Origin of the sequence: Leeuwenhoekiella marinoflava DSM 3653, assembly GCF_900129005.1 — a bacterium.
GTDB lineage: Bacteria > Bacteroidota > Bacteroidia > Flavobacteriales > Flavobacteriaceae > Leeuwenhoekiella > Leeuwenhoekiella marinoflava.
Genome location: NZ_FQUN01000007.1, coordinates 57,132 through 114,802, shown reverse-complemented (window position 1 = coordinate 114,802; position 57,671 = coordinate 57,132). Strand labels below are relative to the sequence as shown.

Genomic DNA, 57,671 nt, shown 5'->3' with positions numbered 1-57,671 from the left:
TTACAATATGCTTTAGAAAAAGCGGTAATTATGGCTGAAGGATCTGTTTTATATGCAGAAGATCTGGCTTTTTCTCCCATAGAACAACAAACCGAAAGTGATCTCAAACTGAAAACCACTAATCTGGATGCCGTTGAAAAAAACACCATCTTAAAAGTGATTGAGAAAAATAAAGGCAACATCTCTAAATCGGCTAAAGAACTGGGAATTACACGCACCGCTTTGTACCGCAGACTCAATAAATATGATTTATAAAAGCTACATCTTCGCATTACTCCTGCGGGTGTTGCTATTATTAGCCGCCTTGATTACACTTGCCCTGGGTATTGTAAAAATCAACACTTATTTGCTTATTGGAAGCGGCGTGTTTTCAATCATTACCTGCTATTATTTGTATCGCTTTTTAATCCGTAGGTTTGTGGAGGTGGACGACTTTTTTGAATCGGTTAAATACCGGGATTTCTCCCGCTGGTTTTCCGAAAAACATGGTCCACAAGACATTCGCGAATTACATAAAGGCTTCAACAACGTCAACAAAACCATCAAGGCCATCAACAACGAGCGGCAGGCGCAGTTTGTATATTTACAGAAAATTTTAGAAATGGTTGACGTGGGTATCATTGCCTACAATCTGGATACCGGCGCTGTACTCTGGACCAATGAATCATTGTTGAATACATTGGATTTACCAGCGTTTAAAAATATCAATTTCGTAGAAAAAAGAAGGCCGCAACTCTTTGAAGAATTGTTTGACACCTACCGTACTGAAGTTACTTCCGTAGCGATTTCCCTTCGGAATGAAAACCTCAAAGTATTGATCTCTGACACCGTTTTTCAGGTAGAAGAAGATGCTTTTAAATTGGTCGTACTTCAGAACATAGAAAACACCCTGAATCAAAACGAATCTGATGCTTGGAAGAAACTACTGAGCGTGATGACTCATGAGATTATGAATAGCATTGCACCGATTTCTTCCCTCGCTGAAACCTTACAAAATCACATCCAGAACAATCAACAAAATCCAGAACTACATCCACTGGAATTAGATGATTTAAATGCCGGAATTAGCAGTATTAAAAAACGTAGCGAAGGCTTGATGAAGTTTGCTAAAACCTATAGAAGTCTCAGCAAAGTCACCCACCTGAATCTGGAAACCGTTAAAGTAAATGAGCTTTTTAAAAGTATCGGTGATTTGATGCAAGCCTCATTGGCTGACAAACCGGTAGCGCTCCACTTTAAAACCGAAAACCCTGAGATGCAGTTTGAAATTGACAGCTATCTTATTGAACAGGTGCTAATCAATCTAATTCTGAATGCAATTGATGCAACACAAACAACGACAAATCCTACAATAGAAGTTACTGCTACTCAAAATACCAAAGGTCGTGTACAAATCAAAGTTACCGACAACGGCAGTGGTATCCCCGAAGAAATTATGGAAAGTATCTTTATACCGTTTTTTAGTACTAAGAAAACCGGAAGCGGTGTGGGGCTTAGTTTAAGCAAACAAATAATGACCCTGCATAAAGGAAAAATTCAGTTGAAAAGTAATCCTGAGACCGGTACGGTGTTTACGCTTCAATTTTAGCATTAAATATAATTAATCTACTCAGCTGCATCTTTGAGATAAACACTTTGAGTAAAAGCTCCATTTGCTGCAACATCCCAAACTTCTACTCGCACCCATTTTCTGTTTTTTAAAGAAAGGTCAAAAGAGAAGATTTGACTATCAAATTCTGTAGTAGAATCCATTTGAAAGGTGTCGCGATATATCTTCTTCCCATCTCCGGAAATAACTTCAATATAATTGAGTGGAAACGTCCACTGTAAATCTAAATCAATCGTTACCTTTCCTGATTTGTTCAAAATCAGAGTATCTCCAGATTTAACCTCATTTGCCGTAAATGATGGTATTAAAACCTCTCCCGTAGTAGAAAAGAATTTCCCCCCAGACATAGCTTCGGTAACTGAATGCCATCCATCTTCAAAACGGGGTATCTCATCAAGTTGCATATAGTTAATGTTCATATGCGCATACATCTCATTCTCCTGAGTAATTGTAAACAGATCTGACTCAGCAATAATATTTTTTTTCAAGCCCCAGTTATTCATATCATCTAATAAGTCAAGTACACGTGAACCTAATTTGGGTTTAGAAAGATCTGCCGGCATAGCTTTCCAGGCTCCTCCCAAAAAACGGTCTGACTTAAAAAAGTTTTCCTCTCGGTATACATCTGGATAACCTGTTGAACCTTTAATACGGGGGTGAGCTGTCCACGCCAAACCGTTTTCAAGTTCTAATAGCTTTTGCATCTCCTCTTTGTTTCCTATTCGATAAATTTTACCGTATTGAGAATTGTTTTCTAAAAACGGACTTTCAGCATCCCGCGACATAATCCAATAAACCGGTTTTGGAAAGAAAGCCATCCAGTGACCTCCTAAAAATTCGTTGGGTTCTTCACCCGGCAACAGCAGGAAATTATTATCAGACAACCTTTCACACTCTTTAAAAAGCGCATCTAATTCTTTTAAACGAGTGTCATCTGGTCCTTTTGGATGGGCTGTGTAATGAAACTCTCCCAAATGAACGATGTCTACTCCCAAATCTTTCAGAACTGTTACAAATTCTGGCTTTTCAGGAACAAGACTGTCTTTCATCACCACATTCATAATAAACTCATTATGAAAATGACTGGCAAGTGTCTGGTAACCTTCCAACTCTGCATAAGTATCTTTATGGGTATATTTTTTTACATCTTCAATTAAATCTTTTGCTGAAGTTGACCCCAAAAGACAAAAGAAATTTAAACGCTGTTGGGTATTAGGCGGAGCATTAAACCAAGGCACAAAGCGCTTGTCTCCTTCGGGATTTTGCCTGATGCCCATACCATATCCTTTTAGCATATTTCTATAGTCAAATCCGTGCCAGACAAAATCTAAATTAAAAGCCTCATCAAGCGGATAAAAGTATTGATGTGGAGCAGGAAATATGGCTAATGCTCCATAATCCTTTGTTCCTAAAATGCTTCGGTATTTTACCTTTTCGTTTTTTGCGAGCTTATTATCTTCTGGTTTAGTTACAATCTGACCTTCTGTATTACTAAAACTTACTTCTTTAAAAGACTCTTGCGTAGTAATACCGGCATCATAAAGAATTGCTGTGGCATCTTTCTCTGTTGAAACTACTGCTGCAATATTTATTAAAGGAGAATTATTGTAAATAGTTATTTCAATAAACCCTTCAAAATTTGGGGCTATAAGTTCACCTATTTTTACTACGGTTCGTTTACCCATTTTGGTGATTTCAATTTTACGCTTGTTTAGCTTTAAAACATCTGAAGTATTAGGGCGGTTAGGAACTTTATCAAAGAAAATCGTCCAACCTTTTTCCGGTTCTAAAGTACGTTCTCCTTGTGTGATGATAAACTCAGGGTTCGCTTCTCTAACGATTTCGTTATAAGATTCATTCTTTAATATCCCCAGTGTTTTAAATAATGAACCCGTTTGCTTTCTGTTAAGTACCAGACGACACTGCTCAGTTTTTGTACTTAACCAAGTAAGTTGAACCTCATCTTCTATAACATTAATTTTAGTAGTATTCTCCTCATTATTCAAGGGAAGAGATACAGGTACTTGAGCATATAAAAAGCTTGTAAACAAAAAAATATATAGCGATAGATGTCTCATATTTCATTTTAGTTAAAGTGAGTTAGCATATAACTTAGGGGAAGATAATCAAAAACAACTAAAACGTTTTATTTATTTACAAATATTGAAATATTCAAATCAAAAAACCCTCGAAAAATCGAGGGTTTTAAATACTAAATTTAAAATAGTATTTAAATTTAGAATGCACCTATAAAATGACTTCCTTCTACATTTACCAGTTGAGCTCCTTTAGTCACTTCGCCAGTTGCTGTATCAACGACATAAATATTTCCGTTTTGTCCTACAGGAGCTTGGGTTACATAAATTTCGTCTCCATCTACTGCAAAACCTTGATATTGAAATAATTCAAAATCAACATCATAAGGAATGCCTTCTATTTTAGCTGCAGTTTTAGCATTTAAATCGACTAAAGCAAAAAACGATTGTGGCCTTCCAGAAAGACCTTCCACAGAACCTGCATGACGATATGCTAAAACTGCTTTTCCGTTAGCTGCGGGTCTCCAAGCAAGTATATATGCATCTTCTACGCCTAAAGCATCATCTAAGTTAAAATCATATGAATCATCATATTTATTGTCTGCACCTATTTTTAAAATGTACGAACCTTCTGGATCATTCTGATTGGCTTGGTAAACACTTCCGTTATATTCAAAAGCATTTATACTTCGGTATCCATTCGTGTTACCGTGACCTACAGTAGAAGTAATCACTGTTGGATTTAGTAATGAAGGATAATCCAATACAATGGTTTTAGATCCTAAAATTTCATAGTCGCTGTCACCCTCTGTTGTTGCAGGATCGACTTTACTTAAGCGAGCTCCAATGTATAATTTGTCTCCGGCAGCGTTTAATGTAGGCATATCAATTCGTGATATATAATAACCCTCTGCTTCTTCCTCTTCTGTTAAGCGAACACTATGCTCCTGAAATTCTTTAATCAATGAGTTTTCTAAGTCTAAAGTAACAATACCCATTGTTGCTTCAGTACGTAAATAAATATCGTCTGTAGCATCATCTGGTGTACCATTATCACTCATTTCATTTTCGCTTGAAACAAATACTGCAGCTCCAGTTTTATCACCATCAAATAATTTAATCCATCGCGGAGCAGAACCTACGTAGGGTTCAATACTAACTGCAGAACCGGTTTGCGTGAAATTTTGACCACCTTCTACCGTATATTTAGTATAGTTACCTCCAGTATCACCGGCATAGCTGATATTAAAAATAGTACTCCCATCTTCAGAGGCCTGTAACCTTGCTGTTCGGTTAGAAGGCACTATAAATCCGTTATCAAATGGTTCTATAGATACTGTAGGGTCTTTTGCATCCTCGCTACTTAATGAATATATGAGAGTTCCGCCGTTACCATTTCCTGGTGTATCCTGCATTCTAGCAGCAGCAACAGTAATCCATCTAGACACCTCTGGATTAGGGTCTACCCCGTCTGTATTATCATCTGTACTACACGCAGTTAAAAGTCCCGTTGTTAGGGTTATCAGCGTAAAAGCTTTAAAGTTTAAAAAAATACGTTTCATTGCTTATTGTGTTAAACGATTAAAATTTATTGATTGAATAATTAAGTTTTAGATAGAAAGCGCGTCCCGGTTTTTGAACGGATAGATTATCATAAACCGGCTTGTCAAAAATATTTTTGACATCAAAACTCATCACAAAATTATTTCTGGGAAATGCATAACTCAGTCCTATATCTTGAACTAACTGCTCTGGAACTTTAAAGAAATCATCTCCTACCGTATTAGAGCCTTGTGGAACCAAAAATGAAAACTCATCTGTATAATACAGCGTATAGAAAATATTAAACTGTGATTTTTTCTGGATTAAATCTTTAAATGAATACCTCAAGTTTCCATTCATTGTAAGAAATGGTGTGTTAGGGACATTGACTTCTATCCCCCTGCTTTCAATTTTTAAATCGAATTTCGAAATATTAAAATTGACTCCAAAGTTGTTATCATAGGTATAGTTAAATTGCGCATCAAAGCCTTTTGAAGTACCACTACCTTGATTCACATATAGAATTAGTTCTTCATTTATGTTTAGTGAACTTTCAATAGGTAAGCCAATCCTGTCTTTTATATTTCTGGTAAATAAATTAGCTGATACTGTGAACTGATTTTTATTAAAATTGAATGTTCCTAACCTAAAACCAAGATTGTAATTTTTACTCTGCTCCGGGCTAATACTTGAATTGGCAACAACATTATCTCCATCGTTCCCAAACACTTCAGTTTCATTAGGTAACCGAATCGCTTTTTCTGCCGAACCTAATAAGGTTACATTGGGAACTAAAGCATACGAAAGCGCAAACCCATACCCATTATAGGTCTTATTGCTACTTATAATTTCATCAACAATTTGTTTGTTTCCAGCAACATCTGTTTCAATCGCAGGGTCAACATTTATGGTTTTTTGCTGATAATACTTTCCAAATAAGCTCGCTTGCAATTTGTTATCAAATGCATTAAATTCATAGGTTAATGCAAAGATATTTTTACGCAAATCCCGAGTACCTACAAATGTATTTTCTAAAACCGATCGCAACGCATCACTGTCTTGTCTATCAATACCGCTAAAAACATGATTAGCAAGCACTTTGTGGTTTTTATTAAAAGCATAAGATAGACCGGTACGTATAGATGCTACATTTCTATTTATTTTAGCAAGTGTAGGACCTCCTTCTTGTTGTGATCCCCAGATATATTTATATTCATTTCCTCTAAAATCTATGGCAGGCTCACCATTCCAGCTATATGCCTGTGCAAGGGTATCACTTAATTGACGGTTACGTCTCCCGTAATAACCGTTTACATTAACATCAAGACCTTTAATAAAAAGATCTTCTTTTTGATATATTAAATTAGCTAGTGTTGCATCAGATTCATAAAACCTCCCTTTATAAGGTCTAATGGTCATAAAAGCGCCATGCTGTACTTCTTTATAATCGTCAGAACCGGTGAAGCCCACAAAAAATTGGTCTGCCCATTTTACATCTGTATAACCTACTTGTACCATACCTCCTGTGGACCTATAAGCATCATTAAATCTTCTTGCAGTTATAGGCGTTTGTACTCCCCCTATACCTGTTATTAAAACACTTCTTCCTGAAACTTTATAATCATTATCAGAATAATTATGAAATCCAGAGGCTTTTACAGTAAAGCCAGATCTATCAAAGCGATATAACCCGTTTACACTAGCTTGTAATGTATTAAAAGAGCCATAAGAAACTGAAGCATTAAAATTTGTGTTTGTCGCTTGATTGAGTACTATGTTTATAGCACCTCCTAAAGCATCATCAGATAAATAACCGGGTACGACCCCTTTATACACTTCAATACGTTCTATCATTGAAGGGGGTATGCTGTTCAAATTGTAAGAAGATCCAAAAGTAGAAATAGGAATACCATCTATAAAAATACGTACTGCACTACCAGACAAACCGTTTAAAGAATACTCGACATTAGAGCCTAAGCCTCCATTTTGACGAATTTTCACACCTACACTAGTATTTAATAATTCGTTGGTTTGAATATTGCGCTGTGCAGCTTCATCGGTTTTTATTACATTGAGTGCAAAACCGTGCTTTTCCATTTTAGATTTAGCAGATTCTCCACGTAATGCCACTTCGCCCAACTCATAATCTTTGTCATTTTTGAGTTGAATGTCATGACGTAGATCAGCATTTTGTATCACTACCTGATCAAATTCTATATAATTGCCACTGGTAATTTCAAGATTGAATGTACCTGAAGGTAAATCCTTAAACTCATACTTACCCGACCCATTAACGGTTTTTGTACGGGAGAGACTCCCGCCGCTTAGTTTGATTTGAGTACCTAAAACGACATAGCCATTAGCATCTTTGACTACACCGCTTAAACTGTACTGTGCCACAGCAGCTAGGGGAAGTATTAAAAAAAGAACTAGTAATTTATGCTTCATTTCTAATTTTATTGAAGCAAATTTATATTTATTTAGATTAAGTACAAATAAAAACAAGAGTTTATAGAAAGGTTCGGCAATCCCTATAAATTCTAGTGTTAAAACCTTTTAGGTAGCTTATAATTGGAAAATTATTTTTAATCAAACTAAATAAACACGCTTTAAAACGTCAAATCTGTTGTATAAAAAAGCCTCTTTCTGTAATTTGAAAGAGGCTTTCATTTTGTAAAAAACAAGTGTATTATGGGTGAAGGGCTTTTAAAATTTTATCAAAGATCTCAGTATTCTCATAAGCACCTCTAAAGTTTTGCGCTTGTGGCCCATAAGCAAAAACCGGAACCATAATTCCGGTGTGATTGGTCGTTAAGAATTCGCCGTGCAATTCGCCAGTTTTCAGATCTCCGCTAATAATCCCAAAACCAGAAGTCTCATGATCTGCTGTAATTACAACTAGCGTGTTCTTGGTTTTATCTGCAAACTTCAAGACTTCGGCAATGGTTTGATCAAAATCAAGCATTTCCTGTACAATTCCGCTCGTGTTGTTAGCATGACCGTTGCTGTCTATCTGTGCAGCTTCAACCATCATGAAAAAGGGTTTTTTAGTGTTCTCTAAAATGTCAAGTGACTGTTTTACACTATTGGGCAAAACTGCTCCGCGTCCATCAGCAATTGAAGGTACTTTGCCTTCCCCTATATAAATCGCAGTTCTGCTTTCTAGTTTATTAAAGTCCGCTAACTCTTTTACGGTATACGAATCTGGGACAAGATTTGCTTTAGACTTTCCGCCGGCAATAAAGAAATCAATCTTGCTATCTTTTAAATCGGCCAATATACCTGCTGCATCGTCACGCTCCTTACGGTGCGCAAAAAATGAAGCTGGTGTCGCACCGTCAATCGCATCTGTGGTGATTAAGCCTATTGCGTAGCCATCAGCTCCCAATATTTCTGTGATATTCTTAAGGGGTTTATCGCTTGTATCAACACCTATAGCACGATTATGCGTTTTAAAACCCGTCGACATTGCGGTTGCTCCGGCTGCAGAATCGGTCACTAAATCATCTGAAGATGCTGTTTTAGAAAAACCAATATCCTTTAATTGCAAAACTGTAAGATCACCCCCATTGGCAACTTGTGCCGAAGTAATCTGAGCCAAACCGTTACCGTCACCAATCATCAGGATTACATTTACCGGCTTATCGTTGTATTCAAAATAATATTCAGGTTGATATACTTCAATTTTTTCAGGATTGATATACGTGTTTTGATCTAGGGTTTTAAGATAGTTTACCGCTTCTCCGGGATTATCCGTGTTTATGTAATCTATCCCAAGATTGGCAAAACGCGTCCAAGAAATCTTCGTATCCGGGCTGCCCCAAAATCGAAAAGGTTTATTCACTGCATGTGCTTTTGCAATTGCTTCTTCAACCTTCTCGAGTTCAGGAGCAACCATATTCCCAAAGCCATTCCATACCGAATAGTCTTTATAATTTACACTGATCAACGCAACTTTACTCAGATCAATCTGATTTAAATCATCCAGATTCTGATAGTCAAACTGAATAAAATCAGGATAGTTTTTAAAGTTTGCTACCGCAGGTCTGTTTCCTGAAATCACAAAAGAAATTTGCTTAGAATCCACCAGACTTTGATGCTTTTCAATCGCTTTTACGATAGCAACAAGTGTCGCTTCAGCATCAGATTTAATATCGATAAGCAACTGAATCTTTCTAACTTTACCTTCATCTGACAACTTTGCTAAAGGCTGCAGGTATAGGTTTTCTAAGGTGTTTTCTTGTTTAATTTCAGCTTCGCTATGCGTAACATAGAGTGCTTTGTTCTTTAAAAACACATCAGCTTCTATGCTGTTTGCTCCGTTAATATAGGCATCCCAAAACGGAAATTCCTGTTCGTAATCGTTGTGTGAGTGCACTTTGTAATCAGGAACGTGCTGCGCGAAGACTCCACCTAAAATTCCTAAAAACAATAGGACTATATACTTTTTCATCTCTAAATTATTTAGCGTTAATTGCTTTTAAAATCTTGTGGTAAATCGCACTGTTCTGGTAAATTCCTTTAAAATTCTCAGCCCCTTTACCGGCTGCAAAAACCGGAATCAACTCCCCACTATGCTGGTCTGTAATAAAATAGACCGCCACTTTATCAGGTACTTCTGTTTTTTCTCCGGTCTCTTCATCAACATCATAATATTTGCCTATGCTCGCACCGCCGGTCTCGTGGTCTGCAGTAATAACCAATAAGGTATTGGGATGTGTTTCTACATAATCTAAAACAGCACCTATCGTTTCATCAAAATCTGCCACTTCTTGTATCATCATCTCAGCATCTTTAGCGTGTCCACCCCAATCAATATACGAGCCTTCAACCATTAAAAAGAACGGTTTCTTATTGGCATCAAAATAAGACAAGGCCTTTAAACTAGCCTCTTTTAAAAAGTCTCCGCGTCCTTTTGTTTTAGAAGGAAGCCCTTCTTCTTCAATAATAAAGGCATTGCGCATATTGTGTTGCGCATTGCTTAGTGTTAAAGTATCCAGATTGTAATTTCGGTTTAAAAGCGTTTGAAATAAATCTTTTTTATCTGTACGCTGACTGAAAAATTTACGCCCGCCGCCCGCTAAAAAGTCAACATCTGCAGTGGCTAATTGTGCTGCGATATCTTCGTGCATATCACGATCTTCTACGTGTGCATAAAAAGCTGCCGGAGTTGCATGTGTTATTGAAGTCAACGAAATGAGTCCCGTCTGATAGCCTTCTTCCTTCAACTTTTCTAAAATAGTTTCCTGCGGAATACTATCTGCTGAAACACCAATCGCTCTCTTATATGTTTTTTGACCCGTAGCAAATGCTGTAGCTCCTGCTGCAGAATCGGTAATCAAGTGACTTGTTGAATACGATTTGTGAAAGCCTATTTCTTCAAAACGCTCAAAATTGGGTGTTTCGTCACCAAAATAAAAGGCACTTGAAACCTGTGGAACTCCCATCCCGTCACCTATCATCAGAATCACACTCAAAGGTTCTTCTGTATTGGCTTCGGTAAGGTTTTGTGTTGACGAGCAACTTTGTAGTAATGCCACCCCTAAAATACTCAGCGGTATTCTTAAATAATTTTTCATCTTAATTTTTATAAACAAGTAACGGCAAGAGCGCTCTCTTGCCGTTACTACACTTAACATACTTATACTTAATATCCTTGATTCTGCTCGAGATAACCCGGTGTATTCGTAGCACCGTCTATTGCAGCTTGTGGTATAGGAAACAATCTGTGATTCACATCTGCATCTGTTTTAGAAGTCCATGAATCTTCGTATTTACCAAAACGAATCTGGTCTGTACGACGAGACATTTCCCAATAAAACTCAAATCCGCGTTCGCGAAATAAAGTTTCCAGCGTTATAGAACTCCAGGCTTTTGGCGTTTGATCTGGTCTTGCTGTTCTAGAAGTTCGTACTGTGTTTACATCTGCCAAAGCTCCGGCATTATCACCAGATCTAAGTTTTGCTTCTGCACGCATCAAGTACACATCTGCAAGCCGCAACATGATAAGATCTACACTGCTGTAATTGTTACCATCATCTGAAGTTTTACTGAATTGCCATTTTGCAAAGCGATACCCACCCGCATAACTGTTAGTATTCTGAATACTGATGTCTAAAGTATGATCTACATAATAGGTGATATCCTGCAGATCAGAACCATTTTCTCTAGCTTCAGCAAGTGGATAAATTTTATAACCTGTTGCTCCAGAAGCATCAGTACCGGTCATAAAATTACCCGATCTAAAATTCTCTTTACGCGGCGCCCACATCGTACCGCGGATGATCCCGCGATCTATTTCAAAATCAGACCCTGCGATGAAGTAATGATCTTTATCTGTTTTTAATCCTAAAGTATCTTTAAAATAAGGTGTAAGCCCAGAGATATCTTCAAGTTCTGCAGGAACCTGTGCATTTTTCTGATAAAAACGCGCATCTGCTTCAGCAGGATCTACACTACCATAAGCATCAACCCAATTCTGATAAAAGTCTGGTGTTGCCGCAGGACCATCGGTACCATCCATACTTAGGTACATCTCACCCGGTCTTGGAAAAAGTGACCCGGACATAGACCAGTATGCCCAGCGGTTGTGATCGTTATTCAATACTCCGCGTAAATCTAATGCAAAGATCAACTCTGCATTATCATGATTCTCATCGTTGAATAGGTCAAAATATTCCGGTGAAAGAGCATAGCTTCCGTTATCAATAATCTTATTCGTATAGGTGATTACGTTTGCCATATCTTCATCAGTAAAAGATGGCGTTCCATAAGGGTCTCTATAAACTGCAGCGTTTAAATACAGCTTCGCTAAAAATCCATACACGGCATCCTGAGTCATGCGCCCCGGACCTTTATCTGTATTGATTGTATCTACAACATCTAGAAATTCTGTTTCGATATACGCTAACGCATCTTCTCCACGTAAAATTTCTGATATTCCTGAGGTAGTTTCTTTCTTAAAAGCAAGTCCCCAACTGTCTAAAAACAGCATATTCTCATAAGCACGTAAGGCACGCATTTCGGCTAAAGCCTGTACAGCTTCTGCATCACCTGCTTCAGCTAATGGCGTCAATACATCTATGGCTGCTACTGTTCTAAATAAAGCTGTAGTTAAATAACTCCAGCTTCCGGTAACCAAACTGTTGCTGGAAGAAAACAAATGTCTGTGTGCTGTAGTATACGTATCGTTATCTGCCCATTGGGTACCACCCAAACCGGTACGCGGCGGTAAAATCGCTTCGTCTGAAGCTATTTCCTGTAGTCCGAAATAGCGGGTATGTCTAAAGGTTTGCGGCAAAATACCGTATGCAGCAGAAATGGAACCCGAAACAGGTTCAACAAGACCGTCTGTACCGGTTAAAGATTCATCTAATATTTCTTCTTCTAAATCAGTACAATTCCAGAATAGTAAAGCGCTTAGCCCAACAACCAGAGTTAGAATTCTATGTTTCATTTTAATTATTTTTAAAAATTAGAAGGATACGTTTAAACCAAAAACAACGGTGCGTGCTTTAGGATACGTGAAGTAGTCAATACCGTATGATTTCGAGTCACTTGAACTCCCGGTATTCAATTCCGGATCAAAACCGGTATAATCTGTAATTACAAATAAGTTTTGCCCGGTAACAGATAAGCGCACATTGTCTAGCCATTTATCCATCCCGATTGCTTCAGGATTTAAACTATACGCTAGCGTAGCATTATTAAGACGTAAGAAAGCGCCGCTCTCTAAATAACGTGTAGAAACCGTGTTGGAGTTACTTGGATCTTCATTAGCAAACTCGATAGCTTGATCTGTGGTATTCAACGAATTTGAAATCTGCGTTTTGTTGAATAAATTCATACGTGTGTGGTTGTAGATTTTATTTCCACTTACACCATTAAAATTCAAGCCCAAATCAAAATTCTTATATTTGAACTTTAAGTAAAATGCATACAAAAGATCGGGTACTGCACTTCCTGCCGAAATACGATCGTTATCATCTATCTGGCCATCCCCATTAACATCTGTATACGTACTGAAACCATCTTCATCAATACCCGTAAATTCTCTAAGGAAGAAATTACCAATAGGCTGCTTATTCATATATCCGTTAATCGTAGCTCCGGTCTGACCTGCACCACTTGCAGTACCTGTAGTCACAATCGTAAAAGGTGAATCTGTGATTTCGTTTTTAATGTATGAAATATTCCCTCCTATATTGAATGAGAAGTCTCGCATACGATCACTTTGATAATCTAAAGCCAACTCGACCCCACTGTTTTTAATTTTCATATCCGGGATGTTTTGCCATTTAAAACCTACTTCATCAATAGGATCCTGAGTAGAGAAATACAATAGTACATCATTCGTTTCCTTTAAGAAGTAATCAACAGAACCGCTTAATTTATAGTCTAAAAAACCAAAGTCTAAACCGATATTGGTTTGTATAGTTTCTTCCCATTGTAGATCAGGATTTGCAGTACGCGCAAAAACCAATCCGTAGTTATAGTCGTCTCTGTTTACAACATCTTCGTTTAATGGATAGATATCATCATCTGCAAAGCTCTCGCCATAACTCAGACGCGTTTGTTTAGACGGGATTTCCTGATTACCAGATTTACCCCAACTTGCTCTCAATTTCAAATTATTGAAACCGGAATCTGCCATAAAATCTTCTTTAAAAATATTCCATCCCAAAGCTAAAGAAGGGAACGTTGCATAGCGGTTGTTTGCTCCAAATTTGGTTGAACCGTCAGAACGCAGTGTTGCCGTTACCAGATATTTATTAGCATAATCATAATTTACTCTTCCGAAGAAAGACTGTAACTCATTGCTCGTTGCATTTGAATACTGTGTATTGTCTTCTCCTCGTGCTTGACCCAACTGATATCTGGGTTCAATCCCGTTATCTGGAAAATCTGAAAAATAATAGCCTTTCTCGTGAATGAAAAATTTCTGATATGAATGCCCTGCTAAAATGGTTAGACCATGATCGCCAAAATCTTTTTGATAAGTCAAGGTGTTTTCTACAAGTGTATTCTTATTCGTTGTGAACACAGAGTTTATAGAACCTAAAAGAAGATCGGGATCTTCAGAATATGGGATATACTGCACATCTCTATCGGTTTTTGAATAATCTACACCCAGATTCAGTTTATAGGTAAGACCTTCAATAAACTCTAACGAAGGTGAGATATTGGCAATCATTCTATTGTTATTCGTATAATCACCATAAATATCCTGAATAATTAATGGGTTGACTCCGCTACCAAAAACAGTAGGTTCTCCGTTAGTATACGCTGGTGTTGTAGGATTTAAGCTTAACATATTGCTCACCATCGTATTGGTATTGGGTCTGGTATTTTCAGTACGGGTTGCAGTCAGGTTAAAATCTATCTTCAACCGGTCATCCAGTCCTTTTTGAGTGACATTGGCGCGAGCCGAATAACGCTTCAGTTCACTGTTATTTAAAATACCTTCTTGATCATCAACCCCAAGAGATGCAAAATAAGATGTTGTTGCAGTACCACCACTCATCGAAAAATTAATGTTATTAGTAATCGCAGTACGCGTCAATTCATCCTGCCAGTCTGTATTGGCACCATTATCACTTAAGCTTCCGCCTATTTGCTGCACAACGCTTCTAAATTCATCTGCCGAAAAAACATCCATTTTATTAGCAAGGCTTGAGATCGCGGTAGAAGCATTAAAGTTCATTTGTGTTCTTCCTTCTTTACCTCTTTTGGTTGTGATTACGACTACCCCATTTGCTGCACGTGAACCATAAATGGCTGCCGCTGAAGCATCTTTCAATACGTTGATAGATTGGATATCCTGAGTGTTTATAAAGTTTAACGGATTTGTAGGTACTCCGTTAGAAGAATTGTCTAAAACAAAACCATCTACTACATACAATGGCGATGTCCCAGAGCGTAAGGTTCCTACTCCGCGGATGATAATATCTTGACCGGCTCCCGGCTCCCCACTGGTGTTGGTCACATTCAAACCAGAAACTTTACCTTGCAGTAAGTTACCCGGGTTGTTAACCACACCCTTATTAAATTCCTCTGCAACTACCGAACTCACAGCCCCGGTAAGGTCAGATTTTTTCTGGGTTCCATAACCTACAACCAAAACCTCATCCAACTCAGAGGTGTTTGCCTCTAGTTGTATGGTATATTGAGATTGTGCCTCAATAGTAAGACGGGTACTTTTAAACCCTACGTATGAAATTTCCAATACATCACCGGTATCGGCTTCTATACTAAAATTACCGTCAAAATCTGTGGTAACGCCTTTTGAAGTGCCTGCTACCTGAACGGAAGCTCCGGGTAATAAGACACCTTCGTTATCGGTAACCGTTCCGGTAATCGTACGCTGAATTGCTGATGTTGAATCTTCTAAAGAGAACGATGTGTTAAATGCTTTAAAGTACCGCTCTGATTTCGCCTGTAAGTGTGTTGTTAAAAATACAATTGAAGCGAATACAATTATATTTTTATACTTAATAGTATTATTTTTAAAATTCATGTTTAAGTAATTGATTGGACAATGCTTAATAATTGAGTGCGCAGTTGTTGGTAGCAACTGCGTTTTTTATAGGGATTATTACATATAAATAGGGGTTTATAGATGTTCTTTCAAAGCGCTAAATAACCGAATTTAGAAGTAAAAGGTTTTACGCGAATATTATGACTGCGTTAACAGTTTTAACTTGAAAAGACCACAAGATATTCTAAGGGTATTAAGCTGCGTTTTTGAAGAAATCTTAACCTTATAACTGAAAAACTAATAAACTTTAAGAAACGAACCGTATTCATAAGGAATAATTGAGTGAACGAGTATCAAACGGACCTTTAAAGAAGTTCAATTAGAATTGACTATTTAACATCAAATGGTTTAGAATTAATATAGAGTTTACATTGCTACTTCTCTTTTGTAAGTGAGCTACTTTAGCTTTCAGGTATGTTGCTTCACCCAAAAAAACCTAACATAAATCTCATACAATCAACAAATTGTCGTTTCAATTAATATCTTTAATGTAAATTATTTTCTATGAAGCTCTATCGATGTATCTGTTTGATAAAATGTGTTATGCTCTTTTTTACCATAACATCATGTAATACTGAAACTAGCCAAACTACCTATACCACATCACCGGCTAATCAAGCAAATCATGTCAATATAGACACGCATTTAAAAATCAGTTTTGATTCAAAGCCCGTGATAGGAAATACAGGTTTGATTAAAGTTTACGAGCAAGGCACCGATTCTTTAGTTGATGTTCTAGATTTGAGTATTCCTTCGGGTCCCACAGAAGCTCGTAAAAATCCAGACGCTACCTATACTCAAGAACCGTATACGTATAAATCTTCAACGGCAACCAATGCCAATACCAAACCCGGAACTCCTTCCGGCACTGCAGATCCCACTTCTGATGCGTATCAACTTACTATTATAGGTGGTTTTACAGATGCCTTTCATTTTTATCCTATAATTGTTCACGATACCACAGCTATTATAACCTTGCATCATAATCTTCTGGAATATGGCAAAACCTATTATGTACAAATAGACAGTACTGTTTTAAGAGACGTTTCTTTCAAAGGCATCTACGATAAAAATCAATGGACTTTCAGGACTAAAAAGGAAAAGCCAGATTTATCAAAACAACAGCTTGTGATTGATCAGAATGGCACCGGTGATTTCAATACCCTTCAGGGTGCTTTAGATTATATTCCAGAGTTTTCTAAAGACACTACAACAATCACTATTCATAAAGGAGTTTATGAAGACCTTATATATTTCAGAAATAAATCAAATATTAAAATTGAAGGTACAGGGCAAGAAGAAACCGTCTTGCAATATGCCAATAACGAAGTCTTCAATCCGCATCCCTGGAATGTAAAAACCAATGAGTGGCCGGGTACCTTTCCTTCGAGAAGAGCAGCGTTTATGTTAGATAATTGCAGGAATATTCAACTCACAAATCTCAGCATCAAAACATTGCTTAAAGGTCAGGCGGAAGGTTTACTGATAAATGGCAAAAAAATTCTGGTTAAAGACGTTACCATTGTGGGTGATGGAGATGCCTTGCAAACTAATGGTACCGCTTATTTTGAACATGTAACTATAAACGGTGGTGGCGATATGATTCTGGGAAGAGGCGCTGCATTCTTTAAAGATTGCGATTTTACTTCTCCCGGTCCTTTTATGTGGGTTAGAAACACTAAAAATAATCACGGAAATATCTTTGTGAATTGCAGTTTTACAGGTATCCGGGAAGGTGGCAGCGAACTTGCCCGTGCTCCCGGGAACAAGGGAAACAGCTACCCGTATGCTGAAGCGGTTCTCATCAATTGTAAATTGAAAAACATTGTACCAAAAGGATGGGGACCTGTAGGTATAGAGACTGAAAGTCTTCACTACTGGGAGTATAACAGCACCCATATTGATACGGGAGATGCGGTTGATGTTTCAGACAGAGCTGCTTATTCAAAACAGTTGAATCCTCAAAAAGATCAAAAACGTATCAAAGACTATTCTGATCCTCAATTCATTCTACAAGACTGGTCTCCTGAGGCTTTTTAAAATAGAGCTGATTACTACACAAAAGAGATTTACACATCTCTTCGATCGATTTATAAATGTTTTATTTACATTTATAATATCACAACCGCAATAGGCTGTGTTTATATTGTTTAAAAACCATCAAGCCTTATGATTTCAACTTTTAAAACTACCCTTATCCTTTTAATAAGTAGCACAACTCTTTTTACGAGTTGCAATAGCACCAAAAAGAAAGAATCATCAGCTGATCAAACTGATGCGATGAGCGCCTATCTGATGACGTATTTTAAAGATGATGATCACAGCTTGCATATGGCGTTGAGTACAGATGGGTACACCTTTACAGATGTCAATGGTGGTAAACCGGTAGTTGCCGGTGATACGATTGCCAGTCAGAAAGGAATACGTGATCCACATATTACGCGCGGTCCAGACGGTGCCTTTTATGTTGCCATGACCGATTTACACATTTTTGCGAAACAAGAGGGCTATCGTGAAACGACCTGGGAACGCCCTCAAGAAGAATATGACTGGGGAAACAACCGCGGTTTCGTATTGATGAAATCTTACGATTTAATCAACTGGACACACAGCAACTTTTTACTGAATGAACACTTTCCGGAACTCGAAAATATAGGTTGTGCCTGGGCTCCCCAAACCATCTATGATGCCGAAGCAGACAAAATGATGATCTACTTTACCATGCGTCTGGGTCATGGCTTGACCAAAATGTATTATGCCTACACCGATGATGATTTTACTAAAATCACCACAAAACCAGAATTGATTTTTGAATACCCAGACCCTAAAATTCAAGTTCTGGATGCAGATATTACTCCGATGAAAGATGGCCGATATGCGATGACATATGTGGCTCAAGAATCTCCTATTGGAGTCAAAATGGCTATTTCTGATAAAATTAATACGGGTTATGAATATGATGAAGAATGGATAGACATGGAACCCGGTTCGTGTGAAGCGCCTAATGTTTGGAAACGCATTGGAGAAGACAAATGGGTCTTGATGTATGACATCTACAGCATAAACCCGCACAACTTTGGTTTTATAGAAACCACCGACTTTAAAACTTTTAAAGACTTGGGGCACTTTAATGAAGGTAAAATGAAAACTACCAACTTCACTTCTCCAAAACACGGAGCTGTTATTCAGCTCCGTAAAGCCGAAGCTCAAAAGCTAGCTGATCACTACGGAGCGAAGCTTCAATTTTTAAAATGATAGTGATGAGAAAAATTAGAACGTATATCCAACTTCTTTTTATACTGCTATCAACACTTTCTTTCAGCCAAAAACAACAAATGGACGGTTATCTGTTTGCTTATTTTGAAGGTAAAGGAGCGGGCGATAAACAAGAACAAATTCGGTTTGCGGTTAGTGATGATGCTATCAACTGGAAAGCGCTTTACAACAATAAGCCGGTTTTAAAATCTTCAGAGATTTCAAATACAGGAGGCGTACGTGACCCTCATATCTTACGCGGTGGTAAAAATGATGGGTATTTTATGGTAGCTACTGATATGTATACCCACAAAAATGGCTGGGACCATAATCCGGGGCTCGTATTATTGCATTCTAAGGATCTCATTGATTGGAAATCTACCCCTATAGATTTAGAAAAAACCTATCCTAAAAAATTCAAGGATGTCAAGTGGGTGTGGGCTTCACAAACCTTTTTCGACACAAAAACTCAAAAGTATCTGGTGTATTTTACCGTGCGTTATTATAACGACCTTAAACTTGATTTTTATGCAGCCTATGCCAATGAAGACTTTACCGCTTTTGAGTCGGTACCTGAGTTGTTATACCGCGCAAAAGACGGCGCCATAGATGGAGACATCATTTATAAAGACGGGCTTTATCACTTGTTTTACAAGGGAAATACTAAAGATGAAAACGGTAAAGAAATACAAAACGGCATCAAACAGGCGACAAGTAAAAAGCTTTTAGGTCCTTATCAAGAACGTTTTGAATATATTGATGCCTATGCAGATCAGAATACCACCGTTGAAGGAAGTTCGGTGTTTAAACTGAATGATCGTGATGAATATATTTTAATGTATGATCTCTATTCAAGCGGACGCTACGAGTTTCAGCGCAGTAAAGATTTGTATGAATTCACACAAGAAACCGAATCTTTTACCAAAGACTTTTCTCCCCGTCACGGAAGCGTCATCAGCATTACCAAAGAAGAAGCAAAACGTTTAAATACCAAGTGGGGAGGTGTCCCACAAAATCTTTTAACAGATGCTGACGGCACCTTTCAATTTAAAGCAACCGGAAATCCCATCATCAAGCACAAATACACTGCAGATCCAGCAGCCCTTGTTGAAAACGATACCTTATGGTTGTTTACCGGTCACGATTATGCCGGGGGTCAAAAAGGGTACAAAATGAAAGATTGGTTGGTTTTTTCTACCACTGATATGGAAAACTGGACGGAGCATCCCGTACCTTTAAAAATCACTGATTTTACCTGGGCGACCAGTGGTGATGCTTACGCAGGTCACGTTACCGAAAGAAATGGTAAATATTACTGGTACATCAGCACCAACTGGAACGGGATTGGTGTGGCGGTAGCCGATAAACCGCAAGGACCTTATAAAGATGCTCTGGGAAAACCCTTGTTAACCAACGAAGATTGCTTTGCTTCCTCACATTCCTGGACGTGTATTGATCCTGCAATTTTTATAGATAAGGATGACCAACCGTGGATTTTCTGGGGTAACGGCGTCTGCTATTACGCGAAGCTGAAAGACAATATGATCGAAATTGATGGCGAGATCAAGACGATAGATTTTGAAGGTCTTGACTTTACCGAAGCTCCGTGGGTTCACGAAAAAGACGACACCTTTTATCTAACCTACGCTACAGGCTTCCCAGAAAAAATCGCGTACGCAACCGCTAAAAATCTTGATGGCCCTTATGAATATGGAGGAATCTTAAATGAACTTGCAGGGAACAGCAACACCAATCATCAGAGTGTTGTTGAATTTAAAGACCAATGGTATTTTATTTATCATAACGGTGGGATTCAGCCAGACGGAAGCAGTTACAGCAGATCTGTTTGTATTGACAAATTAATTTACAATGAAGATGGAAGTTTAAAGCGTGTTCAAATGACTTCCGAAGGTGTAGCTCCTGTTGATGAATAGTTTTATTAAAACCCGTCTTTGAGTTGTTGTAAACCAGACCGATCCAGTATTTTGATCCGTTTGCCTTTAGTCTCTATTAAGCCTTGCTTTTTGAGCTTAGCCAGTGTGCGTATGCACAACTCCGTCGCGGTACCTACCACATCTGCGATATCTGCTCGTGAGAGTATGAGTGCCAGATAACCTTCTTCATCGGTACCAAATGTAGTATTCAGATAAAGCAGTATTTCAGCAAGACGCTGATTGACCGTTTTCTGAGCCATATTTACAATAAAGTCATCGGCGATTTTAAGTTCCTGAGCCATATGCTTTAAAATAGCTTGTGTAAATGCAGGGTTATCCTGAATACGCTCGATGATGTTATTTTTAGGAATAAAGCACACTTCCATATCGTTAAGCGCAACTGCACTCAGGTTTGTAGCTTCTTCAGAAATTACAGAACGTTGCCCCATTACTTCTCCTTTAGAAGCGATTTTCACAATCTGATCTTTACCGTTATCGCTTATTTTTGATAGTTTTGAAACTCCATTGCGCACACAGAAAACACCACCCAATTTCTCACCTTCCTGAAAAAGTGCTTCTCCCTTCTTTATCCTACGCGTAATCTTACTATCTGAGATCGCCTTAAGCTCTTCTTTCTTGAGGGCCTTAAGTGAATTCAATTCTCTGATAATACAGTTTTCACACCGAGATTCTTCGTGTTCTGCCATACTTCAAAATTAGCATAATTTTTTGGGCAACTGACAAAAGTCATCTTTTATCCAATTCCGCTTTCAGTCCTTTGTTTCAGGTATTTAAGCAAATTAGAGTAACGATGGACAAGTGTTATCATTGTGGTGACCCGTGTACAAGCGACACAATCTCACACAGAGGCAAGGTGTTTTGCTGCAACGGCTGCAAAACGGTTTATGATATTTTACAAGACAATGACCTGTCTTATTACTACGATCTGGATGTCAATCCCGGTATTTCTCCTAAGGCTTTTAAAGGGAAGTTTGATTTTTTAGACAACGCCGACATCTCTGAAAAACTGCTTGAATTTAATGAGCAGGACACTCAAATTGTCTCTTTTGTAATACCGGCTATTCATTGCAGTTCGTGTATTTGGGTTCTAGAAAACCTCAACAAACTCAATGCTGCAATTAAAAACACACAGGTTAATTTTCCTGAAAAAAGCATAAGAATCACCTATAATTCTTCGGCGATAACACTGAAGAAAGTCGTGAAATTACTCTGTATGCTGGGCTACGAACCCAGGATCTCACTTGAAGATTTTAATAAAAAGGAAAAGAAAACAGACCGTGCTTTGATTTATAAACTGGGAGTTGCCGGATTTGCTTTTGGCAATATTATGTTTCTTTCGTTTCCGGAGTATTTTGAGGTTGAAGAATTCTGGCTAGATCAATACAAAGAGGTATTCAGAGCACTTATGCTGGTCTTTTCTATTCCGGTGGTTGTGTATGCTGCTCAGGATTATTTCATCTCGGCATTTAAATCGTTACGCGCTAAGACGCTAACTATTGATGTGCCTATCGCACTGGGTATTCTGGTCTTGTTTTTCAGGTCTTGTGCTGAGGTTTTAACCGGAACCGGCACAGGCTTTTTTGACAGCTTGGCCGGACTCGTTTTTTTCTTATTGCTCGGTAAGTTTTTTCAGCAAAAGACCTATGCCTTTCTCTCTTTTGAGCGCGATTATAAATCCTACTTTCCTATTGCTGTGACCCGTCTGGATGCAGCCCGTGATTTTAGAAACCGCCATCTCGAAAAACAAATCCCCGTTTATCAGATCAAACCTCAGGATCGCATTTTAATTCGTAATGGTGAACTCATTCCTGTTGACGGCGTATTGCAGAAAGGAGAAGGACTTATCGATTACAGTTTTGTTACCGGAGAGGCAGAACCTGTTACTAAAAACGCTGGTGAAACGGTGTTTGCAGGCGGAAGACAACAAGGTGGGGTTATAGAATTATGCGTAACCAAGGCTGTAGAACAAAGTTACCTCACCCAGCTTTGGAGCAACGATATCTTTAAAAAGGAAAAGCAAAATGAGCTTCACGCCCTCACCACAAAAATCAGTAAGCATTTTACCCTTGGGGTGCTTGCGATTGCGCTGGTTGCTTCAGGATTCTGGTGGGTGGTAGACGCCTCAAAAATGCTCGATGTTTTTACCGCCGTGCTTATAGTAGCCTGCCCCTGTGCATTGGCACTTTCGGCACCTTTTACACTGGGAAATTTGTTACGCATCACCGGTAAAAACAAGTTTTATTTAAAAGATGCCGGAGTTCTGGAAGCACTTGCTGATGTAGATACCATCGTGTTTGATAAAACCGGGACACTAACAACGGCTTCAGAAAACGCAATTCGCTACGAGGGTGTTGATTTAAGTGATGAAGAAGAATCCCTATTAACCACTACGCTTCGAGCTTCTAACCATCCGTTGAGTAGAAACTTGTACAACCTGCTTCAGGATTATGACATACAGACCCTTGATGCGTTTGAAGAACAAATAGGCAAAGGTATTTCTGGTGTCTACAACCACAATACTGTGAGAATAGGTTCTTACGATTATGTGGGCGAAAAGACCCTAAACCGGTCTTTTGAAAATGGAAAACGTACTGCAGTTCACATCAGTACTAACGATACCTACAAAGGCTGTTATGTTTTTTATAACCGCTTTCGCGAAAACCTTCCGCAGGTCTTTAAAGCGCTACACAAACACGCGAACCTCATCATTCTATCGGGTGATAATGACGGTGAACGCGAGACCTTATCCGAAATGCTTCCGCAGCAAACGTCGATGCATTTTAACCAAAAACCGGACGATAAATTACAATTTGTCAAAGAATTACAAGAACACGGCAAAAAAGTATTAATGATTGGTGACGGTCTCAATGACAGCGGGGCTTTGGCACAAAGCAATGTAGGCATTGCTATTTCTGAAAATATCAATGTGTTCTCCCCGGCTTGCGACGGAATCCTAGATGCTTCTCGTTTTCAGAGTTTACCGGCTTTTTTAAAACTGGCTAAACAGGGAAAACTGATCATTAAATGGAGTTTTGTATTCTCCCTACTCTATAACATCGCCGGTCTCATTCTTGCCGTAAGCGGGAATTTAAAACCGATTTACGCGGCGATTTTAATGCCGTTGAGTTCTATAAGCATCGTTGTGTTCACCACACTTTGCTCCTACTACTGCGGTACGAAAATCAAGGCTGAGAAAAATAGCAAACAAAATTCTAAAAGCTGATTTATGTCATCTTTTAAGCAAACACACACCGGTAATTTTACGGTATAAATCAGGTAGGTATGAGTATCATTTATATGCTTCTCGCGATAAGCGTGGTTGTGGCAGTAATCTTTTTTGTGGCCTTTATTTTCTCGGTAAAAAAAGGGCAGTATGATGACACCTATACTCCATCTGTGCGCATGCTTTTTGAAGACGAACTGGTAAAAACCAAAACGGCTTCTACAGACAAAACAAATACTAACAACTCGAATCGCAAATTGAAGTAAATATGCAAACAGAACAGTTTTATTACGATAATAAGATCGTAAAAAAGTTTATCAATGCCACCATCTTCTGGGGGCTTATTGGGATGAGCGTGGGACTTTTGCTCGCGTTTATGTTCTTATTTCCCAACCTAACAGACGGGATCCCTTGGTTGAGTTTTGGACGTTTGCGTCCGCTGCATACCAATGCGGTGATCTTTGCTTTTGTAGGTAACGCCATTTTTGCAGGAGTTTACTACTCTTCACAGCGTTTACTCAAAGCCCGTATGTGGAAAGACTGGCTGAGCAACTTCAACTTCTGGGGTTGGCAGGCTATTATTGTAGCCGCAGCTATTACCCTTCCGTTAGGCTACACGACTTCTAAAGAATATGCCGAACTCGAGTGGCCTATAGATATTATGATTGCTTTGGTTTGGGTCGCTTTTGGGGCTAATCTCATCGGTACCATCTTTAAAAGAAGACAGCGTCACCTGTATGTTGCCATCTGGTTCTACTTAGGGACTTTTGTTACTGTTGCTGTTTTGCATATTGTAAACAGTATCGAGCTCCCGGTAAGTGCTTTAAAAAGTTATTCGTTCTACGCAGGAGTACAAGATGCTCTGGTACAGTGGTGGTACGGGCATAATGCAGTAGCTTTTTTCCTGACTACTCCGTTTTTAGGATTGATGTATTACTTCGTTCCTAAAGCCGCTAACCGACCTGTGTATTCGTATCGCTTATCTATCGTACACTTCTGGTCACTAATCTTCATCTACATCTGGGCAGGACCACACCACTTGTTGTATTCAGCATTGCCAGACTGGGCACAGAACCTTGGGGTTGCATTTTCAATTATGTTGCTCGCGCCATCCTGGGGTGGGATGATTAACGGACTCCTAACCCTACGTGGTGCCTGGGACAAAGTACGTACTGATCCTGTTTTAAAATTTATGGTTGTTGCAATTACCGGTTATGGGATGGCAACGTTTGAAGGGCCTATGCTTTCGCTAAAAAATGTAAATGCTATCGCACACTTTAGCGACTGGGTTATTGCACACGTACACGTAGGCGCGTTAGCTTGGAATGGTTTCTTAACCTTTGGTATGATCTACTGGCTGGTACCGCGCTTGTTTAAAACCAAACTCTGGTCAATCAAATTAGCCAATGCACACTTCTGGATAGGAACACTGGGTATTATTATGTACACCTTGCCTATGTATGTTGCCGGTTTTGTGCAGGCTTCTATGTGGAAACAATTCAACCCGGACGGAACCCTTACTTACGGAAACTTCTTAGAAACCTTAACCGAAATCATCCCGATGTACTGGATGCGTGCAATAGGGGGTAGCTTATACATTGCAGGAGCTTTTGTCATGCTTTATAATCTTGTTAGAACCATACGAAGCGGAAGCAAAGTAACAGACGAACTCGCGGAAGCTGCGCCCTTACAACGCGTGACCCAAAAACGTACCGCTAAAGAAGGCTACCACACCTGGTTAGAACGCCGCCCGGTAAAACTTACCATTTTTGCGACCATCGCAATCTTAATTGGGGGTATGGTGCAAATTATTCCGTCGCTGATTGTTGACGATTATGTACCGGTGATTTCAACCGTAAAACCCTACACTCCGTTAGAATTAGAAGGTAGAGATCTGTACATCAGAGAAGGTTGTGTCTCGTGTCACTCGCAGATGATCAGACCCTTCCGTAGTGAAGTGGAGCGTTATGGTGAATATTCAAAATCGGGTGAATATGTATACGATCATCCCTTCTTATGGGGTAGCAAACGTACGGGACCAGACTTGCTTCGTATAGGTGGAAAGTACTCAGACAACTGGCACCTCAACCATATGTATGATCCGCAGAGCACTTCATCAGGTTCTATAATGCCTTCGTACAGTTGGTTGATTCGTAGCCAACTCGACAAGTCTAAAACCGAAGACAAGATGAAAGTTATGCAACAACTGGGAGTTCCGTACACCGTAGAAGATATAGAACGTGCTCAGCAATGGATGACTGAACAAGGCACTCAAATTGAACAAAACCTGTACACCGATCCTGATTTTGCAAAGACCTACGAGTCTGATAAAAAATATGCTGCAGACAACGGAGAAGATTTTATAGAAATGCGCAACCGGGAGATCGTCGCGCTTATCGCTTACTTACAGAGACTGGGTACAGATATCAAGATTAAAACAGGAGATCAAGTCCCCCATTTAAAAGCCAAATAGTCATGTTGAAATTTGTAAAACAAAACCTCGAAAATATAGATGGGGTAAGCATCTACCCCATCGTATCCCTACTCATTTTCTTCCTCTTTTTTATAGGCTTGTTCTTATGGGTACTTACCGCTAAAAAAGAACACATCAAAGAGGTGAGTAACATTCCGCTAGAAGATCAATTAAAATCAGACCAGCCATGAGAAGTACCGCATCACTGATAAGAATCCTTGGCTTTGCAGGCTTTGCCTATCTCTTTCTAAATTATGTAGGCACTCCAGAAGATGAGCCTTCGGTATTTACCACACAAAACGGGTTGTGGGCTATTTACGGAGTCTTAATCTTTATGTATATCGCTTTTGAGATTTGTATTGAAAGTTTACGAGCTATATTGTTTAAAACTTTAAAGCCGGAAGCTCAGGAAACCTATGAGGTACAGGTTGCTGCAAAAAAAGAGCAGCGCATTGCCTGGTTTAAAAATACCTATGCTAAACTCTGGAAGGTAAAACCTATAGCAGAGGAAGAAGAGATCATATTAGATCACAACTATGACGGCATTCAGGAATTAGACAACAATTTACCGCCGTGGTGGGTTTACGGGTTTTATGCAAGCATTCTATTTGCATTAATCTATCTCGTTCGCTTTGAAGTTTTGGGTGGTGACAACCAGATTGACGAATACGAGCAAGCTGTTGCCCAGGCTCAAATTGAGCTTGCAGCATACAAGAAAACCGCAAAGGATCTGGTGGATGAAAACACGGTAGAATTGCTTACTGATGCTGCTGACATTAAAGCCGGTGAAATGCTCTTTAGCGGTAATTGTGTGGCATGTCACAAAGCTGTTGGTGCCGGTGGGATTGGTCCCAATCTTACTGATGATTACTGGATTTTAGGAGGAGGGATCAAAAATGTATTCCATACCATTTCTGAAGGAGGACGCGCCGGCAAAGGGATGATCGCCTGGAAAACCGACTTAAAACCCAGTGAGATTGCACAGGTAGCAAGCTATGTATTGAGCTTGCACGGCACCAATCCTGCTGATGCTAAAGAACCTCAGGGCGATCTGTGGATTGATGAGCATGCTCCGGTTGAAGGGGTTCAGGTCACTCAAGATTCGACACAAGTAGAAGTGCTTTTAGAAAATGAGCCGGTTACCGGCGCTATCATTCAGCAAAAAGATTAAACAATGGCTTCTCAAGATCAGGAACGTTTTAGAGACCGTATAGGCACGATTAGCGATGAGGGAAAACGCTCATGGGTCTATCCTAAAAAACCGGTGGGCAAACTCTATGAGTACCGCAAACTGGTAAGCTATGCGCTCCTGATCTTTTTATTCAGCGCTCCGTTTATACATATTAACGGCAATCAATTTTTGATGTTTAATATACTCGAGCGCCGCTTTAACATTTTTGGCTTTCCGTTCTGGCCACAAGACTTTCACCTGTTTGTCATAATCATGATTATCGGGGTGGTGTTTGTGCTTTTGTTTACAGTAGCCTTCGGTAGGATATTCTGCGGGTGGATTTGTCCACAAACCATTTTTATGGAACTGGTTTTCCGCAGAATAGAATACTGGATTGAAGGAGACCGCGGCAAGCAAATGCGTCTGGATAAAATGTCATGGAATGGGGAGAAGCTAAAGAAACGCATCAGCAAATGGTTTCTCTTTTTTGTGATTTCGTTTCTCATCGCAAATGTTTTTCTGGCCTATCTGATCGGTAGCAAACGCCTGATTCAGTATGTGACTGAAGGTCCTGCTTCACACTCGGGAACGCTGATTTCACTCTTGATTTTCACTGCTGTATTCTACTTTATATTCGCTTGGTTTCGAGAGCAGGTCTGCGTCATTGTATGTCCGTACGGAAGGTTACAAGGTGTGTTACTGGATACTAAATCTATCGTGGTGGCCTATGATCACAAACGTGGAGAAGGAGAATCCGGCAGAGCTAAATTTAAAAAGACTGAAGATCGAGCTGCAACGGGCAAAGGAGATTGTATTGATTGTTCGCAATGTGTACAGGTTTGCCCTACGGGAATAGACATTCGCAACGGCACACAGTTAGAGTGTGTGAATTGCACCGCCTGCATTGATGCCTGTAACCAGATGATGGAAGCGGTAAATCTGCCTAAAGATCTCATTCGCTATGCGAGTGAAGAGCATATTGAAAAGAAGGCGAAGTTTACATTCAATGCCCGTTTAAAAGGCTACACCGCTGTACTGCTGATTTTGACTGGTGTGCTTATAGGTATGCTGTTTTTACGTAACGATGTGGAGGCGACTATCCTTCGCTTACCGGGACAACTCTATGAGCATAAGGGCGAAGACGTCATAAGTAATGTATATACCTATAAACTCATCAACAAAACAACCCGGGATATTGAGAACCTGCACTTTGAACTGATTTCCCATTCGGGAAGCATCCGTGTGGTTTCACAAGGGGAGCTTGAAGTACCTGAGCAAGGCCTTGCAAAAGGAACGCTCTTTATTGAGATCAATACCCACGACCTAAACGACGAAAAAGAAAAACTAAAAATCGGTGTATTTAGTGAAGACCAACTTATTGAAACCACAAGTACGGTTTTCCTAGGTCCCCGAAGTTATAAATAAGTAAATCATGAGCACAAAATCAAACCACAACTGCTGTCTGGGATGCAAAAACGGAAAACCTGGAAAGAACCAAAATTGTAAAGTACGCTTGCTTAAAGAAGAGCGAGAACGTAAAGCATTGAGCCAGGAAGAACTGGCTAATAAATATGCGTAGCCACGTGCTACAACAAATTAAAATACGCATACTGAAGTGTCTTAATGGCTTTTGCAGGCAGTGCAAGTAAACTCCTTGAGGCGAGCTTGTCTGCCAACAAAGGCAGGCTCGTAAGGCATTAAAAGGAAACAGCTTTTGACTTCGAGGCAAGCCTCGAAGCACCTGCCGTAAACAGGTTTAAATCTCGATTATCGAGTAAACTATAGCATTATGAGAATTAATTGGGGAACCGGTCTGGTGATAGGTATGGCTTTGTTTATAAGCTTCATCATGTTTTTTATCATCACCATGAGCACCGACAAAAAATACAGTTACGATCTGGTGGCTGAAGATTATTATAAAAAAGAGCTGCAATTGCAAGAAGATATTGATGCTGCTACGAATGAAGCAGAACTAAAAACACCGGTAATCGGCACTAAAACCAAAGCCGGTTATGTCTTGCAATTTCCTGAAACTTTCAACCCTAAAAACATTACCGGAAAAGTGTTCCTATACAGACCGTCTGGCAAGCAACTTGATTTTGACATTCCTATAGAACTGTCAACTTCTAATTTGCTCATACCTGACAATCGCTTGCTCGACGGTCGCTGGAACATTACCGTTAACTGGGAATATGAAGGTAAAAAATACCACTTTCAAAAAGCCATAATCTATTAGTTATGATACTCACGGCATTACTTTTTGGACTTTTGGGTAGCTTCCACTGCGTGGGAATGTGTGGCCCTATCGCCTTTTTAATGCCCGTAGATCGTTCTAATGCTGTAAAACGCGTGCTACAAATACTAAGCTATCACAGTGGAAGGCTGCTAACCTACGCTACTCTAGGATTTATCTTGGGTAGTGTAGGCAAGCGTCTGCAGCTTTTTGGCTTACAACAACAACTTTCTATTGCAGTGGGTGTATTGATGATACTGGCAATTGCATTACCCGCTAAAACCTTTGGGAAATACAACTTCTCTAAACCCATTTACAAACTAGTGGGGCAATTAAAGACTGCCTTAGGATACCAACTCAAAAGCAAAAAACCAGGTACTTTTTTCACCTTAGGTCTACTCAATGGGATGTTACCCTGCGGTCTCGTTTATATGGCTGTTTTTGGAGCCTTGGCAACCGGCAGTTCACTAGAAGGTGGATTGTATATGCTATTCTTTGGACTAGGAACCCTACCGCTGATGACCACCGCGATCTATCTGGGTAATTTTTTAAAAGGTAAAACCAAACAGTATTTTCTTAAAGCCATCCCCGTTCTAGTAGTCCTTATGGGATGCTTATTTATTTTACGCGGTTTGGGTCTGGGAATTCCTTTTGTATCACCATCTAATCAGGTAGCTGTGGCGCAGGTGGATGCACAGCATAGTTGTCATTAGGGGATGATTTCTTAATTTAGGGTCATCGTGAATATCCTAACGTCGATTTGAATATTCATTACTTCTATTTATGTTCTGTTCATTTTCTTTGCTTCTCCAAAGAAAACGAACCAAAAGAAAAGAGCCTTTTTCTTAGTTCTGATCTTAGAAACGGCCTACAAGAAGGTATCGTGAAATTTGAAGTGAGCGCAACGTAGCAGGCGGTTCTGTTTGAGGGCGCGATAGCGGCCGAGTTAAGCGCATGCAGTGAAGCAAACGAAAAATTTAGATACCGTCTTGTGAGCCTTGATTTTTTGGTTCTTTGGCATCAAGGCAAAAGAACAGGAAGATGAATAGAAGTCATAGTTTCTATAGGATGTTCCTTACTTTTCTTTGCTCGTCCAAAGAAAAGTAACAAAAGAAAAGACACCTTTTGGATAGGTATTTTTCGCCTTAGGGGCGAAAACCGCAAGAGCATCCCTAAATTTCTTCCAAGGCTTCAGAAATTTTTAACGGCAACTTCTTGCTATACTGAAGAAAAAGAAGGCTAAAGAATTTCTTAGTTCTGATCTTAGAAACGGCCTACAAGAAGGTATCGAAAAATTTGAAGTGAGCGCAACGTAGCAGGCGGTTCTGTTTGAGGGCGCGATAGCGGCCGAGTTAAGCGCATGCAGTGCAGTGAACGAAAAATTTAGATACCGTCTTGTGAGCCTTGATCTTTTGGTTCTTTGGCATCAAGGCAAAAGAACAGGAAGATGAATAGAAGTCATAGTTTCTATAGGATGTTCCTTACTTTTCTTTACTCGCGTCATTCTTATTTTCACGGGAGCTCGTGAATCTCCTAACGTCGATTTTGATAATTTTCACTTCTATTCATGTTCTGTTCATTTTCTTTGCTTCTCCAAAGAAAACGAACCAAAAGAAAAGAGCCCCTCGCTTAGGAATTTTTCGCTTAAGGCGAAAACCACCTTGTCAGCTCCGCGTCGCTATCGCTCCTGTCCTTCGGAGCTTCCTGCGGTTATTCTGAACCGAGGGAATTAATAATTCGTTTAACCCTTCGGGTATTAATATCATTTAAATGCTTATTAATACTTGAAAAACGGCCTACAAGAAGGTTTCGTCAAATTTGAAGTGAGCGTAGCGTAGCAGGCGGTTCTGTTTGAGGGCGGTGTGCCGCCTGAGTTAAGCGCATGCAGTGCAGTGAACGAAAAATTTAGATACCGTCTTGTGAGCCTTGATTTTTTGGTTCTTTGGCATCAAGGCAAAAGAACATGAACATGAATAGAAGTTATAGGTTCTATATCATGTTTTGTTCATTTTCTTTACTCGCGTCATTCTTATTTTCTCGGGAGCTCGTGAATCTCCGTCGGTTTGCTCAAGAGACTCCTACGTCGTTTTAAGACTAAAGGTTCTTTTGGAAGAGTGCATTCCTCTCCCTGCGGTCGTCGGATGCAGAAAAGAAAAGACACCCTCGCTTCGAAATTTTTCGCTCGATAATCGAGATTAATTTTTTTAAGCTGGTCTTGAATGCTAGGTTTAGTCTTGTAGCGAGTATGGAACTCCCTTCAAAAGCCGTTTTACGGTCGAAAACCGTCTTGTACGTTCCGCGTCGCTATCGCTCCTGTTCTTCGGAACGTCCTGCGCCTATTCTGAACCAAGGGATTGTGATTCGTTTAACCCTTTGGGTATGAATATAGCAGAACTTCCATTTGGGTTAAAATCAAACTCCCTTTTCCTTGGGAGAGGGGGTGGGGATGAGGATAATTTTAACGGGATACCCTTGCTATACTTACCAAAAGGAAACTAAACACTTCGGGTATGAATACTTTCTTTTTCCTAAAATCTCTTATGCAATACATTTTTAAAACGGCCTACAAGAAGGTATCGTCAAATTTGAAGTGAGCGGAACGTCGCAGGCGGTTCTGTTTGAGGCCGGTGTGCCGGCCGAGTTAAGCGCATGCAGTGTAGTGAACGAAAAATCACTTAAGCGCGTCACTTAAATGGTCATTGAAAAAAGTTTAGTTTCAGGCTTTTTACGTTGCAAACGCAAATCAAAAGGTAAACAGATATTGCGCACGAAAGCTCTTCCTTTTTCGGTTATGCGAAGTGCTTTGCTTTCAAAAACCAGCAATCCGTCTGCTTCCAGTTCTTTCAGTTTGATGAGCACTTCCGGTAGTTCATTAAAATACTGTTCGGGTTCGCTCCAGCTGGTCTTAAAATGACACATCAAATTCAGGATATGTTGACGGATTTTCAAATCTTCTTCATTCAGAATATGTCCTCTAAAAATGGGAAGAATATTATTTTCTAACAGGTGATAATATTCATTGAGTCCTTTTACATTCTGTGCAAAACTGTACCAGCTGTCGCTGATTGCAGAAACACCCAGCCCTAACATCACCTGAGTTTTAGAAGCATTATACCCCATAAAATTACGGTGAATGCGCTCTTCTTGTTGGGCATGGTATAAAGCATCAGTAGGCAGTGCAAAATGATCCATCCCGATTTCTACATACCCCGCTTCAGCAAGCAATTGTTTCCCTATCTCATACTGCTCGCGCTTTTCTTCCGCAGAAGGCAAATTGGCTTCATCATAACCGCGCTGCCCGTTGCCTTTAATCCACGGCACGTGTGCATAGCTGTAAAATGCAATACGATCCGGAAACAACTGTATGGTTTTTTCGATGGTGTTTTTTACGTGTTCCAGCGTTTGAAAAGGGAGTCCGTATATAATATCATGCCCCACAGAAGTATATCCCGCTTGCCGCGCCTGATCTGTTGCACGCTGCACGTGTGCAAAAGGTTGGATGCGGTTGATGGCTTTTTGTACGGTTTCATTATAATCCTGTACCCCATAACAAACCCGCTTAAAGCCAAACGAAGCCAGCGTTTCTAGATGATTTACGGTGGTATTATTAGGATGTCCTTCAAAACTCATTTCACAATTGGTAGCTTTATCTGCCAACTTAAAAATACCGCTGATGAGCGTGCCCAGATTTACTTCTGAAAAAAAAGTAGGAGTACCTCCTCCCAAATGTATTTGTTGTATCACCGGGCGTTCTCCTAGAAAATCCCGGTACAAGGTGAATTCTTTCAGTAAGGCTTTAATATACGGGTCTTCGAGACTGTGGTTTTTAGTGATTCTTTTAGTACAACCGCAAAAGGTGCACATCGATTCACAAAAGGGTAAGTGTATATACAGACTAATCCCTTCTTTTTTATTACTCGCTAAAAAGCTTTTTTTAAGGGTCTCTTTCCAGTCTTTAAGACTGAAGCTCTCGATATCCCAATACGGTACTGTAGGGTAACTCGTATATCGAGGACCGGGAACATTGTATTTAGTTATTAAAGGAATACTACTCATAACTTAAAAATCAAAATAGCTTCCGGAGATCTGTTTTCAGATTTCCGGAAGCCTGGTTAAAAAAATAAGTAAACTACCTCGGGGCAAGCCTGTCTGGTCTGACAAAGGCAGGCCCACGAGGCATTCGTTAGAAACAAATTTTCAATTTCGCGCCATCCCGATATCGGGACGGGGTATTAAAGCCTTTGGAGGTGCCAATAAACTGATTCTTAAAAAGCTTATTTGCGCTCACCCATTTTAAAGAATCAATCCTCCCATGATTATCAATACATTCACTAGAGTACTTGTCACTAATAGTTTGAAGATCAGCTCTGGTTTTTGAACCGTAAGAATCGAAGCATTATGTAAGCTGCAAAAAACAACGCTAAGCATCACAAAAAACATTTGTGTTAAATGATGCCCGTGCATCAATGTAGTCATGACTGCTACCGAGCCTAAGCATGTGCTTAGAATGATTCCTATTGCAGAATACCCGATGATGTTATGGGTGAAATCGTTTTGAAGTTTTGAAAAAGTTGTCATACCTTAAAGATTTAATAGTTATCCAATTACCCGGTAAAAGTACCAGACGGTTTCAGCCTATTTTATGACTTTTGTCAGTTCGCCACTATTTCTTCAACTAATTTCATCTCAAAGCACATCAAATCGTCTCATTGTGCGCTTAAATTAGACAAACCAAGCATTTTGAAACAATCTATCGAAAGAATGAGCTAAGCCAACTTATGCAATCCGCTACATTTTCTGAATTTCGTCACTATAACGTTTTAGACTACTAACAGGTTCTAATACCTATTTATGAAAAAACACATTTCTCAGACTATCGCTATCCTGCTTTTCTTATTCTCGTGGAGCAATCAGGCACAGAGTTTTCAGAATCCTTTATTAGATTCAGGAGCAGATCCCTTTAGCGTATATGTAGATGGGTATTACTACTATACGCACACCATGGGCAATCGCGTGGTGCTGTGGAAAACCAAAAACCTGGCAAACCTGCGTGATGCATCATCTCAAACCATCTGGACGCCACCAAAAAATACGATGTATAGCAACGAAATTTGGGCTCCTGAAATTCATTATATTAATAACAAATGGTATGTATATTTTGCTGCAGATAACGGCACCAATGAGAACCACCGCATGTATGTGTTAGCAAACACCTCTAACGATCCGTTAAATGATAAATGGGAATTTAAAGGCAAAGTCGCAGCACCTTCAGACAACTGGGCAATCGACGGTAATGTGTATACCTATAACAACCAACTCTATATGATCTGGTCGGGTTGGGAGGGTGATACCAATGGGCAGCAGGATATTTTTATTGCAAAAATGAGCGATCCCTTTACAATTTCAGGTAAACGGGTTAAAATCAGTTCACCCACTTATGAATGGGAGCTAAACGGAGATTTGGGCACTGCCGGTAACCCTGCACATGTAAGTGTGAATGAAGGGCCACAATTTTTGGAACATAACGACAAACTCTTTATTGTGTTTTCGGCGAGTGGCTGTTGGACCGATCAGTATGCCTTAGGTCTAATGAGTCTTACGGGAAATGATCCTATGAATGCCGAAGCATGGACCAAAAAAGAAGAACCTATATTTCAACAATCCCCGGAAAACAGCGTATATGCACCCGGTCACAACTCATTTTTTAAATCACCAGACGGAACAGAAGACTGGATTTTATACCATGCCAACTCCAATCCCGGGGAAGGTTGCGGTAACAAACGATCCCCGCGTATGCAACGTTTATACTGGCAGGAAGACGGCACTCCTTTTATAGGTACGCCTTTGCCTACTTCTGTGATACAACCCATCCCTTCTGAATAATTTAAAAGGACACGAACTCCATCTATTATGAAAAAAACACTCTTAATTTTTGCGCTCGCTCTCGGCTTTTCTGGCCTTAGCCAGAGCGGGGCAAATTTAGACACCAACAAGTGGTCTAAAGAAAAAGCAAAAGCCTGGTATGCCAAGCACGACTGGATTACCGGGGCTAACTTTATACCCAGCACAGCTATCAACCAACTGGAGATGTGGCAAAAAGACACGTACGATCCGGAGACTATAGATCGTGAGCTGGGCTATGCAGCAACTATTGGGTTCAATACGATGCGGGTGTATTTACACAGTCTGGCGTATAAGGCCGATACAGAAGGGTTTAAAGATCGGGTGGATGATTACCTGAGCATCGCCGATAAGCACGACATTCAAACCATATTTGTAATTTTTGATGACGTATGGGATGCCAATCCTAAGATCGGGAAACAACGCGAACCTAAAACAGGAACGCACAACAGCGGGTGGATGCAAGATCCCGGATATCCGGCATCTAATGAGATGGCGAACTCGCCTGAACTTAAAGCCTATGTGCAAGACATTATCAAAACCTTTAAAGATGATGAGCGCGTCTTGTTCTGGGATTTGTATAACGAACCCGGAAATAACGATAAGAATACTGAGAGTCTTCCGTTACTAACCAACGTTTTTAAATGGGCTCGCGAGGTCAACCCGAGTCAGCCGCTTTCTGTAGGCTTATGGAGCTGGGGCTATAAAGAACTCAATACGTTTCAGGCACAACACTCTGATATCATTACTTATCATGATTATGAGAATGCAGCCATGCATCGCCGCGTGATTGAACTCCTTAAAACTCACGACCGCCCGATGATTTGCACTGAATATATGGCGCGTACAAACGACAGTCGGTTTTCAAACACATTACCTATGCTTGCTGAAAACAAGATTGGAGCGATAAACTGGGGACTTGTAAACGGAAAGACCAATACCATTTATGCGTGGAATACACCTATAGATTCTGGTGAGGAGCCCGTAGAATGGTTTCACGATGTATTTAGAAAAGACGGTACACCCTACCGTCAGGATGAAGTAGACCTCATTAAAAAGTTAAATGATGCGAATTAACCTAACCGCTAATTTGTGCATCCGCTTATGCCTATGCCTTGTTTTAGGCATAAGCTTTTTTTCTTGCAAAGAAACTACTGCACAACAAAACGAACAGCAAACAACAGCGCAACCTCAGCAGGAAATGCCCCTCAATCCGCAAGCTTTTAAAAGCAATATAACCGGTAAAAAGACTGCGCTCTACTGGATCAAAAACGATAATATTGAAGTAGCCTTTACTAATTATGGAGGGCGCATTGTAGGACTTTGGGTTCCTGATAAAGACGGAAACATGACCGATGTGGTCGTGGGTATGGGCAGCGTACAGGAATTTGCAGATGCTACCGAACCGTATTTTGGTGCTACCATAGGCCGCGTGGGAAACCGCATTGCTAACGGAAAATTTAGACTAGACGGTAAAGAGTATCAAGTTCCTATCAATAACGGAGATAATGCCTTGCACGGTGGAGATCAGGGATTTCAATACAAAGTTTGGGATGCCCATCAACCCGACGCGCATACGCTTATGCTTACCTATCACTCTCCGGATATGGAAATGGGTTTCCCCGGTAATGTAGCTGTAAAAGTGACCTATAGCGTTACGACAGATCGCGAACTCAAAATGGAATACGAGGCTACAACCGATCAAAAAACGCTGGTAAACCTCACCAATCATGCCTTTTTTAACTTGAATGGAGAAGGTAACGGAAGCATTCTCAATCACAAGCTCGTGATTTATGCAAATCAATACACACCTGTTGATGCCGGTTTAATCCCAAGTGGAAAATTGGATTCCGTGGCAGGTACTCCGTTTGATTTTACGTCACCGCATACTATTGGCGAACGTATAGAAACACCTAATGAGCAACTGACTTTTGGTAAAGGTTATGACCACAATTATGTGTTGAATCAAAGCGATTCTGATCAACTGCATAAAGCAGCAGTGATCACTGGTGATAAAAGTAAAATCACGATGGAAGTCCTCACTGAAGAACCCGGTCTGCAATTTTACAGCGGAAATTTTATGCAAGGTCAAAATACCTTTAAATCGGGTGCTCAAGATGAGTTTAGAACGGCATTTGCTCTGGAAACCCAGCATTTTCCCGATGCGCCTAACCAACCTGATTTTCCTAGTATCGTTTTAGAACCTACTGAAAAATACGAGACAACTTCGATTTATAAATTCGTAGTAGAAAAATAAACACAGCACTGTGTGACGATAATTATTCGTGTGTGTTGAGGTAGATAAGTACTTTTTGAAATTTAAATCCTTCACTAAATTTTGAAATACACCAGAGACAGCTTATCTACAATCAAGAACCCTTTCAGCAATGGAAGGGTTTTTTGTTACTTATGTTACCTTTAAAGCGCTACAAAGTCGCTACTTTTGCGCTATGCATACCCGTCAAAAACGCTTACTCAAATACGGAATCCTCTTCGCTGTTCTGGTGGTGGTTTATTCCACAGGCTTACACAAACCTATTATTGCAACCCTGCAACGCGGCATTCTTAAAACAGGGATTATGAACCCTAAACTTAAGGAAGTACCCGATACCGAAGGAAAAACGCGGGTAAAAGGTGCCAACAGTACTGCCGTTGAACCGGGCGATCCCGCTGATCTGGATGTGCAGTTTTTTGACGAAGAAGGCCAACTGGTTTCTTTGGATGCGATGCCGCATAAGCCGTATTTCATCAACTTCTGGGCAACCTGGTGTCCGCCTTGTATTGCCGAAATGCCGGGTATTGCCAACCTGTATGCCGATAAAAAGGAGGAGGTGAACTTTGTACTGGTTTCTTTTGATACCGATTTTGAAAAGGCTAAGGCGTTTAAAGCCAAAAAAGGCTTTGACTTTCCCATTTACCGCATTGCCTACGACCTGCCCGAGATGTATAACACGGGTAGCCTACCCACTACTGTTGTGATCAATGCCGAAGGAAAACTCGCCCTCACCCATCTGGGTATGGCAGATTATGATACCAAGGAGTTTAGGGCGTATTTAGAGGAGTTGCAGTAGGGTGTTTGATGTTTTGGTGTGATCTACGTTGATCTTCTAAAATCGATTTGAGTAGGGCTTACTTCTAATCATGTTTGTTCATTTTCTTTACTCGTAACTTTTCAAAAGTTAATTTAATCAATGCTTTACCTTGAGCAGTGCATTCCTCTCCCTGCGGTCGTCGGATGCAGAAAAGAAACGACGCCCTCGCTTCGGAATTTTTCGCTTAGGGCGAAAACCACCTTGTCAGCTCCGCGTCGCTATCGCTCCTGTCCTTCGGAGCTGCCTGCGGCTATTCTGAACCGAGGGAAGGCAATCGTTAAACCCTTCCGGGTATGAATATCATTTAAATGCTTATTAATACTTGAAAAACGGCCTACAAGAAGGTATCGTCAAATTTGAAGTGAGCGTAGCGTAGCAGGCGGTTCTGTTTGAGGCCAGAGGCCGAGTTAAGCGCATGCAGTGAAGCAAACGAAAAATTTAGATACCGTCTTGTGAGCCTTGATTTTTTGGTTCTTTGGCATCAAGGCAAAAGAACAGGAAGATGAATAGAAGTTATATCTTCTAGTTATGTGTTGATTAATCTCCTAACGGAGATTTGAGAAAGACTTACTTCTAATCATGTTCTGTTCATTTTCTTTGCTTCTCCAAAGAAAACGAACCAAAAGAAACGACGCCCTCGCTAAGGAATTTTTCGCTTAGGGCGAAAACCACCTTGTCAGCTCCGCGTCGCTATCGCTCCTGTCCTTCGGAGCTTCCTGCGCCTATTCTGAACCGAGGGAAGGCAATCGTTAAACCCTTCAGATGCAGAAAAGAAAAAAGCCTCTTTATGTACTTTACCAATAGTTTATCAAAAAGTAGAAAAAATTAGCATGGTCTTAAGAAAGTTTAGCTGCAACTTTGCGTCTATAAAACCAACGCAAGAGGAATTGCGTGTATATGTAAAAGTGCCATGAAAAACAGAATCATATTTTCAGCATTATTAGCTGCCAGCATAGCTTTGAGCTTGTTCTTTACCAGCTGTGATAATGCTCCTAAACATACAGATAGCGCGGCGGTTTCAACCACCCCTGAACTGGCGTTGCATACAGACGGCACTGCATCAGAAGGGGTACTTACCGAGCCTGCGCAAAATGAGGCTACAGCTACCCAAAATCAGGATAAGGCTACGGCTTATTTTGCCAGCGGGTGTTTCTGGTGTGTAGAAGCGGTTTATGAAAGTGTAAAAGGGGTTGAGGAATCGGTTTCCGGTTATTCCGGAGGGCATACTAAAAACCCGACTTACGAAGACAGCAACACCGGCAAAACCGGTCACGCCGAAGCGGTAAAAGTTATTTACGATCCTGAAGTCATCAGCTTCAGCCAGTTGGTTGACGTGTACTTTGGTTCACAAAACCCCACACAAGCTAATGGTCAGGGACCCGATCACGGATCGCAATACCGTTCGATCCTCTTTTATCAGAATGATGCCGAAAAGCAGATCATTGAGCAAAAGAAAGCCGCTTTAGCTGAAGAGCTGGGGGAACCGGTTGCTGCCGAAGTAAAACCTTTTGAAAAATTCTGGGAAGCAGAAGGCTATCACCAGAACTACGAAGCACAACACCCCGAAAACCCATACATCCAAAAGGTTTCGATACCGAGACTCAACCGATTTAAAGAAAAGTTCCCCGAACTTTTAAAAGCGAACAGCCACTAGGGCTGAACTATGAAGAAGAAAAAAACCTTTCAGCAATGAAAGGTTTTTTTTTAGTCTGGGACCAACAAAAAAAGGACTGTTTGGGCGCTGAGGTTCGATAAAAGACGCAAGGTACCGTATAAGAATCAGTCTTTATGTAGTAGCTTTGCACCCCCTAATTGTCAATACCCTCCCCTATGCATTTACGCGACGCTTCGCCCCAGCGCAAAAAAATAGCAACCATCCTTACCTTTTTGTCTATTCCCCTGTCCGGGTTTATGACCGATATTTACCTGCCCTCGTTTCCGTCGATGGCACGTAACCTCAGCGTTTCCGAACAAAGCATACAGCTTACGCTCACCTGCTTTTTTCTCAGTTACGGCTTCTCCCAACTCTTTGTGGGTCCGGTAGCAGACAGCGTAGGACGGCGTAAACCCATGCTGATCTCTTTGGTGGTCTTACTCCTCAGCAGTCTGGCGGTGACCTTTACTTCAGAAGTTTTGGTAATCAGTTTGCTGCGTATCGTACAAGGTATCGCTACCGCTTTTATCGTTGTGGCTAAACGCGCCTATTTTGTAGATCTCTATGACGATAAAGAACGCAAGCATTACCTGAGTTTCTTTACCATCGTCTGGTCGTGCGGACCCATCATCGCGCCTTTTTTGGGCGGATTCTTAGAAGAAAGTCTGGGCTGGCAGTCTAACTTTTACTTTCTGGCGATCTATGCAGCCGTCTTGCTCGTAGGTGAATTCATTTTTAGCGGAGAAACCATTCGCAACTACAAGAAATTCAACTTGAAGAAAACCTCCTTGCTGTATCTGGCGATGCTGAAAAACCCCGGTTTTATTTTAGGCATTCTTATTTTGGGCTGCGCCTACTCCGTGGTCATGGTGTTCAATATCGCCGGACCCTTTGTGGTAGAACAGCATTTTGAATACAGTCCGGTTGTGATTGGGTATTGCACCTTGATTTTGGGCTTTGCGTGGATGATAGGCGGCATTTTGAGCAAACGCTTTACTCCTATGAATTTCAACAAAAAGATCGGGCGGGTGTCGCTGATTCAGTTGGTCATCATTGCCAGCTTTATCACACTGGCTTTCAATCTGGACAATCTGGTGGTACTCGTTGCTTTTGCCTTTCTCATTCACATCTGCTCGGGCTTTTTGTTTACCAACTATTTTACGCAAAATATGATCTTCTTTCCGGGCAACGCCGGCATTGCAGGCGGACTGATGGGCGGTTTGCTGTACATCATCACCTCGATGGGCAGTTATGTCATCTCTGCCTCGGGAGACATTAGCAATACTTTTGATATGGCGTTACGCTACCTGATGATCGCCATCCCTCTGGGTATTGTGGTCTTCTTTTCGCTACGTTATTTTAGAAAAAGTGACCTCCGGAAACGCGAAAGTGCGTTGAAAGTACAAGGGTAGAAGTACGAAATATAAAGTTGTGCGTTGAAAGAAACATCATGCTGAACATGTTTCAGCATCGCATCCTGCTTATATGGAAGGGCTTGTGAGACCCTGAGCTAGATTCAGAGTGACGCTTGTCCCAACGAATTATCAAGTATTGTCACTTCGAATTTTCGTAGTGCGAACGAAGGAATATTTATATCGAGAAGGCTTTCTAATAAAAAGGCTTTCTTAGTGCTTTTTTCCAATACCAGATCTCCTACCGAGATCGTCAGGTTATCGTCTGCTTCCTCGATCCTGCCCATTAACGCATACAGATGATCGTAATGATACGAAAGTTTAAAGTCGAACGAGAAATCCATACGACCTACTGACTGTTTTACATTGCGTTCCCATTTTCCAGAAATCTGCTGCTGCTTCCCCGAAAGGTCTTTAATAACCACTTCTGCTACAGCGTCGTTTACCAGTTTTACCGATTCGATATCCGGATGCTTATGCGCTGTCGTTTTAACGTTCCACGTGCCTAACAAGTCTGCAGTAGCATAGTCTTGTGCAGCATCGTTACTGGTTTCTATTTTGCAAGAATGCAGTACAAGTGCCAGCAAGCCTACGCAAAGAAGCGTTTTAAAAAAAGAAGAGTCCATTAGTGATTTTTTGATTGATGTAAATGAAAGTATCGCACACAAAAACAAAAAGCCCCCGTCCTTGCGGAGGAGGGGTGGCACAGGCTATGCTCAATTCAAGATTCAAAGGCTCAAATTCAAAGTTTAAAATTCAAAAGTGAAGACTACAGCCTAAAGTCAACGTCATGCTGTCCCCAAACTATCGGGTGTTTCAGCATCTCATTAACCTACTCGTGAAACGCTACTTGTGCGACCCTGAGACCAGCTCAGGGTGACGGGTGCAAACAACCCTAGTCAAGCGCCTCCAATACCTCCTGAGCCACCAGGCGTACCTCAGGGTCGGTTTGTGCAATACGCCCCAACGCCTGCTGATCGTCTAACTGGTCTAGCTCTTTTGTAGTCATAATTCTGTATGAATGAAATTAATAAATAATTCAATTCAGACAGAGTTTAGTTTACAGCCTCAAATAGTATAATTTAATAGCACTTGACGGCACATCAAGTTGCATGAAATCAATTTCTAAGCCTCTTCTTCTTTAACTTAAATCTAATTCTTTCTAGTTTTTTGATATCATCACTGTCTATACCCAATGCTGTGTTTAAGATCTTTAAATCATTCTGACTTAGAATATCTTCAATGCTTCCTTTATTTTTGAATACCGTCGTATAATCCTCAAAATCTGAACTACTAATTTCTATATAAGGAATTGGAAGTTTTTTAAATTCGCTAGGTACTAATTCTAAAACTCCTCCTCCGTAGTACCTCCCCTCTATTTCCGATAATAATAAAGTGAATGTGTTGTAAAAAGAATAGATAAAGCTATCTAAATTATAATTCTCTTTTATTTTCACAGCATAGGCAGAGTCTGTTACTAAAGCGTTTGTATTATTCTTTAATAACTTGGGATATAAGTGACTTCTCTTGAAGAAAAAAGCTTCAGGGATGTCGGAAACATTGGGTATAACATACCATTTATTTCTAAGCTTACACTTATATCTTCGATGAATATCTTGTTTCTCTCCAATATCAATATAATCTTGCAAATTTTCCGTAAGGATGTCAGTGTTATTTATCTTCAATAATTTAGTTGGATATTCTTTAAGCTCTAATGCCTCAAGATCAGAGTTATTAAAAACAACGCTTCCATTAACAAATTTACCTTTTTGAATAATAGGCCTAGTAAATTCTGAGAGGTTATAGAAATTTACATTTTTGTTGTTGAGGATAAAAAAATTGTTAGCTGCAGTTACTATTCCTGGCTTAGAATCTGTATAAAAATTAACCGTTTTAAGTTTTCTCTTTATATTATCAATAAAATTCAACTCGTCATCACTTAAAAAATGATGTGTCCATTTTACTTTTGATGAAACTAATAATTGGTTATTTCTTAAAATGAAGTCCTCTTTTTCTAATGATTCTTTTGAGGTAATATTGACAAAATATTCACCTTTGCTCTTTGATTTTTTGTAAGCGAAAAGCACGATAGTATCTTGTCCTTTACATTCAAACATCAAATCATTGAAAGTAAATATTTCAATTCTTTCAAATTGAGCTTTTAAATACTCTCTAATCTCTTCTGCAAATTTAACTTGCAATAATTCTGATGGTAAGACAAATGCCAAAACTCCATTTTTAGCCAACAGTGTATTTGCTTTCACTAGAAATGTTGTCCAAATATTTTTAACTGACGCTTCTGTTAAATTTTCGTCAGAATGTATTTCTTTACTTAATTCAATTTGTTTTGAAGTAAGTATGTTCTTTTTGACATAAGGTGGGTTTCCAACTACAGCTGAATATTGTTTAATAGTTGCAAATTCTAAAAAGTCCGTTTTTTCAAATGAGGCTGTTCTTCTGCTCCACCGATCTTTCGCTTTTTTTAATTCAACGTTATTAATATCTAATGCAGTTAAATTGATATTTATGCTTCTTTCTTTTTCTAGTTCTGAAATAAATGCTCCATCACCAACACTTGGTTCCAATATTGATATACGAGTTCTATTTCCAAAATGAGATAAGACTCTTTTAGAAATAAAGCTTGCCAAATATTCTGGCGTGTAATATGAACCTGTACTTTTTTTATTCATTATAATATTCCATCAATTCTTGATGATAAATAAAATACTCTAGAGAATAATCCCCTAATTTTTCTTTTACTATTTCATATGTTCCATCTCCAATTTGATAGTTTTCTAACTCAACTATTAATGCATTTATGATTTTCCTTAGTTCATTTAAATTCCACAAAACAATTATTGAGCGCTCTCTTTCATCAAATCTAAACGCTTTAGTCGCCATCCACTTGCCCAAATCTGTTTTCCACATTATACTACCTTTGGATGTTCTATACAAATGATTTTCGTAATCAGGTGAACAAGCATCAACAAAGCCTTGGTTGTTAATATTTGGAATAGTTTCATCTTTTGATGGCCACTTACTTCCCTTTTTATTGTTACAGAATTTACAAGAATATGTGAGGTTGTCATATTGACAATAGTCAATATTTCCATTCTTTTCAAATAGACTTTTTGGTATAAAATGGTCTACTTCAAAATAAGTATGTCTAAAGCCATCAAAAGAATCACAATAGCCACAGCAATTATTGAAATCTTCTTGCAAGTCGGGTTTATGCTCACTCCAATTTTTATCAGTTGGTTGCCTAGTGGTAACTGTTCTTCTTATTGGTAATGTTTCTCTTACTGTCATAAACCAATTATTTTTTTCTTTTATCTATTAAAGATTGAAGAAATTCTTCGGCCTCTTTTTTAGTCTTAGATAAGTCATCCAACTTTTTCTCTGTTAGTAAATGTTTAGGTATTTCATTTCTTTCGGTTTTATCTAAGGCTATTAATTCATCTTGCTTAGTAATTAGTAAATCTTTTTCTGTAGCGGTTAAACCTTCTTTTTCTCCTTTTTCTAATAGTTCAGATACAATAGCTTTCTTTTTATTAACGTGATTTCTGTATTGCTCAATACTCTTAATTAATGTTGTAATGAAGTGCTGTACTTTCTTTTCATCTTCACCATCTTCACTAAAAATATCATCTTTGTCAAAAATAATTTTCCAGTCTTCTACGTGAGGCTCTGCCTGCTCAACTTTATTAGTAAAGATTATATGAGGGAATAAAGGTTTTTTGTCATAAAATTCACTTTCCACAGCTTCTCCATTAAAAGTAACTTGATTAGTTTCATTTAACTTATAATCAATCATTAATAAGTCAATATCAGATTCATAAACTTGATACATTAGCTCATCTAAAGTCATTCCTTTATGAAATTCATAACCTACAACTTCTATGTCATAATTTCTAAATCGTCTCTGGTATTTTTTTACCTGTTTAACATCCTCATCAATGTATCCGATTTTATATTTAGCTTCCATAAGTTTTATTTTCTAAGAGGAAATGATATCATAACCGAAAAACCTTTTTCCGGTTCTAGAATATCTATTGTTCCATTGTTATCATCAATTACAGATTTCACAAGATACATTCCTAAGCCTGTACCTATTTCTTTTCCTTTTCTATCTCTTTTTGAAGTTTTAAAAGGCAAGAATATTTCTTCCTTGTCTATAAAAACTTCATCTAATCCAACACCATTATCTGAATATAATATTTCAATAGAATCATCTTTAACATTAGCTGAAATATTAATAGTTCTTTCCTGAACCTCAATCAGATTATTAAATGAATCAATTGAATTGTTTATCAGATTGGTGAATATAGTTGAGATATCCATTTCAAAAGCTCTAAAGTCATATGCTTTATCTTTCGTTTCATCAACGATGTTTAATGAAATATCTTTCTTCTTAAAAATTCTACTCCAAGATTTCTCTAACGTTTTAAAAAATCCAGAAAATTCAAACTTCCCTCTTGTCCTTTTGTCTTTTTTAATTGCTGTTAAAGCATAGTCCACCCAATGAATAATCTTATCAGAATTTTCATCTAACAATTCGATAATATCAATACCGTCTTTATACTCGATAGACTCTTTCTTTTCTTTTGGTACAATAGACTTAAATATTCCTTCAAGTTCTTTAACCTCTATTGCATTATCCTTAATTTCCTTTAATTCGTGAGCAAAAGACGACACTACTAAGCCTAAGCTTGCCAGTGATCTTACTTGAACTATTTCTTGATTTTCTTGTTCTGCCTTTTCGTCTTCAATAGCTTTAAATGTGTCTTTGAAAGCTTCTTCGTAGGTCTTTTTTTCTTCCTCTTCTTTTTTTTCCTCAAATAAGTCTGCTTTTACCTTCTTACCGTAAATTGACTCTTCGACTTTTTTCCTTTGTTCTATTATTTTGTCAGCAAGTGCTTCTGCTCGTTTTTGAATTTCACTTTCCTTTTTTTCTTTTGCTTTTTTCTTTTGTTCTAAATAAATAGGATTTAACATTTTAGTCCTATCATACTCGAATTCGTGAATTACTTCCACTATAATTTTTTTAAAGGTGTCAAAAGCATCATTTTCTTGTAATGCACCTCTATCAGATTTGTCAATTAAGAGTGGATTGTTTTTTCTTGAAATAGTAATTATACCCGCAGTTTGTTCAGGTCTTACTCTCCAATCTCCAATTCTTTGGCCTGCACCAGCAGGACTTTGAGCTACTCTCGCCCCTAATTTAAGCCAGTCATTAGTTGGGTCTCCATATGGTCTTACCCTGAAAGAGTCTCTATAAATTTTTACTCCTCCAAAGCGCTCTAAAGTTGATTTTCTCTCTCGGGCTACCACTGTCTTAAAAGGATATCCTTCTTTAATGGAGTTTGAGAATTTTAGGTAATAAAAGGTTAAATCAAAACTACCTACATCTTTAAGTAATTTTTTATTTGCGTCATTTAATTTCCAATTTAATACTTTATCAATAGACTTGGAATACGTAAAGTTTTTATTTTCCAATGTTTGTAAGTCGTATGGATAGTTTTTGTTTTTATAAACGTTTGGATATTTCTTTTTTAACGACTTAATGTCAATTTCATTTCTAGTTATCTCGAAATCTACATTCAGATTTTCGGCATCATAGCTAGCTTTTAGTTTGTAGTCAAAATCGTTAAAAAACGCAGTTTCAACTTTACCGAACTCTTTGGGTTGTTGAAAATGTTTAAAGAAAACTTCAAAAGGAATATTAAGTTCTTTTGGTGGAATTAGAGCTTCTAAACTTTTGAAGACAGAAGATGTTTCTTCATTAAACCAATCATCTTTTAAGTTTGCTATTTTAATAATTGTACCTCTATCAAAGTTCAAATCCTTTACAACTTTTTCTATAAGTACATTATTATTAGTAAGACTTTTAATTTTACCCTTCAAATCAATTTTAACAGACTCTAATTCTGCTTCAATTTGTGAAATAGCCTTGTCCGCATTATCAAATTGATTCCAGTCCATTTTCCAAAAAGAGCCAATACCATCTTTTGCATTTTTGGAAAGAGTCCACATTTCAGTTTCAAATCCAAGTCTGTCTAATGCAAAACGACCAATTCCTTTTGCACCAGTTTTAGTTCTTTTGTCGTCAGATATATAATCTTTCTCTTTATTGCCTGTTCCAATTTGCATCCAGTGGTCTTTAATAACTTCTTCAGTCATTCCTTCACCATTGTCAATAATATAAAGGATGCTTTTTTCTCTTACTGGAATTTCAATTTCTTTTTCATCACTATCTTTTACCTTTTTTGTTGGAATGTCAAAAAGTACTAGGCAATTTTTTGCATCAGCATCATAAGAGTTTTTGACTAATTCAATAATAGCTCCTTCTGGGTTAGAGAAATTTTCTCTACCTAGTAATTTCCCTGCTCTGGCTGAAACCTTGAAAGCTATTTTAGTCATATACTTGAATTGTAATATTATATTAAAACAAATATAGATTAATTGAATTTCTACTACTTCAATTAGTTACACGTATTCCATTAAATCTATCGCGATAACATTAATTGATTTGCATCCTCCCCAAATAGGTACTGTAAGCATAATCGCTTTCGGCAGCGGTGCTAAAGGTGGCATAGGCTATTAAAGGTAGTGTGCTTAAGGCTTCGGGGAGTTCGAGGGTGTGCGTTGCTGCCGCTCGGGTGGTGCAGGCTTTGTAGAATACAAAGTCTTCAGTATCGGGAGCATACAGCAAGACGCTGAGCAAATCGCTCGCTTCGGCAAAAGGCTGTTGGGTGGTTTCCTGCCAGTGCAGCACCACCTGCTGCGCATCGCGCGACTGCGAAACCGGCACATACGCCCGTACCCGCCCCGTACTGATCAATACCTTCTCATAGTCGATACGCCAGGTGTCCTGCTCTTTTTGGATCACCTGCTCCATATAATAACTGCGCACCGCATCCCGTGCATTGTCCTTCCCAAGGAAGTCGGTATAACATTCCTTAAAAATGGGATAGAGCAACCCGGTAACGTGTTTCATGAGTGCGAACTTGTTCCGGTTTTGTTGTTGTTTAGGACTTGCGGGAGCTTTGCTGGGTATGGGTTTGCTGCGTACAATGCCTTTACCGTCATTTCCTTTTACAAACACCACCGGCCCCACCGCTCCGCTTATCATGCCGTTTTGATCTTCAATAAACTGCCCCATAGTTTTTGATATTTAACTGGTTATCAACACTCTAAAGTACTTTTTATTCTTTCAACCTCCTAATATTCAAGGGGTTTTCTTCGACCTTTGCACATAGTTTGTCCATTGTTTCTCCATTTATCCTGCATAAATACTGGGGTTTAATGGTAATACAATGGAGGATCTATGGTTGATCTATGGTTAAAGGGCGAAGGAATTAAGAGGTATTCTCTTTCTTTTTTAGAGAGTTTATTCTGGAACTGGTGTTTTTTTTGAGTTTTAGTAAAGAGATTAATGGTTTTTACTTTTATTGATGTTCTGTTTTTTGTATCAAGACAAAAGAACAGGAGGATGAATAGAAGTTAGATCTTCTAATGATGTGTTGTTTGATCTCTTAACGGAGATTTGAGTAGTACTTACTCCTAATCATGTTCTGTTCATTTTTTCCATCGATGAAAAAACGAACCAAAAAAATCTAGGCTTATTTTTACATCTTTGAAAACTACGCAAACGCCTTTGCCTACGGATAGCAAACCGCTGCGCTAGGCTATCCTCCACTGCCCACCGCTGCGGCTTTTGCTTGTTTTACTACAGATCTAAAAAGTAGGCCGTTTTACCATTCTATTGAAAATTGTCATATCCAAAGGTTTAAACAAAATCGAAATTCCCTCTGTTCAGAATAGCTTCAGAAATTTTTAACGGGATGCTGTCGTTATACGGACCAAAAGGAAACCAAACCCTTCGGGTATGAATATCATTTAAATGCTTATTAATACTTGAATAACGACCTACAAGAAGGTATCGTAGGGCAGCGCGTTAAAGAATAGTCCAGTGGACTATTCTAGTGATGAACCAGCTTGCCGCGTTGGGCTTTTTTACTCAAAAACTATGCAGTGCAGCAAACGAAAAATTTAGATACCGTCTTGTGAGACTTGATTTTTTGGTTCATTTTTTCATCAATGAAATCGCAGAATCACGAAGTCCGTTGAAAATCAATAGATTCTAAGCTAAAAAAAAAAAATGAACAGCGTTTATAAAGTAACTGTATTATTAATGTTAATACAGATTGGTACTACAGATACTCAGAAACCTTTAAAAGCAAACCGATTAGTTTTTATCAAAAAGCGCAATCGTATAATCAAGCAAACGGCTATCTCCGGGTTCTCCGTGACCGGGAACCACGTGTTGCACATCGGGATAAGCAGCTTTTACAAGACGCACAGTGTCTGACCAGGCATTTAGGTTGGCATCTCCCAGATAGCCTTTAGTAGCCTCCATTTCTTTAATCAAACAACCTCCAAAAAGAATATGCTCACTGGGGAAATAGCCCACCACATCATCGGTCGTATGGCCTTCTCCAAAGAATTGAGCTGTGGTCTGTTGCGTACCCACGTCTAAAGTAAGTCGGTCTTCAAAAGCCTGTTGCGGTACGGTATAGCCGTGTTCACGGGCTAAAGCCAGGGTTCTGCTGTGCGCATACGACGGAATTCCGTGCTTGTGAAATTCCTGCAATCCGCCCAGACAGTCCGCATGAAAATGGGTAGGAATCACGGCCTTAACCCTGGCTTGTAACCCATCTGCTATCCAGGCAATGAGTTCGCGCGAACCCGTATCATCAGTTGGCGTATCGTAAACAACCGCCTCGTTACCGTCGCGAACTATAAGTCCGTTACATGCCACCTTGCCAAAATCCTGAGTTTGTAAAAACGAGACATGCTGAAAGGCATTATCGGAAAGTCGGGTGATGATGAGGCGTTCCGATTGATAAACCACTTCAGGCTTTGAAGTATTCGGCTGTTGAAAACCAAACAGGAATACCAGACAAAACAGGATAGCCCATTTTATAGATGTAGGCATAGTGTGAAAATTTAAGAATAGAAAAGGGTATTGCTGCTGCTTTTTGCAACACCGCAAAGATATCTTTTTTGACCGTGTACGGGTTAGCGATTGCTGATTTTGCACTATTCTTTTTAAATAATGCCAAGACAAAAACGATTGCTAAAAACCGAGCAGTTCGCGTATGCGGACGATCTTTCTTCTGATAGGGTTGGGATTGATTGCTGTGTTCCTAGGTTAAAGATACAGTTTCTTTTTAATGGCTTCTTTTGGTAAACTACAATACGGTATCCGGTAGTTTACGAGGCTGCCGGTCTTAGTAGTACTGCTTCAATATAAAAATTTTGTCAGGTAAAGTCCGAGCTTGTTTCTCCTGCAAAAGTATTAAAGCAAACGGCTCTGGTAGCTTCCAAAGATCGTATTCCTATAAAAGTATACTTAGGGTAGGCTTAATCCTGACGTGGCTATGCTCTTACCAGGCCTTATCCCCGGGTGAAACACGGGTAAACCTCGGGTGAACCCCGGATGAACCTTGAGTGAACCTTGAGTGAATGGTATTCTAAAAATGTTTTGAAAGGGTGTTTTGAATCTGAGCCTGCTCGCCGGGGCTCAGTTGTAAAGCTTATCTTAAAGACACAGTTGTGGAGGAACTAAGCTGTTTTGTGGTGTAAATATACTTTATTGGTAAACCCTTGTCAAGCAGTATTTTAAAAAAGTATCAACACCTGGATCAGCGTTATAAACGCTACGGCAGGTCATGCTGAACGGGTTTCAGCATCGCATTAGGTTTTCCAATCTTTTGTTAGCCTTAAACTTACCTGCGATGCGCTTGCTCTAAAGGGGGAATTCCGAAAGCCTTTCTGTGGAGTCCACCCCCTTAGTTTGTTTTTACCGATCCTGCGCAGACATCGCCCTCTTCTATGCCTTGCAACCAGATTTTTAATTTATCAACCCGTTCTTGGGTCAGGCTTTTTAAGTAGGTTGCTCTGCACATCGGTTGAACACTCCCATAGTGATGATCCGCATAAGCCGGGTATTTCATGTCGAGTTCGGCATCTCGAAACTGAATCCAGAGTCGTTGGGTCTTCCGTAAGTTTTTAATAAACAGGGGATCTTGCTTATACTCTTTTAAAATCTGCTGGTAGACTTTATTGAGTTCGGCATCTACCTCCTGAAAAGACGCAGAAGCTGTCTTATTCATTTCAGCCTGCGTTTGTGCAAAACCGCTTAGCGTAAAAGCGAATACGAGTAGGGTTAGTGCATTTTTTATCATACTGGTTTAATTTTTAAAGACGCAAAAGATCGGTCAATCCCGGCTATTTTTTGAAGTAAACCGGAGACTCTTATCATGCGAACGATAGCTATTTAATTGATAGCTTTAAGTTACTAATTTGTATACACGTTTTTTAACGCGTTCCCTAATCTTTTGTTGCTTTTGTCAAGGGAAAGAAGAGGAGTTATATTTTCTAATAAAGTTTTGATTGATCTCCTAACGGAGATTTGAGTAATTCCGACTTCTATTGATGTTCTGTTCTTTTTTGCATCGCCCAAAAAAGAATCAAAAAAGTCTAGGCTTAAGAAACGATCTCTAAATTTATCGTTCGGCTTCTAAATTTTCTGAACTCCCCTGCGGGTCAAACAGCAGAAAATTTCACGAAACCTCACATCAAATTTTACGAGATCTTTTCTATATGCCGATTTAAAGCTTTTAGTAAGATCAAAAACAAGTACACTTTCGGAACTTCCTATACCTATTCTGAACCGAGGGAAGGGCATTCATTTAACCCTTCGGGTATGAATATGTATGTTTTTATTCTTGTAGCTATCGTCTATCATCTCAATTCTGATACAATGCCAGTACCGGCCTATCAGGAGGTTCCGGTTAAGGCATTTCCTCATACCACGCCAGTACCTCTTGCGTTAGCGTTGCGGTGCGTTTAGGTTGTTCAGCAGCACGATTTGTGGTTTCAGCAGGATCATCGATCAGGTTATACAACTGCGGGCGGCTGCCGTCATAATCACAAAGCAGTTTCCAGTTCCCCACGCGCACGGCCAGATCCGGTAGGTTTTTAAAGCCGTAATAATTTTTTCGATCCGGAGGCCTGCTGTAAAAAATAGGAGCTTGCCGGGATCGATTGGCTTCTCCTATGAGGGTTTCTATTAAGTTTTCACCGTCATAATTGGCGTTTTCAGGTGCTTCTGCTCCCGTAAATGCTAGCAAGGAAGGCGTTAGGTCTATTGCAGAAAACACCGATGCGGCATTGCGGGTTCCCTGTGCTTCTTTTTTGATGAAGCCAGGTCCCCAAACGACAAGCGACGAACGAATACCGCCTTCGAACAAATGGGTTTTATAGCCTTTTAAATGTGCCGCGCTTCCGGCACCCAATTCAGGACCGTTGTCTGAGCAGATCAGGATCAGCGTATTATCGAGTAACTTCTCGTCTGCCTCAATATACTCAAAGAGTTTACCCAATTGCTTATCCATCGCTTCCAACACCGCAAGGTAGAGTCCGCGTTTACCTTGCTCTTTAGCTACTCCATATGCTTCAAATGGAGGCCAGTACGGACTGTGCACATCGTCTGGCCAGACATTTACATAGAAGGGTTTATCTGCTTTACTTTTCTCTCCTATAAACTGTATCGCTGCATCTACAAAGCCGGTGGTGATCTCCGAGCGTTGCATCCAGGTAACCGGAGATCCCAGATTAACAGCATCTTCCCAAATGCGGCCTACTTTCCCGGTCTCGTCTTTGGTAAGCGGAAGCAGTTTGGCTCCCATCCCTTCAAAATTGGTTAGCGATTCATCAAAACCGTAATCGGTAATTGGCGGTGCTTCCTTTACATCGCGTTGTCCGCCCATATGCCACTTACCAAAATGACCGGTAGTGTACCCGGCATCCTTCAGGCTGCGTGCAAGCATCGGTGCTTCCGGGTTTAGCCAGTTGGCCATACCCCGTTGTTCATTTACGCGTCTGTTATCTAAATACGAATCGATATTCCACCGTTGCGGATACGTGCCGGTGCTAATGGCTACCCGAGATGGAGAACAAATGGGCGAATTTACATAGAACTGCTCAAAACTGATTCCTTCAGAAGCGAGCCGATCGATATTGGGAGTGGCTGCATCGGTATTGCCAAAGGACGAAAAATCCCCCCAACCCATATCGTCTATAAATACTAAAATAATGTTGGGTTTTGTAACCGGTTCGGGTTGAGAAAACGAACTAAAGAGACCCAGGCCCGTAAGTACGGACAACAGTAAACGTTTCATAAAAGCGTATTTTAAAAATCGCGGTTGGTCTCTCGCGGCTTAAAAATAGGATTCTTTTTTTAGAATCAGGGCGTGTTCCCCAGCAAGATCTGAAACTGAGCTTTACCTGTTGACATCAACCACTCCACAGCATCTGTTATTTTAAATATGCGGTTTTGCGTTCTTGTAATGGGTTTGCCAGGTCTCCGGTGTATAACCTAGGTCATTTAAAAACATGTGTAACGTATGAAAATGGATGTACCTCTCAGAAAACAGTGCGTTTATGCTATCTTTAAACAAATTAGTTTACCATGTTTAAAATTTCCTTAGTTGCAGTACTCGCTCTGCTGTTGAGTTCGTGCGCTTCGCAAAACCAACTCGTAAAACCGGGTAGGGAACCGCAATTGCTGGCCGATAGCTTCAGCTTTACCGAAGGGCCGGCTGCAGATGCAGAAGGCCATGTGTATTTTACAGACCAGCCCAACGACCGCATCTACAAATGGGATGCACAAGAGGGTACACTTTCGGTATTTATGGAATCCGCAGGACGTGCCAACGGACTCTACTTTGACCATGACGGCAATCTTCTGGCGGCAGCAGACAACAAATCTGAACTCTGGAAAATCACTACCGATAAAACCGTACAGGTTTTGCTGACCGACTTTGAAGGAAAGCGTTTTAACGGACCTAACGATATCTGGATTGCCCCTGACGAAACCATTTATTTTACAGACCCGTATTACCAGCGGGACTACTGGCAACGTAGCGAAAAAGACATCGATGCTGAGCGGGTTTATGCCTTAAGCACCAATGGCACAGTGCGTATCGCCGCTACCGATTTTGTAAAACCTAACGGCATCATCGGCACCCCGGACGGAAAAACCCTCTACGTAGCCGACATTGGTGCTGATAAAACCTATGCTTTTGACATTGCTAAAAACGGGGATCTGACCAACAAAAGGCTGTTTGTCAAACAAGGTTCAGACGGGATGACGGTGGATAGTCGCGGCAATGTGTACCTCACGGGTAAAGGCGTGACCATCTACGACCCAAAGGGTCTTGAATTGCAGCATATTCCCATTGACAAAGACTGGACAGCGAATGTAACTTTTGGCGGTAAAGACCGCAAAACGCTTTTTATCACCGCCCAGCAGGCAGTTTACCTGCTGGAGATGAATGTAGTCGGCCCAAGGCGTTGAATCAAACCTTAGAGCTAGCGCAAGTCTACGAGGTATGATTGACAACTCATTTCCGATTTTGAAGCCAGCCTCGGAGAACTAAACCCTCAATGAGGGTGCCGGATTACACTTTAGGCAATTCCCAACCGTTGTTGTAGCGGGCGCTTACGAGGGCATCAGCTTCCGGGTCCTGAAACGAACCGCTTGCAGCATCCCAATAGATTTTTTTTCCGGTTTTGTAGGCGATATTACCCATATGCGCGGTAATGGCGGCTACGCTGCCGGTTTCTACTCCACAGGCCAGTGCGCTTTTATCGTTGTTACGTATGGCGTCTACAAAGTTTTTAGCGTGATTTTCCAGAGCGTTTCCTTCGGGTCTGCTCAGGTCAACACGGTCTATTTTGGTTTTCCACTCCCCGTCTACACGATGTCCTTCAGGAATGACTTCCCAGCCCCCGCGGTTGACCACCAGCGTGCCGTTATTTCCGATAAAGGCAATACCTTCGGTACGGCCATAAGGTCCGCCGTCAATCCCGGTGGCGTGTTCCCACAACAGGTTATAATTATCAAACTCATACACGGTCTGAAGCGTGTCGGGTGTTTCAGAAGCATCATCAGGATAAGCCAGTTTTCCTCCGGAGGCTAAAATAGATTTTGGCGCTTTGGCTCCCATCGCAAACAAAGCAATGTCGAGTTCGTGCACACCCCAATCGGTCATCAATCCGCCTGCATAATCCCAAAACCAGCGAAAGTTGAAGTGGAATCGGTTCTCATTAAACGGACGTTCCGGCGCAGGTCCCAGCCACATCGCATAATCCACTCCGAGAGGCGGAGTCGTATTGGGTTTTTCAGGCACGGGATTCATCCAGCCCTGATACGCCCAACATTTTACCAGTCGTATTTGTCCCAATTTACCCGATTGCACGTATTTTATCGCCTCATCATACTGCTGCCCGCTGCGCTGCCACTGCCCTACCTGCACCAGTTTGTCTGACGCATTGGCGGCTTTAAGCATGACGTTACACTCTTCAATACTGTTAGCCAACGGTTTTTCGACATATACATGCTTGCCGGCTTGTAGTGCATCAACCATATTGAGGCAGTGCCAGTGATCTGGTGTACCGATGATCACAACATCGATATCTTTATTTTCCAAAAGTTTGCGGTAATCGGTATACAACTTAGGAACTTTTCCTGTCATTTTTTGGAGTTCGCCCGCACGACGGTCGAGTACCCGCTGATCTACATCTGCAAGCGCAACACAACTTACATTAGGCAGCTTTAAATGGGCCTGCATATTAGACCATCCCATCCCGTTACAGCCAATTACGGCAAAGTTCAATCGGTCGTTTGCCCCAAAAATAGAAATGGGATTGGCCAAAAGCGATCCTGAAAGGCTTAAGCCTGCAGTGGCTAAAGTAGTTTGTTGTAAAAATTTGCGTCTGGGAAGGTTACTCATATCTGTAAGATTTAAAATTAACGGTTACAATATAGTCATTTTTACTACAACGTTTTTCATGAAATGATCAAGTAACCCGATTTAGCTTACCGCTTCTATGTGATTTTGATTTTTCCTGAACATTAAATCACCCAAAAAAAACAAAGAACTGTTTTGATTTCTGTTATATGCTGAAAGTTGAATTTGTTTTAGTAACTCTTGTAGAGCTCGTGAACCTCGTGCCCTCGGTTTGTCTTCTCCAAAGAAAACGAACCAAAAGAAAAGAGCCTTTTTAATCTGATTTTTTTATTTTTTTTAATTGGACAGATTGAATGTCCCTACAGTAATTTTAGTCTTTTAACGTCATTGTATTTAGGCACATTTCTTAGGTATACTGAAGAAAAAGAAGGCTAAAGAATTATATTCTTAGTTCTGATCTTAGAAACGGCCTACAAGAAGGTATCGTGAAATTTGAAGTGAGCGGAACGTCGCAGGCGGTTCTGTTTGAGGGCGCGATAGCGGCCGAGTTAAGCGCATGCAGTGAAGCAAACGAAAAATTTAGATACCGTCTTGTGAGCCTTGATCTTTTGGTTCTTTGGCATCAAGGCAAAAGAACATGAATAGAAGTTATAGTTTCTATATCATGTTCTGTTCATTTTTTCCATCGATGAAAAAACGAACCAAAAAAATCTAGGCCTTATTTTTACATCTTTGAAAACTACGCAAACGCCTTTG

41 protein-coding genes (1 of these 41 only partly in view) are annotated in these 57,671 nt (G+C 39.9%); 21 read left to right on the top strand and 20 right to left on the bottom strand.

Annotated elements, in window-relative coordinates:
- Nucleotides 1-255, top strand: partial view of a sigma-54-dependent transcriptional regulator gene (locus BUB91_RS06565; RefSeq protein WP_073098437.1) — the end only. 1,092 nt of this gene lie to the left of the window's left edge; 255 of the gene's 1,347 nt are visible here — the last part of the coding sequence; its start codon lies beyond the left edge, outside the window; its stop codon occupies nucleotides 253-255.
- Nucleotides 245-1,588 carry a sensor histidine kinase gene (locus tag BUB91_RS06560; RefSeq protein WP_073098436.1) on the top strand — a complete coding sequence of 448 codons (1,344 nt, stop codon included), beginning with the start codon at nucleotides 245-247 and terminating at the stop codon, nucleotides 1,586-1,588. The genes BUB91_RS06565 and BUB91_RS06560 overlap by 11 nt, the downstream gene beginning before the upstream one ends.
- A 17-nt stretch (nucleotides 1,589-1,605) precedes the next feature.
- Here the strand turns inward: BUB91_RS06560 and BUB91_RS06555 are convergent, their stop codons facing one another.
- From BUB91_RS06555 to BUB91_RS06525, 7 genes are all read right to left on the bottom strand, one after another.
- Entirely contained in the window at nucleotides 1,606-3,687 is a 2,082-nt protein-coding gene (locus tag BUB91_RS06555) for a CehA/McbA family metallohydrolase domain-containing protein (protein WP_073098435.1), read from the bottom strand.
- Nucleotides 3,688-3,845: 158 nt separating this feature from the next.
- Nucleotides 3,846-5,207: a hypothetical protein gene (locus BUB91_RS06550; RefSeq protein WP_073098434.1), complete on the bottom strand. Its 1,362-nt coding sequence runs from the start codon at nucleotides 5,205-5,207 to the stop codon at nucleotides 3,846-3,848.
- A gap of 19 nt (nucleotides 5,208-5,226) precedes the next feature.
- A complete protein-coding gene (locus BUB91_RS06545) occupies nucleotides 5,227-7,635 on the bottom strand; it encodes a TonB-dependent receptor (RefSeq protein WP_073098594.1) in 2,409 nt (802 codons plus the stop codon).
- A gap of 241 nt (nucleotides 7,636-7,876) precedes the next feature.
- A complete protein-coding gene (locus BUB91_RS06540; RefSeq protein ID WP_083557863.1) occupies nucleotides 7,877-9,640 on the bottom strand; it encodes an alkaline phosphatase in 1,764 nt (587 codons plus the stop codon).
- A gap of 7 nt (nucleotides 9,641-9,647) precedes the next feature.
- Nucleotides 9,648-10,766: an alkaline phosphatase gene (locus BUB91_RS06535; RefSeq protein ID WP_073098433.1), complete on the bottom strand. Its 1,119-nt coding sequence runs from the start codon at nucleotides 10,764-10,766 to the stop codon at nucleotides 9,648-9,650.
- Nucleotides 10,767-10,834: 68 nt separating this feature from the next.
- Complete coding sequence (locus BUB91_RS06530) at nucleotides 10,835-12,643, bottom strand: RagB/SusD family nutrient uptake outer membrane protein (RefSeq protein WP_073098432.1); 1,809 nt, start codon at nucleotides 12,641-12,643, stop codon at nucleotides 10,835-10,837.
- 18 nt (nucleotides 12,644-12,661) lie between these two features.
- A complete protein-coding gene (locus BUB91_RS06525) occupies nucleotides 12,662-15,703 on the bottom strand; it encodes a SusC/RagA family TonB-linked outer membrane protein (protein WP_073098431.1) in 3,042 nt (1,013 codons plus the stop codon).
- Between the two features lie 564 nt (nucleotides 15,704-16,267).
- On the opposite strand from BUB91_RS06525, the gene BUB91_RS06520 reads away from it, so the two are divergent.
- The 3 genes from BUB91_RS06520 (at nucleotide 16,268) to BUB91_RS06510 (ending at nucleotide 20,913) form a co-directional block, all read left to right on the top strand.
- Entirely contained in the window at nucleotides 16,268-17,764 is a 1,497-nt protein-coding gene (locus tag BUB91_RS06520) for a pectinesterase family protein (RefSeq protein WP_073098430.1), read from the top strand.
- 129 nt (nucleotides 17,765-17,893) lie between these two features.
- Nucleotides 17,894-18,979 carry a glycoside hydrolase family 43 protein gene (locus tag BUB91_RS06515; RefSeq protein WP_073098429.1) on the top strand — a complete coding sequence of 362 codons (1,086 nt, stop codon included), beginning with the start codon at nucleotides 17,894-17,896 and terminating at the stop codon, nucleotides 18,977-18,979.
- A 5-nt stretch (nucleotides 18,980-18,984) separates the two neighbouring features.
- A complete protein-coding gene (locus tag BUB91_RS06510; RefSeq protein ID WP_073098428.1) occupies nucleotides 18,985-20,913 on the top strand; it encodes a family 43 glycosylhydrolase in 1,929 nt (642 codons plus the stop codon).
- Between the two features lie 5 nt (nucleotides 20,914-20,918).
- On the opposite strand, the gene BUB91_RS06505 is transcribed toward BUB91_RS06510, so the two are convergent.
- Nucleotides 20,919-21,620, bottom strand: a complete 702-nt coding sequence (locus BUB91_RS06505; RefSeq protein ID WP_073098427.1) for a Crp/Fnr family transcriptional regulator — start codon at nucleotides 21,618-21,620, stop codon at nucleotides 20,919-20,921.
- 104 nt (nucleotides 21,621-21,724) lie between these two features.
- Here BUB91_RS06505 and BUB91_RS06500 point away from each other — a divergent pair, with 104 nt between their 5' ends.
- From BUB91_RS06500 to BUB91_RS06465, 9 genes are all read left to right on the top strand, one after another.
- A complete protein-coding gene (locus tag BUB91_RS06500; protein ID WP_073098426.1) occupies nucleotides 21,725-24,157 on the top strand; it encodes a heavy metal translocating P-type ATPase in 2,433 nt (810 codons plus the stop codon).
- 59 nt (nucleotides 24,158-24,216) lie between these two features.
- Nucleotides 24,217-24,423 carry a cbb3-type cytochrome oxidase assembly protein CcoS gene (gene ccoS / locus BUB91_RS06495; protein ID WP_073098425.1) on the top strand — a complete coding sequence of 69 codons (207 nt, stop codon included), beginning with the start codon at nucleotides 24,217-24,219 and terminating at the stop codon, nucleotides 24,421-24,423.
- A 2-nt stretch (nucleotides 24,424-24,425) separates the two neighbouring features.
- On the top strand, nucleotides 24,426-26,630 hold the full coding sequence (gene ccoN / locus BUB91_RS06490; protein ID WP_073098424.1) for a cytochrome-c oxidase, cbb3-type subunit I: 2,205 nt from the start codon (nucleotides 24,426-24,428) through the stop codon (nucleotides 26,628-26,630).
- 2 nt (nucleotides 26,631-26,632) lie between these two features.
- Complete coding sequence (locus BUB91_RS06485; RefSeq protein ID WP_073098423.1) at nucleotides 26,633-26,821, top strand: CcoQ/FixQ family Cbb3-type cytochrome c oxidase assembly chaperone; 189 nt, start codon at nucleotides 26,633-26,635, stop codon at nucleotides 26,819-26,821.
- Complete coding sequence (locus BUB91_RS06480) at nucleotides 26,818-27,801, top strand: cbb3-type cytochrome c oxidase N-terminal domain-containing protein (protein WP_073098422.1); 984 nt, start codon at nucleotides 26,818-26,820, stop codon at nucleotides 27,799-27,801. Before BUB91_RS06485 ends, BUB91_RS06480 begins: the two co-directional genes overlap by 4 nt.
- Nucleotides 27,802-27,804: 3 nt before the next feature.
- The gene (gene ccoG / locus BUB91_RS06475; protein ID WP_073098421.1) at nucleotides 27,805-29,226 is read left to right on the top strand and encodes a cytochrome c oxidase accessory protein CcoG; all 1,422 of its coding nucleotides are present in this window, start codon (nucleotides 27,805-27,807) and stop codon (nucleotides 29,224-29,226) included.
- A 7-nt stretch (nucleotides 29,227-29,233) separates the two neighbouring features.
- Nucleotides 29,234-29,380: a helix-turn-helix domain-containing protein gene (locus BUB91_RS20955; RefSeq protein ID WP_164917831.1), complete on the top strand. Its 147-nt coding sequence runs from the start codon at nucleotides 29,234-29,236 to the stop codon at nucleotides 29,378-29,380.
- A 210-nt stretch (nucleotides 29,381-29,590) separates the two neighbouring features.
- Nucleotides 29,591-30,037 carry a FixH family protein gene (locus BUB91_RS06470; RefSeq protein WP_073098420.1) on the top strand — a complete coding sequence of 149 codons (447 nt, stop codon included), beginning with the start codon at nucleotides 29,591-29,593 and terminating at the stop codon, nucleotides 30,035-30,037.
- A 2-nt stretch (nucleotides 30,038-30,039) separates the two neighbouring features.
- Nucleotides 30,040-30,747, top strand: a complete 708-nt coding sequence (locus BUB91_RS06465; protein WP_073098419.1) for a sulfite exporter TauE/SafE family protein — start codon at nucleotides 30,040-30,042, stop codon at nucleotides 30,745-30,747.
- A 1,975-nt stretch (nucleotides 30,748-32,722) separates the two neighbouring features.
- On the opposite strand, the gene hemN is transcribed toward BUB91_RS06465, so the two are convergent.
- Together hemN and BUB91_RS06455 are read right to left on the bottom strand one after the other, a co-directional pair.
- Nucleotides 32,723-34,090 carry an oxygen-independent coproporphyrinogen III oxidase gene (hemN, locus tag BUB91_RS06460; RefSeq protein WP_073098418.1) on the bottom strand — a complete coding sequence of 456 codons (1,368 nt, stop codon included), beginning with the start codon at nucleotides 34,088-34,090 and terminating at the stop codon, nucleotides 32,723-32,725.
- Between the two features lie 237 nt (nucleotides 34,091-34,327).
- Nucleotides 34,328-34,612: a hypothetical protein gene (locus BUB91_RS06455; RefSeq protein ID WP_073098417.1), complete on the bottom strand. Its 285-nt coding sequence runs from the start codon at nucleotides 34,610-34,612 to the stop codon at nucleotides 34,328-34,330.
- A gap of 273 nt (nucleotides 34,613-34,885) precedes the next feature.
- On the opposite strand from BUB91_RS06455, the gene BUB91_RS06450 reads away from it, so the two are divergent.
- The 6 genes from BUB91_RS06450 (at nucleotide 34,886) to BUB91_RS06425 (ending at nucleotide 42,093) form a co-directional block, all read left to right on the top strand.
- Nucleotides 34,886-35,917, top strand: coding sequence for a glycoside hydrolase family 43 protein (locus BUB91_RS06450; RefSeq protein WP_073098416.1), 1,032 nt, complete (start codon nucleotides 34,886-34,888; stop codon nucleotides 35,915-35,917).
- A gap of 27 nt (nucleotides 35,918-35,944) precedes the next feature.
- Nucleotides 35,945-37,012, top strand: a complete 1,068-nt coding sequence (locus BUB91_RS06445) for a cellulase family glycosylhydrolase (RefSeq protein WP_073098415.1) — start codon at nucleotides 35,945-35,947, stop codon at nucleotides 37,010-37,012.
- Nucleotides 36,999-38,192 carry an aldose epimerase family protein gene (locus BUB91_RS06440; protein WP_073098414.1) on the top strand — a complete coding sequence of 398 codons (1,194 nt, stop codon included), beginning with the start codon at nucleotides 36,999-37,001 and terminating at the stop codon, nucleotides 38,190-38,192. Before BUB91_RS06445 ends, BUB91_RS06440 begins: the two co-directional genes overlap by 14 nt.
- Before the next feature lie 130 nt (nucleotides 38,193-38,322).
- Nucleotides 38,323-39,006 (top strand): TlpA family protein disulfide reductase, encoded by a 684-nt coding sequence (locus tag BUB91_RS06435; protein WP_206635269.1) that lies wholly within the window; start codon nucleotides 38,323-38,325, stop codon nucleotides 39,004-39,006.
- Between the two features lie 931 nt (nucleotides 39,007-39,937).
- Nucleotides 39,938-40,681 carry a peptide-methionine (S)-S-oxide reductase MsrA gene (msrA, locus tag BUB91_RS06430; protein ID WP_073098413.1) on the top strand — a complete coding sequence of 248 codons (744 nt, stop codon included), beginning with the start codon at nucleotides 39,938-39,940 and terminating at the stop codon, nucleotides 40,679-40,681.
- 176 nt (nucleotides 40,682-40,857) lie between these two features.
- Nucleotides 40,858-42,093 (top strand): Bcr/CflA family efflux MFS transporter, encoded by a 1,236-nt coding sequence (locus BUB91_RS06425; protein WP_073098412.1) that lies wholly within the window; start codon nucleotides 40,858-40,860, stop codon nucleotides 42,091-42,093.
- 104 nt (nucleotides 42,094-42,197) lie between these two features.
- Here the strand turns inward: BUB91_RS06425 and BUB91_RS06420 are convergent, their stop codons facing one another.
- The 9 genes from BUB91_RS06420 to BUB91_RS06380 all read right to left on the bottom strand — a co-directional run bounded on the left by BUB91_RS06420 (nucleotide 42,198) and on the right by BUB91_RS06380 (nucleotide 54,341).
- The gene (locus BUB91_RS06420; protein ID WP_073098411.1) at nucleotides 42,198-42,719 is read right to left on the bottom strand and encodes a hypothetical protein; all 522 of its coding nucleotides are present in this window, start codon (nucleotides 42,717-42,719) and stop codon (nucleotides 42,198-42,200) included.
- A gap of 492 nt (nucleotides 42,720-43,211) precedes the next feature.
- Nucleotides 43,212-44,783, bottom strand: coding sequence for an Eco57I restriction-modification methylase domain-containing protein (locus tag BUB91_RS06415; protein WP_241652578.1), 1,572 nt, complete (start codon nucleotides 44,781-44,783; stop codon nucleotides 43,212-43,214).
- Nucleotides 44,776-45,402: an HNH endonuclease gene (locus BUB91_RS06410; RefSeq protein ID WP_073098409.1), complete on the bottom strand. Its 627-nt coding sequence runs from the start codon at nucleotides 45,400-45,402 to the stop codon at nucleotides 44,776-44,778. Before BUB91_RS06410 ends, BUB91_RS06415 begins: the two co-directional genes overlap by 8 nt.
- Nucleotides 45,403-45,409: 7 nt before the next feature.
- The gene (locus BUB91_RS06405) at nucleotides 45,410-46,078 is read right to left on the bottom strand and encodes a hypothetical protein (protein WP_073098407.1); all 669 of its coding nucleotides are present in this window, start codon (nucleotides 46,076-46,078) and stop codon (nucleotides 45,410-45,412) included.
- Between the two features lie 5 nt (nucleotides 46,079-46,083).
- Nucleotides 46,084-48,513, bottom strand: coding sequence for an ATP-binding protein (locus tag BUB91_RS06400; protein WP_073098405.1), 2,430 nt, complete (start codon nucleotides 48,511-48,513; stop codon nucleotides 46,084-46,086).
- Nucleotides 48,514-48,613: 100 nt separating this feature from the next.
- Complete coding sequence (locus BUB91_RS06395) at nucleotides 48,614-49,255, bottom strand: DUF6266 family protein (RefSeq protein ID WP_073098403.1); 642 nt, start codon at nucleotides 49,253-49,255, stop codon at nucleotides 48,614-48,616.
- A gap of 1,086 nt (nucleotides 49,256-50,341) precedes the next feature.
- On the bottom strand, nucleotides 50,342-51,091 hold the full coding sequence (gene bla / locus BUB91_RS06390; protein ID WP_073098401.1) for a subclass B1 metallo-beta-lactamase: 750 nt from the start codon (nucleotides 51,089-51,091) through the stop codon (nucleotides 50,342-50,344).
- Between the two features lie 856 nt (nucleotides 51,092-51,947).
- Complete coding sequence (locus BUB91_RS06385) at nucleotides 51,948-52,343, bottom strand: lysozyme inhibitor LprI family protein (RefSeq protein ID WP_073098399.1); 396 nt, start codon at nucleotides 52,341-52,343, stop codon at nucleotides 51,948-51,950.
- Nucleotides 52,344-52,952: 609 nt separating this feature from the next.
- On the bottom strand, nucleotides 52,953-54,341 hold the full coding sequence (locus tag BUB91_RS06380) for a sulfatase family protein (RefSeq protein WP_073098397.1): 1,389 nt from the start codon (nucleotides 54,339-54,341) through the stop codon (nucleotides 52,953-52,955).
- 290 nt (nucleotides 54,342-54,631) lie between these two features.
- Here BUB91_RS06380 and BUB91_RS06375 point away from each other — a divergent pair, with 290 nt between their 5' ends.
- On the top strand, nucleotides 54,632-55,519 hold the full coding sequence (locus tag BUB91_RS06375) for an SMP-30/gluconolactonase/LRE family protein (protein WP_073098395.1): 888 nt from the start codon (nucleotides 54,632-54,634) through the stop codon (nucleotides 55,517-55,519).
- A gap of 103 nt (nucleotides 55,520-55,622) precedes the next feature.
- Here the strand turns inward: BUB91_RS06375 and BUB91_RS06370 are convergent, their stop codons facing one another.
- A complete protein-coding gene (locus BUB91_RS06370; RefSeq protein ID WP_073098393.1) occupies nucleotides 55,623-56,957 on the bottom strand; it encodes a Gfo/Idh/MocA family protein in 1,335 nt (444 codons plus the stop codon).
- Nucleotides 56,958-57,671 lie beyond the last annotated feature (714 nt).

What these genes read in the sequence shown, in the direction of transcription:
- BUB91_RS06405 (WP_073098407.1), bottom strand. Translation starts at nt 46,078, where the DNA reads ATGGAAGCTAAATATAAAATCGGATACATTGATGAGGATGTTAAACAG.
- BUB91_RS06410 (WP_073098409.1), bottom strand. Translation starts at nt 45,402, where the DNA reads ATGACAGTAAGAGAAACATTACCAATAAGAAGAACAGTTACCACTAGG.
- BUB91_RS06525 (WP_073098431.1), bottom strand. Translation starts at nt 15,703, where the DNA reads ATGAATTTTAAAAATAATACTATTAAGTATAAAAATATAATTGTATTC.
- BUB91_RS06560 (WP_073098436.1), top strand. Translation starts at nt 245, where the DNA reads ATGATTTATAAAAGCTACATCTTCGCATTACTCCTGCGGGTGTTGCTA.
- BUB91_RS06420 (WP_073098411.1), bottom strand. Translation starts at nt 42,719, where the DNA reads ATGGACTCTTCTTTTTTTAAAACGCTTCTTTGCGTAGGCTTGCTGGCA.
- BUB91_RS06550 (WP_073098434.1), bottom strand. Translation starts at nt 5,207, where the DNA reads ATGAAACGTATTTTTTTAAACTTTAAAGCTTTTACGCTGATAACCCTA.
- BUB91_RS06510 (WP_073098428.1), top strand. Translation starts at nt 18,985, where the DNA reads ATGAGAAAAATTAGAACGTATATCCAACTTCTTTTTATACTGCTATCA.
- BUB91_RS06470 (WP_073098420.1), top strand. Translation starts at nt 29,591, where the DNA reads ATGAGAATTAATTGGGGAACCGGTCTGGTGATAGGTATGGCTTTGTTT.
- BUB91_RS06455 (WP_073098417.1), bottom strand. Translation starts at nt 34,612, where the DNA reads ATGACAACTTTTTCAAAACTTCAAAACGATTTCACCCATAACATCATC.
- ccoG (WP_073098421.1), top strand. Translation starts at nt 27,805, where the DNA reads ATGGCTTCTCAAGATCAGGAACGTTTTAGAGACCGTATAGGCACGATT.
- bla (WP_073098401.1), bottom strand. Translation starts at nt 51,091, where the DNA reads ATGCCTACATCTATAAAATGGGCTATCCTGTTTTGTCTGGTATTCCTG.
- BUB91_RS06555 (WP_073098435.1), bottom strand. Translation starts at nt 3,687, where the DNA reads ATGAGACATCTATCGCTATATATTTTTTTGTTTACAAGCTTTTTATAT.
- BUB91_RS06370 (WP_073098393.1), bottom strand. Translation starts at nt 56,957, where the DNA reads ATGAGTAACCTTCCCAGACGCAAATTTTTACAACAAACTACTTTAGCC.
- BUB91_RS06375 (WP_073098395.1), top strand. Translation starts at nt 54,632, where the DNA reads ATGTTTAAAATTTCCTTAGTTGCAGTACTCGCTCTGCTGTTGAGTTCG.
- ccoN (WP_073098424.1), top strand. Translation starts at nt 24,426, where the DNA reads ATGCAAACAGAACAGTTTTATTACGATAATAAGATCGTAAAAAAGTTT.
- BUB91_RS06480 (WP_073098422.1), top strand. Translation starts at nt 26,818, where the DNA reads ATGAGAAGTACCGCATCACTGATAAGAATCCTTGGCTTTGCAGGCTTT.
- BUB91_RS06530 (WP_073098432.1), bottom strand. Translation starts at nt 12,643, where the DNA reads ATGAAACATAGAATTCTAACTCTGGTTGTTGGGCTAAGCGCTTTACTA.
- BUB91_RS06485 (WP_073098423.1), top strand. Translation starts at nt 26,633, where the DNA reads ATGTTGAAATTTGTAAAACAAAACCTCGAAAATATAGATGGGGTAAGC.
- BUB91_RS06380 (WP_073098397.1), bottom strand. Translation starts at nt 54,341, where the DNA reads ATGAAACGTTTACTGTTGTCCGTACTTACGGGCCTGGGTCTCTTTAGT.
- ccoS (WP_073098425.1), top strand. Translation starts at nt 24,217, where the DNA reads ATGAGTATCATTTATATGCTTCTCGCGATAAGCGTGGTTGTGGCAGTA.
- BUB91_RS06505 (WP_073098427.1), bottom strand. Translation starts at nt 21,620, where the DNA reads ATGGCAGAACACGAAGAATCTCGGTGTGAAAACTGTATTATCAGAGAA.
- BUB91_RS06440 (WP_073098414.1), top strand. Translation starts at nt 36,999, where the DNA reads ATGATGCGAATTAACCTAACCGCTAATTTGTGCATCCGCTTATGCCTA.
- BUB91_RS06535 (WP_073098433.1), bottom strand. Translation starts at nt 10,766, where the DNA reads ATGAAAAATTATTTAAGAATACCGCTGAGTATTTTAGGGGTGGCATTA.
- BUB91_RS20955 (WP_164917831.1), top strand. Translation starts at nt 29,234, where the DNA reads ATGAGCACAAAATCAAACCACAACTGCTGTCTGGGATGCAAAAACGGA.
- BUB91_RS06425 (WP_073098412.1), top strand. Translation starts at nt 40,858, where the DNA reads ATGCATTTACGCGACGCTTCGCCCCAGCGCAAAAAAATAGCAACCATC.
- BUB91_RS06520 (WP_073098430.1), top strand. Translation starts at nt 16,268, where the DNA reads ATGCTCTTTTTTACCATAACATCATGTAATACTGAAACTAGCCAAACT.
- BUB91_RS06445 (WP_073098415.1), top strand. Translation starts at nt 35,945, where the DNA reads ATGAAAAAAACACTCTTAATTTTTGCGCTCGCTCTCGGCTTTTCTGGC.
- BUB91_RS06415 (WP_241652578.1), bottom strand. Translation starts at nt 44,783, where the DNA reads ATGAATAAAAAAAGTACAGGTTCATATTACACGCCAGAATATTTGGCA.
- BUB91_RS06395 (WP_073098403.1), bottom strand. Translation starts at nt 49,255, where the DNA reads ATGGGGCAGTTTATTGAAGATCAAAACGGCATGATAAGCGGAGCGGTG.
- hemN (WP_073098418.1), bottom strand. Translation starts at nt 34,090, where the DNA reads ATGAGTAGTATTCCTTTAATAACTAAATACAATGTTCCCGGTCCTCGA.
- BUB91_RS06515 (WP_073098429.1), top strand. Translation starts at nt 17,894, where the DNA reads ATGATTTCAACTTTTAAAACTACCCTTATCCTTTTAATAAGTAGCACA.
- BUB91_RS06385 (WP_073098399.1), bottom strand. Translation starts at nt 52,343, where the DNA reads ATGATAAAAAATGCACTAACCCTACTCGTATTCGCTTTTACGCTAAGC.
- BUB91_RS06435 (WP_206635269.1), top strand. Translation starts at nt 38,323, where the DNA reads ATGGAAGGGTTTTTTGTTACTTATGTTACCTTTAAAGCGCTACAAAGT.
- BUB91_RS06450 (WP_073098416.1), top strand. Translation starts at nt 34,886, where the DNA reads ATGAAAAAACACATTTCTCAGACTATCGCTATCCTGCTTTTCTTATTC.
- BUB91_RS06540 (WP_083557863.1), bottom strand. Translation starts at nt 9,640, where the DNA reads ATGAAAAAGTATATAGTCCTATTGTTTTTAGGAATTTTAGGTGGAGTC.
- BUB91_RS06500 (WP_073098426.1), top strand. Translation starts at nt 21,725, where the DNA reads ATGGACAAGTGTTATCATTGTGGTGACCCGTGTACAAGCGACACAATC.
- msrA (WP_073098413.1), top strand. Translation starts at nt 39,938, where the DNA reads ATGAAAAACAGAATCATATTTTCAGCATTATTAGCTGCCAGCATAGCT.
- BUB91_RS06545 (WP_073098594.1), bottom strand. Translation starts at nt 7,635, where the DNA reads ATGAAGCATAAATTACTAGTTCTTTTTTTAATACTTCCCCTAGCTGCT.
- BUB91_RS06400 (WP_073098405.1), bottom strand. Translation starts at nt 48,513, where the DNA reads ATGACTAAAATAGCTTTCAAGGTTTCAGCCAGAGCAGGGAAATTACTA.
- BUB91_RS06465 (WP_073098419.1), top strand. Translation starts at nt 30,040, where the DNA reads ATGATACTCACGGCATTACTTTTTGGACTTTTGGGTAGCTTCCACTGC.